This is a genomic window from Flavobacterium hydrocarbonoxydans (genome assembly GCF_009789235.1).
In the GTDB taxonomy this organism is placed as follows: Bacteria; Bacteroidota; Bacteroidia; order Flavobacteriales; family Flavobacteriaceae; genus Flavobacterium; species Flavobacterium hydrocarbonoxydans.
Genome location: NZ_WSTB01000016.1, coordinates 1 through 57,671, shown reverse-complemented (window position 1 = coordinate 57,671; position 57,671 = coordinate 1). Strand labels below are relative to the sequence as shown.

Below are 57,671 nucleotides of genomic sequence, written 5' to 3'. Positions count from 1 at the left end.
AGCCTTAAAGAGCCTTGATTTAAAAACACAAAATCCAAGAATTGCTGCTGTAATGATGCTGCTTTATCCTAAAAATGATAAAACACACTTGGTTTTGATTGTCAGGAATGCTTATAATGGTGTACATTCATCTCAAATTGCATTTCCAGGAGGTAAATACGAAACTTTTGACGGAAATTACGAAGAAACAGCGCTTAGAGAAACCCATGAGGAAGTAGGTATCGCTCCAGAAAAAATCGAGGTAATCAAGCATTTTACACCTATGTATATTCCGCCAAGTAATTTTTTAGTGTATCCTTTTTTAGGCTTTTCAAAAGAAGAATTATTGTTTTATCCGGACATCAGAGAAGTCGCTGAAATTATAGAATTGCCTCTTTCGGTTTTTTTGAATGACGAAATTATCATCGATGCCACATTGTCAACTTCTTATGCTGATAATATTGTTGTTCCAGCCTTTAACATTCAAAACCATGTGGTTTGGGGGGCGACAGCAATGATGTTAAGTGAGTTGAGAGAGGTGCTAAAAGTTGTTTTTGAAGAAAATTCGTAAAAACAATAATTTAACAATTTGATATTCATTAAAATAACAAAATTAATTCGAAATTACATTAAACAATTGCTAAAAGAATAATTTTTGTATGTTTGCGTCTTAACAAAAAAACACAATACACGGCTATGGGATTGTTTAAACGAAATCCTTTCGGACATATATTATTCATCAAAAAATGGTTAATCCGTATTTTGGGTGCCATGACGCATAAACGATATAGAGGTTTTAACGAATTACAGATTGAAGGATCTGAAATTATTAAAAATCTGCCTGATACAAATGTGTTATTTATATCCAATCACCAGACCTATTTTGCCGATGTGGTGGCAATGTTTCATGTTTTTAATGCGAGTTTAAGCGGACGCGAAGACAATATAAAAAACATTGGTTATTTGTGGCAGCCCAAAATGAACTTGTATTATGTGGCTGCCAAAGAAACGATGCAAGCCGGTTTATTGCCAAGAATTTTAGCTTATGTTGGAGCGATTACCGTAGAAAGAACCTGGCGTGCCAAAGGGGTAGATGTTACTGAAAAACGTGATGTAAACCCGAATGACACCGAAAATATTAGAATTGCACTCGAAGACGGTTGGGTAATTACGTTTCCGCAAGGGACCACCAAATCGTTTAAACCTGTTCGAAAAGGAACGGCACATATTATCAAACAGCATAAACCCATTGTAATTCCGATTGTGATTGATGGTTTCCGTCGTTCATTTGATAAAAAAGGATTACGAATGAAAAAGAAAGGTATTTTACAATCATTTATCATCAAAGAACCTCTTGATATTGATTATGAGAATGATACCATCGAAGAAATCGTAGAAAAAGTAGAATACGCCATCGAGCAGCATCCTTCGTTCTTAAAGGTTATTCCAGCTGAAGAAATCAAAGCCGAAGAAGAACTGAACGAAATGAGAAGATGGAGTTATAAAGGACCAGAAAACGAAGCTTAGAGTTTTTTTTAGTTTCAGGATTCAAGTTTCAGGTTTCAAGCTTTTTTAGAAACCTCTGAACCTCTGTCTCTTTGCAGCTTTGAACCTTTTTGTTAAAAATCAATCTTCTTCAGTTCTTTATAATTAGCGTATAATCTTCGTAAAAGCGTTCCGTAAAGTAATCTGTAAAAACACCAGAATATCCCTAAAAAAGCAAGTGTCACCAGAATCAAAATGCCGATGGTTATAATCAAAGCTTTTCCGTTTGTAGCCAGTTTATCTCTTAAAAAAGCCATATCCGGATTATAGACAAAAGCAATAAAAAAGCTAATAATAGAGCTTACAACAGCCATTGCCAGATTGTACCAAACGTAGTACTGAACTGTTTTTCTGGTTTTCAGGATACTGCTCATTAATAATTTAGTCGATTCTATTGTAGAAATGGTTCTATAGCTTTTATAGAAAAAATAAACAAAAATCAGAACCACAACATAATTAAAATAAGTTAGTATTTCCAGATATAAAATCATTTCCGGATGCTTGATTTTGATTAACATTTCGTCGGTACTGAAAAATAAGTTTGAAGATGTCCAAAATAAAATCTCCAAAATGCTGATAATCAAAATCCATTTCACTGTTGATGAGGATTTTTTATGTATCATTTTGTAAATCTCTGTTTCAGAAATTTGTTCAAAAGAGTTTTCGTTCTTTTTCCAGTCTTTTTTTAATAAATCCAGTTCTTTCATAATAATTTTAAGGATTTAATATTTTTTTAAGTTTCCCTTTAATTCTGTTCATTTTCACACGTGCATTCACTTCGCTGATTCCTAAGGTTTCTGCTATTTCTTGATAATCTTTGTCTTCTAAGTACATATAAACCAGTGCTTTTTCGATGTCGTTAAGCTGATAAACCGCTTTATACATCAATTTTATTTGTTCTTCTTCTTCATAATTGTAATCAACATCTTTTACAAAATGCTGATGACTTTCATATTCTACGGTCGATACGGTTCGTTTGGTTTTTCGGTATAAGGTAATGGCAGTATTTAGAGCGACACGGTACGTCCAGGTCGAAAATTTGCTGTCGCCTCTAAATTTTGGATACGCTTTCCAGAGCTGAATGGTAATTTCCTGAAACAAATCTTTGTGAGCATCTTCGCCGGCAGTATATAATCTACAAATCTTGTGGATTATATTCTGATTTGCCTGCAATTGTGCTACAAATGACTGTTCTAGATTTTCGCTCATAGTGTATTAGTAGTATTTACGTTTGTTTTGTTACAACGAATTGTTTTTTTTAGCCACAGATTTTTAGGATTTGAATGATTTCTCCTTTTGCATCTGAAATCATATTTTTTTTAATTGTTATATTTCAATTAAAAAACTCAAAAATAAAATCCTTTTAATTCTAAAAATCTGTGGCTAAAAAATTATAGCTGTCGATTTTTATAATAATTCACCATCAAATCTACAAATTTACTGTAACTATACATTCCGTCTTTTTGATTGTTTGTTTTGAGAAAACTATCATAAAAAGCATGAAATCCCTCATCGATAAAAGTGTCATATCTTTTCCAGAAATCCTGGCTTTCCTGATAGTTTTTCAAAATTCCAATATGGGTTTGTCTCTTTAATATTTTAAAAATCTTTTCGTTTTTGAATTGCCAAATACTCAAACAATAGCGCAAGGCAAAACTGTAACCTGAATATTGGTAATAAAGATCATCGTTTTTTACCGAAGCTAAAACACCAATAAAATTGCATTCACTTTCGCTGGCATACCCCATTTGATGCGCCATTTCGTGACAGCTTGTGAGAGGAAAATTATACATTGGCAGCAAATCATTTACCTGAGCTTCATTCGTAAACGGATTCAGATAACCGCCAAAACCCATATAAGTAAGCGGTAAGCTAAAAAGTGATTTTTTAGTACTTAGATATTGATATTCAAAATAAGGATGCTCTTTCGCCAGATTTTCGTAACCGTTCAAATTCATCTGAAAAGCCTGTTCCTGCGAATACGGAAAAACAACTTTTAGACTGTCATTTTGGGTAATTTTATATTGAATTTTGTTGGTTTTCGCGATTAGTTTTTTAGTGAAAACGAGCAAATCCATATCCGAATATTCTCTTTGAATTTTCATTTTTTCGAAAAGAGGTTCCCGATAATAATTGAACGCCCAAAGCAAATGAAAGAAAAAGTAAAATACCGAGAGACCGCTTAGAACTTTCAGTAGATTATCTTTCCATTGTCGTTTCCATGTTTTTCTAATTTTCCAAAACCATCTTATCAAAAGTATAATTAGAATAAAATAAATACAATCGCCTACCGAAAACGGAATTCTTCCCAAAATAATTCTTGAAAAATGAGAGATTTTCAAATATAATCCGTTGCTGTAAAAGCGTTCTGTAAATTCTGGAAAGAAAGGCAGAATCTTTAGAATGATAATCTGAAACAGAAGAAATAAGGGCAGGATGTATTTTGATTTCAAAGTGTAAAGTTTGGATAGGTAAATATAAATACAATATTGATGGATTAAAAAAGTTTGCCACGAATTCCACAAATTTTCACTAATTATTTCTTTTGAAATTGTAAAAACAGATAAGTATTCTTGAATTTTATTTTTAATTCCAATTACATTGGTGCTAATTCATGAAATTCGTGGCGAAAAAAAAACAAAGACATCGCTTTAAACTTTGTAACTTTGTATTTCAATTTAAAAGTTATGACGCAAATCACTTTAAATATTCCAGATGATGAATTGTCATTTTTTATGCAGTTAATTGAAAAGTTTAATTATGAAACTGTAATTAATGAATTTTCTGTAACCGAAGAAATGAAAAGTTTGTTAGATGATAGAAGAGCAACTTCAAAATCAGAAGATTTTCTTCCTTGGAATGAAGCAAAAAAACAATTACGTTTTAAGTCTGAGAAATGATTTTTGAAGTTGTAGTTGAGCCAAGGACAATTCTTGATATACAGGATGCAATTGATTATTATGATTCTAAACAAACAGGATTGGGCAAATATTTTAATCAAGTGATTGAGGAACATATAGAAGTATTAACGCATAATCCATTTTTTCAAATTAGATATAAAGATTATCATGGTTTCCCTACTAAGAAATTCCCCTTTATTATCTTTTATTTTATTGATGAAAAATTAAAAACAATTTATATTTTATCCGTTTTTAATACTTCATTGAATCCATCAAAATATCCTAAATAAATATATATAAAATGAGTCAGGAAATAAGAAACCTAGAACCCAAAGCGCTATGGAATAAATTTGCAGATTTGAATGCCGTTCCGCGTCCATCGAAGAAAGAAGAACGTGTGATTGAATTCATGAAAAACTTTGGAAACAGCTTAGGTTTAGAAACTTTTGAAGATGAAATCCGAAATGTAATTATCCGTAAACCTGCAACTCCAGGAATGGAAAACCGCAAGGCAATTGTGATGCAGGGACACCTTGATATGGTACACCAAAAAAATGCCGATACTGTTTTTGATTTTGACACGCAAGGAATCGATATGTATGTTGACGGTGACTGGGTTCGTGCGCGTGGTACGACTTTAGGAGCTGATAATGGGCTAGGAGTAGCGACCATTATGGCTATTTTAGAGAGCGCAGCTATTCCGCATCCGGCAATCGAAGCGTTGTTTACAATCGATGAAGAAACCGGGATGACAGGAGCTTTGAACCTAAAAGGAGGTGTTTTGCAAGGTCAGATTTTATTGAATTTGGATACGGAAGAAGACGATGAAATTGATATTGGCTGTGCTGGTGGAATTGATGTAACAGCTACAAGAACCTATCACGAAGAAGAAACTCCAGAAGGTTCTGTTGGACATATTATTACCGTAAAAGGCTTAAAAGGAGGTCATTCAGGAATGGATATTCATAAAGGTTTGGGTAATGCCAATAAAATTATGAATCGCTTGTTGTTTGATGGTTTTGAAAACTTTGGTTTGCAGGTAGCTGAAATAAACGGAGGAAGTTTGCGTAATGCGATTCCGAGAGAAAGTGTTGCCAAAGTGATTATTTCGGAAATGTTTGACGAAGCCTATATTTTTGATATGCAGGAAATCATCAACGATATAAAAGCCGAATACAAAACGACTGAACCGAATCTTTCTATCGAAATTGTAAAATGTGATACTCCTGCAAAAGTGATGGATTTAGGAGTTCAGGAAGGAATTATCAGAGCGATTTACGCAGCACAAAATGGTGTTTACAGAATGAGCGCCGATATGGAAAACCTGGTTGAAACTTCCAATAATATCGCTCGCGTTATCGTAAAAGAGGGCGAAATTCTGGTTGGATGTTTAACACGTTCATCAGTTGAGACTTCAAAATTTGATTTAGCAAATTCATTGCGTTCTGCTTTTGAATTGGTAGGTTGCGAAGTAGAACTTTCAGGATCTTATCCAGGCTGGACACCAAATGTAAACTCTGAAATATTAGACGTTCTGACAGGGATTTACGAGAAACAAAACGGAGAAAAAGCAAAAGTAGTAGCTTGTCACGCTGGTTTGGAATGTGGAATTTTAGGAACAAATTATCCAGATATGGATATGATTTCTTTTGGACCAACTATCCATGGAGCGCATTCTCCAGACGAAAGAGCCAGTATATCTTCTGCTCAAAAATATTGGAAATTTGTTTTAGAAATTTTATCAAATATTCCGGTTAAGTAATAAATTACAGTCGCAGTTTACAGTTTAACAAAACCGAAAACTGCGACTGATTTTTTTATAAAATTAGTCTCTTTTTGGACTATTTTTTTTCTCTCTTTTTTCTTCTTTCTTTTCCTTTGCTGTTTTTAAAGGTTCTTTTTTAACGGTTTTCTTGGCATCTTGACTTTTTGACATTATTTTAAATTTTAGTTAGTAACTTAATTTACAAGTAAATGTAGTTACAATTTTTGGCTAATCGAATACGAATCAAACTTATTTTTTTAAAATTACATTCTGACGGTACACTTCAATAGTATCTTTTTCAAGCCTGGTTTTTAGCCATTTTTTAAGTTTTTCTTCACTGTCATTGTCGATATTATTTTTACTTTGAAATAATACAACAGGGATAATATTGGACGTATTTGTTTTACTATCATAAGAATAATTTCCGATAGTAAGGGAGTGAATAAACGGAAATAAAATTTTAGCTTCCTTGTTTATTTGGCTTTTATTAAATTGATATTGAGATAGTTTGTTTCTTAATTCATTAATTAAAACATCTTTTTGATCTACCAGATTTTTACTGTCATTTATTCTGTTCATAATATCTTTCCCAAGATTAAAAGTGTCCTGTTTGATAATTAATCTGGTGTTTTGTATGTCATAATAGATTAGTTTTTTATTTAAATCAGCGATTTCATTTTCACTAAATTTCTTTCCTAAAAACGCTAATTCTATTCTTTTGGGCGATTTGTTGTATTCGATATTCTTGTAAATAATGGGATAATCATAGTTTAAAAATTCGTTTTGAATAAAATTTTGCGTTTTTGCCGTATAATTTTTTTGAATGAACAATTGATAAGCGAAAAAAGTACTGGGTACAATCAGGGTTAAAATTAAAATTGTAATTCCATATTTTACTCGTTTTTCATGTTTCAGGTCTAACTGTTTGGTTATAGGGTAATTTAAATATTTAACAATGATAAAAGTCGCAATACAGATAAACACACAATTGATAGTATATAAATACATGGCACCAAGAAAGAATTTAATGTTCCCTAAAGCCAAGCCGTAACCCGCTGTACACAACGGCGGCATCAAAGCAGTTGCAATAGCAACACCAGGAATAGGATTTCCTTTTTCGACCCGGGTAACAGCTATGACCCCTACTAAACCTCCAAAAAAAGCAATTAATATATCATAAATGTTAGGCGAAGTTCTGGCTAACAACTCTGATTGTGCGTCTTTAAAAGGGCTAATGTAAAAATATATCGTAGAAGTAGTCAGACTTACCGCAGTTGCAATGAGTAAATTTTTTATTGATTTTTTTAAAAGCTGAAAATTATACATGCCTAACCCGAAACCAGCGCCCACAATTGGTCCCATTAAAGGCGAAATTAACATCGCACCAATGATTACAGCTGTCGAGTTTACATTCAGTCCCACAGAAGCAATGATAATCGCACAAGCCAAAATCCAGATGTTAGAACCTCTAAACGATACAGCACTTGTAATATTTTCGATTACCTTCTTCTTGTTTTCCTCACCGTTCTGAAGATTGATAAAACTTAAAATTTTTTGTGTAGTATTGATCATGATATGCTGTATTTATTTCGAAAATATGATTTTTCGCCAAAAAGTAAGAATATCTAATTTAGGAAATTATTTGCTGTATTGCCAAGTAATGACGAAGTATTTTTAAAAATAAAAAAAGAAATAGATTCTAATTCTAATTCAAAATATAAACCCTCAAAAGAAATTTTGAAGGTTTATATAAAATGAAAGTTATTTTTAGAAAGAATATTTGTAATTTAATCCCACTACGTATTTTCTGGTCAATCCATCAGGACGTACATCCCGAACAACAAAAGGAGTAGCTAGCGAAAGTTCTACCGAATTTCGAGTATTTATGCTATAAGAACTTATCAGGTTGCCATTTATAGTCAAACCATCAGAACCTGTAATGTTCTCTCTAACGCCATAAATATTCTCGAAACTATCTTCTCCAAGATGATATATAAATAAAACATTTGGTTTAAAAACGAACTTTTTGTTAGGAGTTGTCAAGGTGTAAGTGGCTCTTAATAAAACATCAGATTTACGTTCGAATAAATTGGTTGATGGAAAATCATCGGTTCCTGAATATTCTTTAAAAAAGGAATTTTTATTAATATTAAAAACAGGAATCTGAACTGTTGCAGTAAAGTCCCATTTTTGGTATTTTAAATTAGTTCCCAGGAATAAGTCAAAAGTTCCTAAACTGGATTGATAATCTTCAGGTAGTGAATATCCATTTATTTTTCGGTTTGAGGTTGTAAAAGGTAGTTTCCATCCTAATAAAGCACTCCATTGTCTGGCTTTTTTTTCTTCAAAAGTGTAATTCCCAACCAAATACGCATCTCCAAAATCAGCCCTTGTACCAAAACTTCCGTTAGCGCTAGAAAAAGTAACTTTGCTACTCAATGAAAGTTTCTCGTTTATTTTGCGGGTATAGGAAACATAAGGCGAGAAATAAGTTACATCAGATTCTCCAGCTCCAAAAATAGTAGCTACTTCAACTTGATTTTTATAATCTTCATGATTTTTTTCAAAACCATTCCCAATAGAGCAAATTCCGGCATCACTACATCCTTGAGAATAACTTATGCAGGAGATTGTGAAAGCAGTAAATAGAAATATTTTTTTCATTTTTTAGATTTTAATTTGTTGTTAATTCTGTAAAAGCAAACAAATGACTGTATTGCTGACAATAAATCAAGACATATTTGTACTCGGATAAATTAGCCTGATTTGGAATGGTGTAAATAGCATTAGCTCTTAGATTGCCTAAATTTATAAAAGCAGTTGGAGTGCTAGTTTTAGAAAGATAAACCTTTAAATCTGGTCCATTTGAAACACTAAAATTGGAGAATTTTAATTTCTGAAGGTTATCTTCTGAGAAAATTAAGGCATCGCCAGTCACCGAAATCCCCGAAGTTGGTTGAAATTTCCCTCTGAGTTGAAAATTAGTATCGTCTGAAGGATTTTCGTCATCAGGAATTGTGGTTTCTGGAATCACATCTTTAGTGAGTTCGCCTTCGGATTCGCAGGACAGAATGAAAAATAAAATCGGGAGAATTAAAAATAGCTTTTTCATATATCAAATTTTAATTATTGCTATACTAAATTAGGATAACGGCAATCAGTTAAATGTCAGGTAGATTACATTTGAGGGGAGATTTCCAGAGGCGATTTTTTTTTTATTTGTAATCAATCATTTAAAAACAAAAAAAATCCCCAATTCGAAAATTGAGGATTTAATATGATATTCTAAAGAAGCTTAATTTCTTTTTAAAATTTTGTATTGTTCGTAACAGCCGCTAATTGCGTCCATAATTTGAAGGTCGTTTGCTGTCTGAATAAACGAATCAGAGTAATTGCAACGCTGCATGATTTCTGGAATTTCTTCTTTGGTAATACCTAGAAGTACAGCAACAGTTTCACGATCGTATTTTGTTTCTAAAAGATTTCTTACCGTGTCGTCTTTCCTCATTTCTTTGAGTTTCTTGAGTTCTTTTGCATTTTTTCCAAAGAAATTATACAACATGTCAGCAGGATTAAAAATAGATCCTAATACTTTTCCAAAAGCGTTTGGAGCGTATTCGCCTGCCTCGTAACCTTGTGTAAGTCCTGAAATACTATAACGATAGTTTTCTTTGGTCGGAATTAATTTTGAATCAACTTCAAGGTATCCGGTTAGGTTAAACGGCGCAATAATTACTTCTTCTAGTGCAATGGCTTTTTCAGTTAACTGAATACGCGTTACTTTATTTTTGATCCAGTCGTTTGTTACTCTAACACGTAACGATTGAAATCCTATAATAGAAAAATGCAACGTATCGTTGGGTTGTACGTCAATTTCAAAATAACCTTTGTTGTCAGTGGTTGCACCGCGAACTTTATTCGTGTTAATAACATTTACACTTGAAAGTGGCTCTTTGGTATTATCATTTATAACATAACCAGAAACTCTATGCGGTATAGCCGGGTCAGTTTCTTGCGAAAAACCGATAGTGGAGAATAGTATAAAAAAGAAAACTGCAAAATATTTCATATCCTGATTTAAAGCTCTAAAAGTAGTAAATCGTGATTAAATATTTTGCAGTATTCGAATATAATTATCAGAAAATTAACAAAGGAAAGGAATCTCACTTTTGGGATTTAAGTAAAAAAGAAGCAATAGGGTTTAAATTAAATTGATTTGAATTAAAAAAATATTCATTCAAAAGAATATTTTTAGTTTTAAAAAAAATCCCAAACTCCAATTATGTCTGGAATTTGGGATTTTATATGTAAAGATAATCAAATGATTAGTCTCTTCTTGGTCTTCTTGGTCTTGGTGAATCACCAAAGCTTTCAGAACGTCTTGGTGCTCTGTCAGAACCACCTTCTCTTGGGGCAGAACTTCTAAAACCACCTTCTCTTTTTGGAGCTGATGAATTTCTGTCGCTTCTAAAACCACCTTCTCTTGGAGCTGAATTTCTGTCGCTTCTAAATCCTCCTCCAGAACCTTCTCTTCTTGGAGCAAAACTTCCTTCTCTTCTTGGTCCTCCAGAACTGCGTCCGCCACCAGAGCGTCCGTTGTGGTCACGTCTTCCGCCACCATCATTTTTAGAAATTTCAACATTAATACGACGTCCTTCAAGTTGTACGTTGTTTAATACTTCCATTACTTTATCAGTATGCTCAGGATCAGTGTTAAAGAAAGAGAAACCTTCTTTTACATCTACCTTGAAAACGTCATCACGACCTAAGTCTAATGTTTCTTTCAGGTAATCTTTAAGTGACATCCAATCGAAATTATCTCTTGAACCGATGTTTACAAAATAACGAACTGCTCCGTTGTTATTGAATTCTCTTGGTTCAGCATCACTTCTTTCACGTCTTTCTCCAGACTGAGTAGAGATATCTCTATTCTTTTTGTAGTAAGCAATGAAACGATTAAATTCTACAGATACCATTTTCTTAATCAACTCTTCTTTAGATAAATCTTCCAAAACATTGTTGATAGCTGGTAAGTAGTTGTCAATTTCGTGATCAACTTCAGTATCTTTAATTTTAGTTGCTAAGTGCAATAATTGAATTTCGCAGATTTCGATTCCAGATGGAATTGTTTTTTCTTCGAATTTTTGTTTGATGATTCTTTCGATAGAAGAAATTTTACGCAACTCACTTTTTGTAACAATTACAATAGAAGTTCCTAATTTTCCAGCTCTACCAGTACGTCCAGAACGGTGATTGTATGTTTCAATTTCGTCAGGAAGTTGGTAATTTACTACGTGAGTAATATTATCAACGTCAATACCACGTGCAGCAACGTCAGTAGCAACAAGCATCTGAATTTGTCTTCCACGGAAAGATTTCATTACACCATCACGTTGCGCCTGAGATAAATCTCCGTGCAATGCAGCAGCGCTGTATCCATCTTCGATTAATTTTTCGGCAACAGCCTGAGTATCTCTTTTGGTACGACAGAAAACCACAGAAAAAATATCTGGATTAGCATCGGCCAAACGTTTAAGTGCTTCGTAACGGTCACGTGCATTTACTAGGTAAAATTCGTGAGAAACGGTTGCAGAACCTGAATTTTTAGCTCCTACAGTAATTTCTACCGGTTCGCTCATAAATTGTTTTGCAATTCTGGCAACCTCTTGTGGCATAGTTGCAGAGAACAACCATGTACTTTTTTGATCTGGAGTATCAGATAAAATCGATACGATGTCTTCATAGAATCCCATGTTCAACATTTCGTCAGCCTCATCCAAAATACAGTAATCTATATTTTTAATGTTTACCAGACCTCTGTTGATCATGTCTTGCATTCTTCCCGGAGTAGCCACAATAATTTGTGCTCCTCTCTTAATGTCTCTAGCTTGCTCTGTAATACTAGCCCCGCCGTAAACTGCTACCACATTAATACCTTTTTCGTATTTTGAGTAGTTTTTAAGTTCGTTGGTAATCTGTAAACAAAGTTCTCGTGTTGGCGATAAAACTAATGCTTGTGTATTTCTGTTGTCAGCATCAATTTTTTGGATTAGCGGAAAACCGAAAGCTGCCGTTTTCCCTGTCCCTGTCTGAGCCAACGCAACCATATCTGTGTCTTTTTCCAATAATAGGGGAATCGCTTTCTCCTGTACTTCTGACGGATTCTCAAATCCTAGATCTAAAATCGCCTTCAGTAACGATTCATTCAATCCTAATTGTTCAAATTTATTCATATGTATTTTTAAAATAGGGTGCAAAATTACTGTTAATTATTCAGATAAACTAATGCAATTTCAATAATTATACATTTGTTATGATTTGATTATCAAAAAGTTATGTTTTATTTAAATGAATTTGAGAATCTATTGATAAAAAAAATCGTCTTGAAATATAAATTTTGTCCCGTAAAATGTTGTATTTTAAACAATTATTGGATGGAATGCAGATAATCAATTAGTTGCTGAGTTGCTTTTGCCCGATGACTGATTTTATTTTTTACATCCGAAGATAATTCCGCAAAAGTTTCGCTGTAATTTTCCGGCTGAAATATCGGATCATACCCAAAACCATAATCCCCGGCTTTTTCAAAAACAATTGTTCCTTTGGCAATTCCGGTAAAAAGTTGTTGTTCTCCTTTTAGGTTTAATGCAATAACGGTCTTAAACTTTGCGCTTCGGTCCTGATGGTTTGTTAATGCCTCCAGAAGTTTATTCATATTATCATCAGCATTGCGCTGCTCGCCTGCATATCTTGCCGAATAGACGCCTGGTTCGTCGTTTAAAGCTGTAACTTCCAGTCCTGTATCATCAGCAAAACAATCGTAGCCGTATTTTTCGGTTACATAATTGGCTTTCAGAATGGCATTTCCTTCGATGGTGTCTGCCGTTTCAGGAATTTCTTCGTGACAGCCAATTTCTTCTAAACTCAGGATTTTAATAGTTTCCGGAAGAATACTTTGTATTTCTTTGATTTTGTTTTTATTGTTTGAAGCGAAAACAAGTTGCATAATAATATATTTTAAGTGATGCGGAATTTAAAACACAAATTTAGAATTCTTATATTTGATAACTTGCCTAAAGACAAAATAAATGCAGATATCAGTTCTCTTTAAAAAAATCACTCCTTTCGTTAAGCCCTACCGCAAAATGGTCATTGCTACTTTATTGCTTACGTTTTTAGGATCGTTTGCAGCTCAGGTAAATGCTTTAATCATAAAATATACCGTAGATTCTATTAGTAATCTAATGGTGGCGCACGAACCTTTGTCTAAAGGATTTCATTTATTAGGCATCATAAGTATTGTTTTGTTATCCAAAGAATTGATTTATTCGGTAGTGCAGTTTGGACAAAAATTTTACGGAGAAAAGTTGCGGATTTTTATAACACGTGATATTTCTCAAACCATAGTCGAAAAAATTCTGAGTTATAGAATGGAGTTTTATACCTCAGACGAAAACGAAAGTGGTAAACTTCAAACCAGAATTGATATGGGAATTAGCAGTTTGACACGATTGGTTCAGAATTTTTTTATTGATATTCTGCCATTGTTTACAAATGCTTTCGTGGCTTTAATTTTGATGTTTTATGCTAATATGTACGTAGGATTGGTGAGTTTGTGTATTATTCCTATTTATTTTTATATCAGTCAGTTACAGGCAACTAAGCTAAGCGGATTTCGGAGAAGAATGCGCAATTATCGCGAAACAAAAAACAACGGAATTATAAGTCTGATAGAATCGATAACTGTTATTAAATCTTTTGTTCGTGAACCTATGGAAGCCGATCGTCATCAGAAAATTCAATTCGAAATGACTGAAAATCAATTGGCAACCAGAAAAACAAGTTTCATTTTTGAAAGTGTCAAAAGTTTTATCGAACAAATAGGAGTGGTTATCATTATTATTCTGACTGCTTATTTTGTACTAAATAATACCATGACAATTGGTGCGATCATGTTTCATATTATGTTGTTTAATAATGTTTCGGCACCAATTCGTCAGTTGCACCGTATTTATGATGAAGTAAATGATGCCTTAATTTATTCGGAAGGTTTTTTTGATATTTTAGAATCTGAAAAAGAAAAAGAAACCAGCGGAGATTATGTTCCGGAAAAAATTGTAGGATTGATAGAAGTCAAAAATGTTGATTTTGCCTATCCTAACGGAACCAAAGCACTTTTTGAAATTAATTTTACAATCAAACCAAACGAAACCACCGCTTTGGTCGGATTGAGCGGTGCCGGAAAAAGCACGGTTATCAATTTACTGGATAAGTTTTATTTGCCTTCATCGGGAAAAATTTATTTGGATGGAGTCGATTTAAATGATTATGACACCGATTTTTTACGAAGAAATATTGGATTGGTTTTACAAAAAAATCATATTTTCAAAGGAACTATAGCCGAAAATATTTTATACGGAAAGCCAGCTGCTTCAAAAGCCGAAATTATGGAGGCCGCCAGGAAAGCTTATATTCATGAGCAGGTCATGCAGTTGCCAAAAGGATATGAATCCGAAGCACATTTACTTTCAGGAGGTCAGCAGCAGCGAATTGCAATTGCCAGGTTGTTTCTTAAAAATCCGCCTATCATTTTTCTGGATGAGCCCACCGCAAGTTTGGATGCGATAGCTACAGAACAAATAAAAAAATCGCTCGACGCCATAAAAAAAGACAGAACCGTAATCATAATTTCGCACAGTATTTCGCAGATTATTGATGCTTCGAATATTATCGTTTTAGAGCAGGGAAGATGTATTGAAAAAGGAACTCATGAGCAACTGTATGATAATAAATCGACTTATTATCAGATATTTACAACAATGGCTAATAGTCTGAATATTGATAAAATTACCCAGACATTTGATTAGTATTTCTTGTTTTTTTCAATCAAAAAGGCAATCAGAACGCCAAAACTATAAGCCACAAGATCACTCCATAAAAATCCCTGACCGAGCACATATCGTCCAAAAAGTGTTTTGCGGAGTTCGATAATCCAGTCAGCCTGATAAAGCTGCAAGCACTCGATAGTATAACAAGTTACTAAAGCTAGAACAGCAATTTGAAAGCTTTTATATTCTATTAAAAATATTCTAATAAAAATAAAAATCATTACAGCGTACAGTAAATCTCCAATAAATAAAGGTACAACGCTTATTTTTCTAGAAAGAATTCCAAGAATAATCACCAATAGCAGCAGAAAGAAATAAGTAACTCTTGGATTTTTCAAATGTATAACGGTTTACTTTTTAGAAACAAAAAAAGAATGAATCTTTGATTTTTTTTTCGAAGTTAAAAACTTTACAGGCAAAAGTTTTACTTTATTTTATAAATTTAAACTTTCTATCTTTCATCATCCAAAAACCAAATTACCATGAATACAAGATTATCTTCTTTTTATATTTTAATTTTTACTTTATTATTTTCTGCAAATGCAGCATATTCGCAGAAAAGTAATTCATTCAATATAAAAAAACAATTCGACTATTGTGCGGTACAGGCTTCTAAAACTCTGGCTGTAATTCCAGATAATCAAACTTTTCCCAGAAGTATTCCAACTGGAAGTTCCGAATGGAAATTTGTAGATTATAAAGATTGGACAAGTGGTTTTTGGCCGGGACAATTATGGTATTTATACGAAGCAACAGGAGAGAAAAAGTGGGAAAAAGAAGCGGATAAATTTAGTAGATTTTTGACGCCTTTGTCTGTAAATAAAGCCAGTGATCATGATTTGGGTTTTCAGATTCTGAACAGTTTTGGTAACGGATATCGTTTGACTAAAAATAAAGCCTACAAAGAAATTATCCTGAAAACCGCCGATACTCTTGCTACGCTTTTCAATCCAAAAGTAGGAACTATTCAGTCGTGGCCGCATAATAAATACGGCGGACACAATACGATTATCGATAATATGATGAATCTTGAATTGCTTTTTTGGGCTTCTAAAAACGGAGGGAATAAAAAGCTGTACGACATTGCTGTAAAACATGCTGAAACTACGATGAACAATCATTTCAGACCGGATTTTACGTCTTATCATGTTCTTATTTACGATTATGAAACAGGTAAAAAAATAAAAGGAATTACCGCGCAGGGATTTAGCGATGATAGTATGTGGGCACGTGGGCAGGCATGGGCAATTTACGGTTTTACAATGGTGTACAGAGAAACAAAAGATCCTAAGTTTTTAGCATTTGCAAATCAATTGGCGAGAGTGTATCTGGATAAATTAACCACAGAAGATTTGATTCCGTACTGGGATTTTAATGCTCCGGATATTCCTAATGCACCCAGAGATGCTTCTGCAGCGGCAATCGTTTCATCTGCATTGATCGAATTGAGTTCTTTTACAAAAGATAAAAAGTTGAAATCGGAGTATGTTTCCAAAGCTGAAAAAATGCTTATTTCACTTTCTGAGAACTATCAGAGTCATGATATAAATCCGGCATTTTTGCTTCATTCAACAGGTCATAAGCCAGCCGGAAGCGAAATAGATTGTTCTATAAATTATGCCGATTACTATTATTTAGAAGGGCTTTTGAGACTTCAGAAATTGAAATAATTTTTTATAATTTTAAAAAACACCAATTCAAATACAATAAAATTATGATTATAGATTCATTAGAAAATGCCGCAAAATATGAAGCTTTACATCCTTCGTTTAAGAAAGCATTTGATTTTTTGCGAGCTAATAAATTTGGAAATGTTGCCGAAGGAACTTTATTTGAAACCGACGGCATAAAGGCTTTTGGTTACTACGGAAAAGGAAAAACCAAAGTAGAGAGTTTAGAAACATTTGAATGTCACGATAAAAAATATTGATATTCAGTTTTGTATTAGTGAATTTGAAATTTTTGGATGGAAACCAAGAGCAGATTGTGCAGTGCCAAAAGGAGACTACAATGATGAAAAAGATGTTCGTTTTTTTAATGATTATCCGGATATGTTTTTTAGACTGAGTGCCAATCAATTTGTGATACTCTTTCCCGAAGATGTACACGCGCCCATGATAACGGACGGCATATTGAATAAAATTGTAATCAAAGTTGAAATTTAAAAACTAAAAAAGAGGATGAAGAAAATAACCCAAATTTCGCTTATAATTGGTATTGCACTATTGGTAATAAGCTGTAAAAACACCAAACAAAAACTTCAGGAATATGTAACAACGTATAATAGTCAGGCAGCTACTTTTAAAGCTGCTAATGTTACACTTACTACTGCCAGAGGTTATATGGATGATAATAAAATTGAATTAAGGTTCGAAACCAATCTGGAACAAAACGAATCGAATAAAGCAGCCGCAGATACAAATTTCTCTGAGTTACTGACTAATAGAATCGAAAAAGATATTGTTTTTCAGGAATTAGTAGAGGAAGGTGTGCAGTTTGATGTTTATTATCTGGCTGATGATAATACTGTTTTGGATAAAAAAATAATTAACAAGGAGGAAATAGCCGCTTTTTTGAAAAAATAATTCTATAATATATTAAAAAATAAAATAAGTATAATCTTCTTATAACAAAAAAAGCCTCTTTGATATCGCGCAAAGAGGCTTTTTTTGTGCTAAAGACAGTTTGTTTATTCTTACATTATCTTGTAAATAATTCTTACATATAACACTTGTAATCAAATAGTTACAGCTCTTTTATTTTGCCAAATCTATTGTTTTTGTGTTAAAAAATTAGTATGTTTGAGTTTAAAATCTAACAAAAGAACCTAAAAAACCAAAAAATTATGATTAGAAAAATTACCCAAATCGCATTTGCTATTGCAATTGTATCTTTACTGGTTAGCTGTAAAAATACAAAACAAAAAATCCAGGAGCATGTAAGTAATTACAATACTTCGAGTTCTATAAAAGGGCCTAGTATTACAAGTACCGATGCTAAGGCGTTTTTAGAAGACAATAGAATTGAAATCAGAATTGAAACAAATTTAGAGGAAACAGACGAAAACAAACAAGCTTATAGCCAGTCGTTTCCTGAATTGTTAAGAGGTATGATCGAGAAGAACCAAATTTCTCAAGAGTTAATCGAAGAAGGTGTAACTTTTGATGTTTATTTTATCTCGTATAACAATTCTATTATTGCTAAAAGATTAATTGGAAAACAAGAATTAGCTGAGTTACTAAATGACGAATCTTCGGCGAATAAGGTAACTGCAAAACTTTAATAAAGTTTTAGAAAATGATAATAAAAAGCCTCTTTGAAATAATACAAAGAGGCTTTTTATTTTTTAATGCTGTCTGGTGACATTGGTTAAATTATCAGGAAAATACGATTCGGATAAATTGGTAAACTCATCACCACGCATAAAAATATTGATATCCACATCGGCAAAACTTTTCTTTCCGGCTGCTGCCAAAAGCTCGTTTGCAGCATGTAGAGTGTTTTTATGAAAATGATACACACGATCAGATTTATCGGTTACCACCAAACCTTTCATCAACATCTTGTTTTGTGTTGCTACTCCGGTTGGGCATTCGTTATTATGACATCTTAAAGCCTGAATACAACCAAGCGAAAACATGAAGCCACGGGCACTATTACACATATCTGCGCCCAACGCAATAGCATGTAAAATAGAATAGCCAGAAATGATTTTTCCGCTTCCGATAATGCGAATTTTATCACGAATATTTAATCCTACTAAAGTTTTATTGACAAAAATTAAAGCAGGTTCAAAAGGCATTCCCACACCATCGGCAAATTCCAGTGGAGCAGCTCCGGTTCCGCCTTCGGCACCATCAACGGTAATGAAATCGGGATAACAATCCTCGGCAATCATTTCGTGACAAATCGCCTCAAATTCGGCTGTGTTTCCAATACATAATTTAAATCCGATTGGTTTTCCGTTAGATAATTCACGTAAGTGTTTAACAAAATGAACTAAACCTTTCGCATCTGAAAATGCACTATGACTTGGAGGTGAAAGTATCGTCGTATGGGGAACAACGCCTCGGATTCTGGCAATTTGCTCCGTGTTTTTAGCTGCTGGAAGCACACCGCCATGACCTGGTTTTGCGCCTTGCGAAAGCTTAATTTCGATCATTTTTACATTCGGAAGATTGGCTTTTTCTGAAAATTTTTCGGCGTCAAAATTTCCTTCTGCGTTACGGCAGCCAAAATAACCTGTACCGATTTGCCACGTAATATCGCCGCCGCCTTCCAGATGATAATCGGTCAATCCGCCTTCGCCTGTATTTTGATAAAATTGTCCTTTTTTTGCTCCAATATTAATTGCACGAACCGCATTTTCGCTCAGCGAACCAAAACTCATTGCCGAAACATTCAATAAAGAAGCTAAATAGGGCTGTTTGCAATCTTTTCCGCCCACTAAAACACGTGGCAATTCTTCGTTTACTTTTGCTGGAAAAATAGAGTGTTTGATGCCTTCGTAACTATCATGATTTAGGTTTAATTGTGTTCCAAAAGGTGAATTCGAATCGATATTTTTGGCTCTTTGGTACACCAATGAACGCTGGTTTCTGGAAAAAGGTTTTCCGTCAGTAGATCTTTCGATAAAATATTGCTGGATTTCCGGCGCAATCATTTCGAACAAATACCTGAAATATCCCAAAACAGGAAAGTTTCTTAAAATAGCATGTTTTTTTTGAATCGTATTATAAAACCCAACAATCAATAGTATAGGTATAATAATGACTAATAAATAGCCACGACCTGTTTTATAATAAATAGCAGCAACAATTAGAAACAATAAGAATCCGTAGATAAAGAATTTTTTTCTCATGTTTATAAAAAAATTAAAAATGATAATTTAGTTGAAACGTAATCGCACATAAACGTGTTTGATACCTTTTTTGTCAGACTCTCTTTCATCAATTTCCAGAATGTCCGTAAGTGATTTTAGCATGGGCGTAAGCTTCGAAAAACCATAATTTCTTGGGTCAAATTCAGGTTTTTTCTTCACAATCATATTTCCAACATCGCCCAGAAATGCCCATCCATCATCATCTTCTATATCTTCAATCGTGGCTTCGATAAGTTCGATAGTGGCTTTGTCTATTTTGGCTAATGCTTTTTCGGCTGGTTTTTCAACAGCTTTTTTGGCGTCAGAAGTAGTTGTAGCGGTTGGTTTTGGGGATTTTTTCTTCTGTATGGCGCCATCCAGAACTTCGATATAAATAAAACGGTCGCAGGCAACGATAAATGAATTGGGTGTTTTCTTTTCGCCAATTCCAATCACTTTCATTCCGGATTCACGTAAACGAATGGCCAGACGCGTAAAATCGCTATCACTGGAAACAATGCAAAATCCATCTAATTTACCAGAATAAAGCAAATCCATTGCATCAATGATCAACGCAGAATCGGATGAGTTTTTGCCCACGGTGTAGCTGTATTGCTGGATAGGCGTAATAGCGTGTTCCAGTAAAACGCCTTTCCATCCGTTAGAATTTGGCTTGGTCCAATCGGCGTAAATACGTTTGGTAGTAGGAGTTCCGAATTTTGTAATTTCTTCCATCATGCCTTTTACATTGCTGTACGGAACGTTATCGGCATCAATAAGAACAGCTAATTTGAGGTCTTTAGAATTGCTTAAAGCCATTAGGTTTTATGATTTAATTTCTTTAAAATTAATAAAAAATAAATAAATTCAGCCTGTTTTGTTGTATTTATAAAAGGTATAAATTGTTAATCTTTCGAAGGATGATTTTAGTTTTGCTAATAAATATTAAGGTTTCGCGAATGTTTTTGTGATAAAAGTGTATTAAAGAGCTACTTTGAATTCGAATCATTTTCAAATTATTATGATACCATCGAATAAATATTTATTTTTGCCCGCAGTTTATATTAAAATTATTACTTCAATATATTATGGTAAAAGATTTATTCGAGAGAATTCAAAACAATAAAGGTCCTCTAGGAAAATGGGCGTCACAAGCAGAAGGTTATTTTGTATTTCCTAAATTAGAAGGAGAGTTAGGTCCAAGAATGCAGTTTGGTGGAAAAACTATTTTGAACTGGAGTATAAACGATTATTTAGGTCTTGCGAATCACCCAGAGGTACGTCAGGCTGATACAGATGCCGCAATTCAGTTTGGAGCAGCTTACCCAATGGGAGCCCGTATGATGTCTGGTCACACTAAATATCACGAGCAATTAGAGAACGAACTGGCTGAGTTTGTAATGAAACCAGCGGCATATTTATTGAATTTTGGTTATCAGGGAATGGTGTCTATCATTGATGCTTTAGTAACTAAAAATGATATTATTGTATATGATGTTGATTCTCATGCTTGTATCATTGATGGGGTACGTTTGCACATGGGGAAACGTTTTACCTACAAACACAATGATCTTGAAAGTATGGAGAAAAACCTGCAGCGTGCTACCAAAATGGCTACAGAAACAGGTGGAGGAATCCTTTTTATTACCGAAGGTGTTTTTGGAATGCGCGGTCAGCAAGGAAAACTGAAAGAAATTGTTGCTCTTAAAGAAAAATATAACTTCCGTTTATTAGTTGATGATGCACATGGTTTTGGTACGCTTGGTAAAACAGGAGCCGGAGCAGGTGAGGAGCAGGGTTGTCAGGATGGTATCGACGTTTACTTTTCGACTTTTGCAAAATCTATGGCTAATATCGGAGCTTTCGTAGCAGCAGATCAGGATATTATCGATTATCTAAAATACAATTTACGTTCTCAGATGTTTGCAAAAGCATTGCCAATGATTCAGACAATTGGTTCTTTGAAACGTTTAGAATTATTGCGTAACAATCCAGGTTTGAAAGATAAACTTTGGGAAAATGTAAACGCTTTGCAAAACGGTTTACGTACCAGAAATTTCAATATTGGCGATACTAATACTTGTGTTACACCAGTTTATCTTGAAGGAAGTGTACCGGAAGCAATGGTGATGGTAAACGATTTAAGAGAAAACTACGGTATCTTTTTATCAATTGTAATTTATCCTGTAATTCCAAAAGGTATTATTTTACTAAGAATGATTCCTACTGCAGCGCACACTTTAGCTGACATTGATGAAACTTTAATCGCTTTTGAAGCTATCCGTGAGAAATTAGTAAACGGTACTTATAAAGAAATAGCAAGCAAAACAACCGTTGATTTAGACGCTTAATTTCTTCAAAAATAAATTCCTAATATGGGAATTATATAAAAAATCCATTCAATTATACGAATGGATTTTTTTATTTCAGAGTACTTTTATACTTGTAAATTTATTAAAAGAAAAAGTCATGAAAAAAGTTTTACTATTAGCCGCAATTATATGTTCTTTTGCCTCTTGCAAAAAGAATACAACTGCTCCTGAAATTATACCAAGTGCTCCTAAAGAAGCAGAAATAGTAGAGCCAGCAGGAAATCAGTGTTACGCTTCTACAAGAGATAGCAGTATTGTATCGCTGAGTTTTAATGTGAATTCGCATCAGGAAGTAAACGGTAAATTAGATTATAATTTGTACGGAAAAGATAAAAACGAAGGAACAATAATTGGTAATATGAAAGGTGATACGCTTATCGCAGATTATACTTTTATGTCTGAAGGAGTTTCATCGGTTAGAGAAGTTGCTTTTCTGCAAAAAGATGGTGCTTTTATAATGGGTTATGGAGATGTTGTCGAAAGCAATAAAAAGGTTGTTTTTAAAGATAAAACAAAACTTAAATTTGATGCTGATAACACTTTGGTAAAAGTAGATTGTAAAGAATAATAACTACATATATTTTTTTAACTGAAAAATCCATTCGTTGGGGGGCGAATGGATTTTTTTTATCTTTTTTTGAAACTACAAAAAACAAAATTTTGTGAGGTTTCAAAAGGAGTAATATGATTTTCGGTAATACATTTTATTTTGTTAAAACTTTTTATAAATTGCTGTTCTAAAGTATTTTCAGAATATTGTTTAATGGTGAGACCGCTACATTTTGTGGGACCATTTTCAGAAAAAGTTCCAATTATCAAATGACTGTTCACTGCCTTACCCGTAATTTCCAGGTATTTTTCTATTTGAAAAGCATCCGTTAGAAAATGAAAAGTAGCTCTGTCATGCCAAACATCATAGGTTTCCTCTGGAGCAAATTCTGTAATATCGCTCACAATCCATTTGATTTTTTTTGCTTTTTCTCCTAAACGAATTTTTGCTTTTTCTAATGCTTTTTCAGAAATGTCTAGAACAGTGATATTTTCAAAGCCTTCATTCAGTAAAAAATCTACTAAATTACTGTCACCTCCGCCAATATCAATAATTGTAGCATTTTTATTCAATTCTAATGAATGTATAAAATCCAATGAAGTTTTGGGTACTTCCTGCGTCCAGCTTACTTCATTAGGAGATTTAGTTTCGTAAACCTTTTCCCAGTGATTTTTTCTTTCGATATCCATTGTTATTTTTTATAGATATTTAAGGTACGTTTTTCTCTGACAATGTATTTTTGGATCAAAATTTTTCCATAATAAATGAATTGCTGTATTTTCAGCTAGCTCAGGTGTTCTGATGCAATTTTGAATTCCTTTCTCAGAAAATGTCTTGTAATATTCATCAAAAATGATCGCAGTAACCCCTTTATTTTGGTAATCAGGATGAACTCCGATAAGGTAAAAAACAACATCTTTACTTTGTTTTCTTGCTTTCAATAAATGAAGAAACCCAAACGGAAATAATTTACCTTTTGCTTTTTGCAAAGCTTCAGAAAAGCTAGGCATTACAATACTAAAAGCAACTAAATTATCCTCTTTGTCCACCACAAATTTGATGTATTCCGGATTGATGAAACTAATGTATTTTTTCTTGAAATATTCTTTTTGAACATCAGAAATAGCGACAAAAGAAGCAAGTTTGGCATACGACTCATTAAACAAATCAAACATTTTATCCACGTGCGGCATTATGTCTTTTGTTTTGGTAAAGGTAAGCGCTCTTAGACCATATCTCTTTTTGATAAGTTCCTGAGCTTTCAGGAAAAATTCAGGTTTTACATTCGAGAACGGAAAAACACTTTCGATGTATTCTTTCTCTACCTGAAATCCTAATTCTTCAAAATGTCTTACATAATAAGCGTGATTGTACCAGGTAATCATAGTTCCCATTTGATCAAAACCTTCGGTAAGAACACCAACTTTATCCAGATTCGAAAATCCCATTGGTCCTTCAGCGTGTTCCAGATTATGCTGACGGCCTAGTTCATATACTTTTTCAAGCAGTGCTTTGGTAACTTCGATATCATCAATAACGTCAAACCATCCAAAACGAACTTTTCTTTTTTGCTGATTATTAACTTCTGCCCAATTGATGATGGCAGTGATTCTGCCTACAATTTCATTGTTTCGATAGGCCAGATAAAAGTAAGCTTCGGCATTGTCAAAAGCAGGGTTTTTGGTTTTATCAAATGATTCTAATTCATCTGCAATAATAGGTGGTACCCAATATGGATTGTCCTTGTATAGCGAAAAAGGAAATTTAACGTAATCCGTTAATTCCTTTTTAGTTTTGGCTTCTTTAATTGTAATCATTACGATTGTTTTGTTTAAATGCTCTGGTTTTGGAACTGAAATACTAAGCTACGAATATAGTTATCTTTAGTAAAACTAAAAAGAGCTGAAAAGAAAAAAGCCCAAATTAAAGGGCTTTCTTAGTAATATCGTTATTCGTATTTGGCTTTTCGTTTGCTTTCTTCTTTTTGATAATCTTTTTCTTTTTGATCTTTTATGCTTTTCAGCTGTACTTCTTTGTATTTCGCGTCATAACGCCACGAAAATCCAAGTCCGCCATAAAAAATAGAAGGAGTATCTTTAAAATTAGTTGTTACAGAAGCGTCTATCTGCATGTTTTTTCCAATTAAGTACGCTGCTCCTCCACGTACAAGAGCATCGCTGTAAAAATCACTTTTGTAACCCTGGTTTTCAATAAATCCGGACCAATTAGAATTAAATCCACGGGTCAAGGTTAATACATAGCCATAACTTGGATAATCAGTCGAAATATAATCAGCAATAAAATTCCCTACCAAAACCCATCTGCCGTCACCAAAATGATTTTGAGTAATCAGCATGATTTTTGGCGAAATACTGCCATCTGGAGAAAACGAATACGGATTGTCTTTAAAAGTAAAATTTGCTCCGGCAAACACCGCTACAGCAGGTACCAATTGGCGCCAGTTGAAGGCGTGGTTGGCTTTGTAACTGTAAATATTTGCTGTTTTTTCATACCCTTTGAAAGGATCGTAAATCAGGTATTTGGCTCCCAGAATAGTTTGTCTGAAATCATTTTTTTTGTAATCGGTGTAAGGTGTGGTAAAGTTTTCAAGCTGGTACTGAATATCAGCAATAAACTCCAGTTTTTCCAGAAAAGCACCGTATCTAAAGGTTAAATCAGTTCCAAAACCAGAACCTTTATAATCTAATAATTCGTGTTTTTCATTGATGCCGTAAATACCCATTTCGGCCTGAATGACTGTTTTTCCTACTGAAAATGCCGACATCGTTTCGCCGGGACGATTCGAGTTGATGACATCTGTATATTGCGCAAAAAATAGTTGTGGCAGTAATAATGTGCCTGCAAAGACCAATTTTTTAATTTTTAACATAATTTAATTTTTGATTAAAATGTAATAACGCATTTCAAATGTACATATTTTATTATTTATTTAAGATTGATATTTTAATTTTGAAGAATGGATTTATTAATTTTGGAAAAAAAATTACGATTATGCAAGAAGCATCTTTTTCAGGTTTAATGAAAGCTATACTTTATATGGTAGCTTTTTATTATATTTTTAAGTTTTTAGCTAGAATCTTTTTACCGGTATTAGTAAAAAAGGCTGTCGAAAAAGCAGGAGAGAATTTTCAGAGACAACAGCAGCAACAATATTATAATCAGAATAATACAGGACAAAATACCTATCGCAATAACGATGAGATAATCATGGATACTGCAAAGGAGAAAAATCCCCGTGAAACCAAAAAAGTTGGGGAGTACGTTGATTACGAAGAAATAGATTAAATTTGTGCCTAGATAATAGGCATTTTTCATTTAACCCAAACCAGCCAAAATTGAAAATAATAAATAAGTTCTATCCGCATGCCCTCGTAATACTTGGGTTTATCCTTGTTTCATTAGTTTATTTTTATCCTGTTTTACAAGGAAAACAAATTTTCCAATCCGATATCGCTCAATATACCGGAATGGCAAAAGAGCAAAACGATTTTAGAGCAACAGAGCATTCAGAGCCTTATTGGACCAATTCTGCGTTTGGCGGAATGCCAACCTATCAGTTAGGAGCAAATTATCCCAATGATTTTGTGGGTAAAATAGATGATGTATTGCGTTTTTTACCTCGTCCTGCTGATTATTTATTTCTTTACTTTTTAGGTTTTTATGGCTTGTTGCTGGTTTTAAAAACCGATCCTTTAAAAGCTTTTATCGGAGCCATTGCCTTTGGTTTTTCGACTTATTTAATCATTATTTTAGGGGTTGGACACAATGCAAAAGCTCACGCCATTGCGTATATGCCGCTCGTTATCGCCGGATTTATACTGGTTTTTCAGAAAAAATATATTTGGGGAGGATTGCTCACCATGTTTGCGGTAGCATTAGAAATTAATGCCAACCACTTCCAGATGACCTATTATTTATTGATTTTCTTATTGATTCTTTCAGGTTATTATGCTTTTAATTTCATTAAAGAAAAAGAATATAAACCTCTTTTAATTGCGATAGGAACTTTGGCTGTAGCCGGAATTTTTGCCATTGGAGCCAATGCTACCAATTTATTAGCCACAAGCGAATATGCCAAATTTAGTATTCGTGACAAAAGCGAGTTAACTTTTAATCCTGATGGGACTAAAAACGAAACTACTGCTTCTATGACAACCGAATATATTACCGAATACAGTTACGGAATAGCGGAGAGTTTTAACTTAATAGCACCAAGGCTTTTTGGAGGTTCAAGCCACGAGAATTTAGGAACCGACAGCCGAATGTATTCTTTCATGCTTGAACAAGGAGTTCCAGCACTGCAGGCTCAGGATTATGTGTCGGGAATGCTGCCTACTTATTGGGGAGACCAGCCCATTGTTTCAGCTCCGGCTTACATAGGAGTGGTGGTTTTCTTTCTGGCGGTTTTAGCTTTATTTATTGATGAAAGAAAAATAAAATACGTTTTCCTTTCGGGAGCATTATTTACACTGATGCTTTCCTGGGGGAAGAATTTTCCAGTTCTGACTGATTTTTTTATCGAATATGTTCCGATGTATGATAAGTTCAGAGCGGTTTCATCCATTCAGGTAATTCTGGAGTTGTGTTTCCCGGTACTCGCGGTTATGGGTTTGCAGTCATTTTTCAACCAAAAAGAGAATCCACAATTGCAGCAAAAAGCATTGATGCAAACGGGTGTTTTTGGAATTGGAGTTATAATAATATTGGTTTTTGCAAAAGGATTTTTTCATTTTTCATCAGCTAGCGACAGTTATTTATTAGAAAACTACGGTCCTGGTTTTGTTGATGCCTTAAAAGAAGACCGAAGAAGTTTGTATTCTGCTGATTTATTGCGTTCGGGATTCTTTATAGTAGTAACTTTTGGAATTTTATGGCTATTTATCAAAAATAAATTAGCTCAGAATACCGCTTTAATACTTGTAGGTATTTTAATGATTTTTGATTTGTTTTTTGTGGATAAAAAATACGTTTCGGCCAAAGATTTTGTGAGTCCGGTACAAATTGCTGCACCATTTCAGGAAACGCCTACAGATACTAAAATTCTAGAAGATAAATCAATTTACAGAGTTTTTGATGCACAGGGGCAATTGCAGGGAAGATCTTCTTATTTCCATAAAACTATTGGAGGATACAGTGCTGTAAGACCTAGAAGGATGCAGCAATTATATGATTATCAAATAGCTAAAAATAATATTGAAGTATTCAACATGCTGAATGTTAAGTATGTAATTCAGGTAGATAAAGAAGGGAAAGAGTTTCCGGTTGTTAATCCTGATGCCAATGGAAATGCTTGGTTTGTAAAGTCTGTAAAACTGGTAAACAAACCAGATGATGTCATGAAAGCTTTGAATAATCTTGATACCAAAACGACTGCAGTTTTTAATGTTCATGATTACGAATCAAAATTCAATAGTGCCCGTTTGAAAAAGCAATGGGACACTACAGGAACTATAAAAGTGGTTGAATACAAACCCAATTATATCAAATACGAATCGGAAAACACCAAAGATGGTTTGGCTGTTTTTTCCGAAATGTATTATAAAAACGGTTGGAATGCTTATGTTGATGGTAAATTGACAGACCATTTCCCTGTTGACTATGTTTTAAGAGCGATGGAAGTTCCAGGTGGTAAACACGCCATCGAATTCAAATTTGAGCCAAAAGTGATTAAAACTGGAGGGATGATTGCTTTGGTAAGTTCAATCGGAATGTTATTGCTTTTGATTGGAGGGATTTATTTTGAAAGAAAGAAAAAGACGAATATTGAGTAGTCAGTTTTAAATATAATATAAATGAAATTAATACCAATAATTTTAAAAATAGGACTTTTTCTCTTTTTAGATTTATTGGTATTTATATTTTGTGGAGTTTTCATGATGGGATACGATGACTTTTATAACGAAAGTCAAGGTGAATATTTCAGTTTTTCAAGTATGGAAATTCAATACAAAGTAGTCTGGATTTTTTATAATTTTTGGATAGTCTTAAATTGCTTTCTATTATTATATTTTTTGTTTAGAGTTTTTAATAAATCAATTTTAAAACTAAAATGATGTCATATAAAATAGCAAAAAAATAATCAAGAGCTTGCTGAAGAAAAAAGAATAGCTGAGATGAAATCGCTTACTTATTTAGAAAGATTAGAGCGATTGATGATAATCATTGAAGTTTCTTCTACTTTGCGTGAAGTAAATAGAATTTCAATCGAAAAAACTCGAATACTATTTAATAACTTCTAAATTTGCGCTTTTAAATAATAAACGATTTTTCTTTTGGAACAAAAAAAACTCTTAATCATTACCTATTATTTCCCACCGGCGGGAGGGCCTGGTGTACAGCGTTGGCTAAAATTTGTAAAATATTTACCTGAATTTAATGTTCAGCCAATCGTTTACATTCCGGATAACCCAACATACCCAATTGTAGATGAAGGTTTGGTGAGTGAGATTTCAGACAAAGCGATTATTCTTAAAAATAAAATTTGGGAGCCGTATCAGCTGGCATCCATTTTTTCAAAAAATAAAACTAAAAAAATAAGTTCTGGAATTTTTCCGCACAAGAAGAAACAGACTTTTTTAGACAAAACCTTTCTTTGGGTCCGAGGCAACCTTTTTATTCCGGATGCCCGCGTTTTTTGGGTAAAACCATCTGTTTCTTATCTTGAAAAATACATCAGAGAAAATAATATTGATACGATTGTAACTTCGGGACCGCCCCACAGTTTGCATTTAATTGGTTTAGAATTAAAGGAAAAACTAAACGTAAAATGGTTTGCCGATTTCCGTGATCCTTGGACTACAATTGGATATCACAAAGCACTGCGTTTGTCAGGTTATGCCGCTAAAAAACATAAAAAGTTAGAACATAAAGTTTTAAATACTGCCGATACGATTATCGTAACAAGCAAAACCACAAAAACTGAATTTCAGGCCATTACCAATAAACCGATTTCGGTGATTACGAATGGTTATGATGTTGAGAATGTCGAAAAACAAACTCTGGATACTAAGTTTACTTTGGCACATATTGGTTCGTTTTTGTCTGATAGAAATCCTCCTTTTTTATGGGAATGTCTGGTTGAATTGCTTCAGGAGATTCCAGATTTCAAAAAACATTTAGAAATAAAATTAATTGGTGCTGTAAGTCAGGAAGTGTTGGATGCTATTGAAAATATCAAACTAAATGATTATTTGAATTTGGTTGGTTATGTTTCGCACACTGAAGCAATTGCGCATCAAAAAAAATCTCAGGTTTTACTTTTAATCGAAATAAACTCAGAAGACACTAAAAGCATCATTCCTGGAAAATTATTCGAATATATGGTCTCCAATCGCCCGATAATTGCCATTGGACCTCAGGGTTCTGACTTTGCAGATATCATCACTGAAACCAATACAGGAGTATTTTTTGATTATTCGGAGAAAACGAAATTAAAAAGTGTAATTTTGGACTTTTATAATCAGTTTCTGGAAGGGAAATTACAGGCGAATGGTGTTGGTTTACAGCAATATTCGAGAAAAAATCTAACCAGACAATTAGTAGAATTGATTAGTTAAAAAGAACAATTTCAAAAAGCCATAACAATTTCAAAAAAGAGAGCAGAAAATCAAAAATCTAAACTCTACAATCTAAATTCTACAATCAAAAAATGGGTATTGTTTTAAATCAGTCTTTTAAGAACACCATCATTACTTACATAGGTTTCGGAATCGGGGCTATCAATACACTTTATTTGTATCCTATTTTTTTAGGAGCAACCTATTATGCTTTAACTAATTATATTCTTTCGGCTGCGAACGTTATCATGCCTTTGTTTGCTATCGGAATGCAAAATACATTAGTCAAGTTTTATTCACAATATAAAACCGAAGAAGAACGGGAAGAGTTTTTATCGTTCACCACTTTGTTTCCCATATTAATGTGTATTCCTTTGGGAATCATTGGTTTGTTTTTCTTTGATGATATAACCGATTTTGTTTCAAAAGAAAATCCTGTTGTAAAAGAGTTTATGCTTCTAATTCCGTTTATTGGGATTTGTATGGCGTATTTCGAAATATTTTATGCCTGGGCAAGAGTTCACATGCACTCTGTTTTTGGAAATTTTATCAAAGAAGTAGGTTTGCGTTTGTTTTCTTCGGTAGCATTGGTAGGTTTGTATTTTAATTGGATTACGTTAGTACAATTTGTTTATCTAACGGCCGGTATCTACTTTGTAGCCTTTATCATTACTATGTTTTATGCTTTTTATGTAAAAAAACCAAAGTTCCAGATTAACATTCCGGCAAATGTAAAAAGCGTAATGGAATATACTTTTTACATTATCCTGTCAGGAAGTGTAGCAAATTTACTTTTGGATGGTGATAAATTGATGCTGAATCAATACATGAAAATCGAGAATATCGCTTATTATTCGGTAGCTACTTATATTGCATTGGTAATTTCGGTTCCGAGCCGTGCGATGCATCAAATTGTGTATCCCATTACAGCCAAATTAATGCACGAGAATAAACACGATGAATTGAATGATTTGTACAAGAAAACATCCATAAATCTTCAAATTGTGGGCGGTTTTGTAATGTTGTGTATTTTTGTGAATATTAATCAGTTGTATGAGATTGTTCCTGAGGAATATAGGGGCGGAATCCCGGTAGTTTTTATGATTGGGCTGTCTAAGTACTTCGATTTGATTTTAGGGAATAACAATGCTATTATTTTCAATACAAAATACTATCGAATGGTTTTGTTTCTGGGATTGGCATTAGTAGGTTTAACGTTTATTTTAAACGTAATTTTTATCCCGCTCTACGGCATTACAGGTTCGGCATTTGCTACTTTGATATCGATAACGTGTTATAGTCTGGCAAAATTACTTTTTGTGGTAAAACGACTTGATTTATATCCTTTTACGAAGCAAAATTTATATTCATTAGGGGTAACTACAGCTTTGTTTTTGGCGTTTTATTTTTGGGAAATACCTGTTTATCCGTTAATCGGGATTGCAATAAAATCGGCTATTGTGACGGTTTTGTATGTATATCTTAATTATAAGTTTGAAATTTCTCCGGATATTAACAAGGTCATTAAAATGCTTTTTGGTAAAATCGGAATCAAATTATCTTAGTATTTTGTTGAGAAATAGTATTTTAAACTAATCAAGTAATCTTTTTTGTTTTTATATTTGTTAGAAGCATACTTAATTTCTGACATATTATGAAAAAGAATTACACTTGGGTTTTACTTTTTTTATTTCTTTCTGTTTTTCAAAATGGATACACTCAAAAAGCTGCAGAAAAAGAAAAAAATATTAATTCTATTGATACTACAACAATAAAATTAAAAGGAATACCAGTTATTCCTTTTAGAGACACACTATTTTATGTTTATAAAAAAGTAGGTTCTTTTACTGCAGAGACCAGGGCAAAAGCGATAAGTGAGAAAATAAAAAGCCTTTACGAAGATTCCTTTTTCGAGCCAGATTCTCTTAAAATTGTGAAATCTGAAATTACACACGATATTATGTACAAAGATGATTTTGTGATAATGTCTATTTTGGATATTGATGCTAAAGCAGAAAATCAAACGGCAAATTTTATAGCAGAGCGCAACTTAGGCTTAATAAAAAAGGCTGTTATTTCAGAAAATGAAAACCATTCTCAATTGCCAAAACGTCTTGGATTTACTGCTCTTCTTATTTTTATTATTGGAATTATTCTGTATCTGGCAGGGAAAGTATTCAATAAAATTAAAAACTACTTTATAATTCATAAAAGTAAATATTTTAAAGGTTTTAAATATAACAATATCAGTATTTTATCACCACAAAAGCAATTGTTTCTTACGACCAGAGTTATAGGTTTTATTAAAATCATTACGCTGATTCTAATCGTTTATTTAGCGTTGCCTATCCTGTTTAGCATTTTTCCAGCAACGGAAGCCTATACAACAACTTTATTACATTGGATTTTGAATCCCATTAGACATGCTTTTTTAAGTTTTGTTGGATTCTTACCAAGTTTATTTACGATTATTGTCATCATTGTTCTATTTAAGTACGCCCTGAAAATTATAAAATTCTTTTTTGATGAAATTAAAAAAGGAAACATCAAAATTGATGGATTTTACAGTGATTGGGCGATGCCAACTTTCAATATTATCAGATTTCTGCTGTTTGCATTTATGCTTGTGATTATTTTTCCGTACTTGCCAGGTTCAGATTCTCCGATTTTCAAAGGAGTTTCAGTGTTTGTTGGGATTTTATTTTCATTAGGTTCATCAAATGCAATCGCCAATATGGTGGCAGGATTAGTCATTACCTATATGCGGCCTTTTAAGATTGGAGATTTTATAAAAATTGGTGATGTAAGTGGGGAAGTTATCGAAAAAACGGCTTTGGTTACCCGAATAAGAACTCCTAAGTTTGAAGATATTACGATTCCCAATGCAACCGTTTTGTCAAGTGTTTCTACGAATTATTCTGCGAATACAAGTCATGCTGCTAATAATGGTCTCCTAATTCACACTACCGTTACTATTGGATATGATGTACCCTGGAAAGACATTTACAAAGCTTTGATTGATGCAGTTCTAAAAACGGAGATGATCGAGCCCAATCCTGCACCTTTTGTATTGCAAACCAGTCTGGATGATTTTTATGTATCGTACCAAATTAATGTATATACCAAAGAACCGAATAAACAACCCAGAATTTATTCGTCTTTGCATCAAAATATTCAGGATTCTTTTAATGCAGCCGGAATCGAAATTATGTCTCCACATTATAAAGCATTCCGAGATGGTAACAAAACTACAATTCCAGAAGAATATTTAAACAAGGAATAAGGTTTTGGGAATAAAATAGTAAGATTATCGACCAAAAGTGTTTAAAATCTGTTAAACTACACAAAATTAAAAGCTTGTTTATTTTGTAAATATTTGAAATAAAAGTAAATTTATATTCTTGATTTAATAACACTTTTTCAATTGTTTTGAATATTAAATAACAAAATCATTAAAAGTGGGTATTGTACCGATAGTTTGGATTGTTTATTTTTGTATAAAAATTAACAAGAAGGAATTACACAAGAAATGGATTAATTTTAAACCAAAAGCTTATGAAAAGTAACCAACCCGCAAGAGAAGAAAGTTTAAGGGTTTTTTCAAACCTGATTTCGAAAAAAATTCACAACGGATTTATTTTAGAAGAAAGAAATGATGAATTTCAATTTGCAGTATTATACAAAGGCGGTAAAGCTGTAAATCACAGCTTTAATTTTATAATTTTTTGTTTTACATTAGGTTTATGGTCAGTAGCATGGATATACCTTACTATCGAAGCTTCAAAACAAAAAAAGATTTTAGTAGCCATAGACGAAGACGGTATTCCTTTTACCGAAAGATGCTTAGTAGCTTAAGAAAAATTAAAGTTTTTCTTTTAAATAAACTCCTGTCACGGAGTTTTTTGCTTTTATGAGCTCTTCCGGAGTTCCTACCGCTAATAAATTTCCTCCGTTTTCTCCGCCTTCAGGGCCCAGGTCAATAATCCAGTCGGCACATTTTATCAAATCCAGATTGTGCTCAATTACTATAATTGAATGTCCTTTTTCGATTAAGGCGTCGAAGGATTTCAGTAGTTTTTTTATATCATGAAAATGCAATCCCGTTGTAGGTTCATCAAAAACAAATAAGGCTTTATCTTTTGTGGCTCCTTTAACTAAAAATGAAGCCAGTTTAATACGCTGAGCTTCACCACCAGATAGAGTAGAAGAAGATTGACCTAATTGTACATATCCCAAACCAACATCCTGCAACGGCTGTAATTTCTGAGTGATTTTGGTTTGTTTGTTTTTTTCGAAAAAAGCAATAGCATCATCAATAGTCATGGTTAGAATATCATTGATGTTTTGGTTATCAAAAGTAATTTCTAAAACTTCTTTTTTGAAACGCTTTCCTCCGCAGGTTTCGCAAGGCAGGGAAACATCGGCCATAAAGACCATTTCGACGTTTATGGAGCCTTCCCCTTTACAGGTTTCGCAGCGGCCTCCATCGACATTAAAAGAAAAATGTTTGGCCTGATAGCCTCTTATTTTGGATAGTTTTTCTTTGGCATACAAATCACGAATATCATCATAAGCCTTAATGTACGTTACGGGATTTGAACGTGAACTTCTTCCAATAGGGTTTTGATCAACGTATTCGATGTGTTTTATCTGAGAAAAAGAACCTTTTATTTCGCTAAACTGACCTGCTTTTTCGGCAGCATTGTCTAGCTTTTTTTGCATCGCTGGAAACAAAATTTTCTTAATCAAAGTACTTTTTCCACTTCCGGAAACGCCCGTAATAACGGTTAAAACATCCAAAGGAAAAGTAACATCAATATTTTTTAAATTGTTTTCTCTGGCACCGATAATATCAATGTGGTTTTTGAATTTACGTCTGGTTTTTGGAACTGCAATTTCCAGATCTCCATTCAGGTATTTTGCTGTTAAAGAATCTGATTTTAAAATTTCATTATAGGTTCCCTGAGCTACTAAATTTCCACCAAAGGTTCCAGCTTCCGGACCAATATCAATAATCATATCGGCAGCTTTCATAATGTCTTCGTCGTGTTCAACAACAATTACGGTATTGCCTAAATCGCGAAGCGAAAGTAAAACTTTTATCAATCGTTCAGAATCTTTTGGGTGTAAACCAATACTTGGCTCATCCAGAATATACATTGAACCTACTAAACTGCTTCCTAATGAGGTCGCCAGATTGATACGTTGTGATTCACCTCCGGAAAGTGTGGCAGAATTTCTGTTTAAAGTAAGATAATCCAAACCCACTTCGGTTAAAAATGATAAACGATTATTGATTTCGATCATTAAACGTTTGGCAATTTGCTGCTCGTAAACATCTAACTCAATGTTTTTGAAAAAAGTAACCAGATGTCTAATTGGTAAATCAACCAATTCTGAAACCGTTTTTCCGTTTATTTTTACATAAGAAGCTTCTTCGCGTAAACGTTTTCCGCGACAGGCGTGACATTTTGTTTTTCCGCGGTAACGGGATAACATCACACGATTTTGTATTTTATAATTTTTTTCTTCTAATTCTTTGAAGAAATCATTTAGTCCCTGAAAATATTGATTTCCTTTCCAAATTACATCTTTTTGTTCTTCAGTAAGTTCAAAAAAGGGTTTGTGAACAGGAAAATCAAATTTATAAGAATGTTTTACAAATTCGTCTTTGTACCAGCTCATGCTTTCGCCTCTCCAGGGAAAAATAGCACTTTCAAAAACAGATAAAGAGGTATTTGGAACCACTAAATCAGCATCTATACCAATGATATTTCCGTAGCCTTCGCAAACCGGGCAGGCACCGTATGGATTATTAAAACTGAATAAATGTACATTTGGTTCCAGAAAAGCAATACCATCTAGTTCAAAATTATTCGAATAGGTAAATCTTTTATCCGAATTTAATTCCTGCAAATAGCAAATTCCTTTTCCTTCAAAAAAAGCGGTTTGTACGGCATCAGCCAGACGATTATAGAATTCTTCTTCTTCCTTGACCACAATTCTGTCAATGATTAATAAGATATCTTTATTATCTAATTTATGAATGTCTGTAGGGGTAAAATCATCTAAACGAACCATTTCGTTGTCAACCAAAATACGTGCGAAACCTTGTTGCAGCAGGACTTTAAGTTTGTCTTCGAGCTGTCTTCCTTCTTCAAGATGAATAGGAGCTAACAAAAGCCATTTGCTATCCAAATCGAAGCCTTTTACTTCTGAAACAACATCAGTAACGGTATTTTTTTTGACTTCCTGACCTGAAATTGGCGAATAAGTACGTCCTATTCTGGCAAATAAAAGTTTGATATAATCGTAAATTTCGGTAGAAGTTCCAACTGTTGATCGGGCGTTGGTTGTATTCACTTTTTGTTCAATGGCAATAGCAGGTGCAATACCTTTGATGTATTCTACTTTTGGTTTGTCTAAACGTCCCAAAAACTGACGTGCGTAGGATGATAAACTTTCTACATAACGGCGCTGCCCTTCGGCATACAAAGTATCGAAAGCCAGACTCGATTTTCCTGATCCTGAAAGACCTGTGATTACTACAAGTTTATTTCGGGGAATTGCCACATCTACATTTTTTAAATTATGTACTTGTGCACCTTTGATGATAATGTTTTTCTTTGGGTCGAGTGTAGAAAGATCAATTTGCATAAAAAAAGTCAATTTCTACAAAAGTAATCATTTTTGAATTGAGTTTAGTTAACGATAGTTGTCCATTTGTTCTAAATTCACGTTAAATTTTCACCATCTTTTAAGTCATTAAATTCAGTTGAAATTCCATTTTTCTGAATTGTAGCTTTTTTATTAAAAGATAATGACATCAATAAAAAATAACTTATTTTAGAGCGTTTTTTATAATAAATCACACAATTGTTCGCAAAGCGGACTAAATAAAAATTGACCAGAGATGACACAGATTGAACAGATAAAACCGGCTGTTTTCATAGCTCTTTGTAAATCACAAGCTGCGTTAATCTGTTAAAATCAGTTTCATCTGTGCGCCATTCTCAATGATTGGTGTAAGAAACGAATAGTAATAAATAAATTAATACATAATTCAAATTGAAATCAAAACTATACCTGCTGCTTTTTTTGATGAGTTTCAAACTTTTTTCTCAGGAACTTCCGCCCATTATAAAATACCCCTCTACAATTTATGGTGCTGGAAATCAAAGCTGGATGATTTCGCAGGACGATCAGAATTATCTTTATTTTGCTAATAATGAAGGGCTTTTGGAATTCAATGGAACCAATTGGGAGTTGTATCCTACGCCCAATGAAACCATTATGCGTTCTGTAAAAGTGATTGATAACACTATTTATACGGGCTGTTATATGAATTTTGGCTATTGGACCCGACAAGCCAATGGAAAACTGAAATACACTTCGCTTAGCGATAAAATTAAATCTAAAATTCTGGATGACGAACAGTTCTGGAATATTCTGAAATACGATCAGTGGATCTTGTTTCAGTCTTTGAGCCGGATTTATATTTATGATACTAAAACCAAAACTTTTAAAATTATTTCGCCAAAAAATGGTGTCATAAAATCTTTTGCTACTAAAAATGCGATTTATTTTCAAACCATAAAAGAAGGTCTTTTTGAAATAGAAAGCGGTAAAGGAAAACTCATTTCGAATAATCCTGTCCTGAAAAATTTTACTATTGTAAATGTTTTTGCAACTGAGGAAGGATTGCTTATTCAGACACAATTGGATGGGTTTTACAAATTGATAGGCAGTAATTTAACACGTTTTTCTACAGCTGCAGACAGGGAGTTGAAATCCGGTTTTGTTTACAGCAGTCAAAGGCTTCAGGACGGCAGTTATGCACTTGGAACGGTTTCTAATGGTGTTTTTATTTTAACCAAAGAAGGGGAGTTGCGTTATCATATTTCGCAAAGCAAAGGATTGAGTAATAATACAGCCTTGTCGTTATTTGAAGATAGAGATCAAAATGTTTGGGTAGGGCTTGACAACGGAATTAATTGTATCAATTTAAAAACTCCGGTACATAGTTTTACAGACGATACAGGGGTTTTAGGAACGGTGTATGCTTCGATTACGCATAACGGTTTGTTGTATGTAGGAACTAATCAGGGATTGTTTTGTAAAAAATACCAAACCAATGCTGATTTTCAGTTTGTAAGTGGTACCAAAGGACAGGTTTGGTCGTTATTTGAGTATGATAATACGCTTTTTTGCGGTCATGATTCCGGGACTTTTATAATCGAAAATACAACGGCAAATACTATATTTTCAGCATCTGGTACCTGGAAATTTGAGCCTGTTCCGAATGCGAAAAATAAATTGCTTCAGGGGAATTATTACGGAATTTCGGTTCTGGAGAAAGTCAATAACCGATGGGTTTTTAAGAATAAGATTAAAGGTTTTGATTCATCTTCGCGCTATTTCGAAATTATGCCCAATCTGGATCTTTATGTAAGTCATGAATATAAAGGTGTTTTTAGATTAAAGCCGGACAATGCTTTTTTGAGTACAAAAGAGGTTTATACGTATTCGACGCCAAAAAAAGGAAAAAATGCAAGTTTGGTCAAATTTAACGGAGCCATTTATTATGCTTATAAAGAAGGAATTTTTAAACTCAATCTGATTACAAAAAAATTTGAAAAAGATAAATTATTAAGTTCGATTTTTGAAAAAGACGAATATACATCCGGTAAGCTGGTCGTAGATAACGCAAACAAAATTTGGCTTTTTTCTAAAAATTATATTCATTATTTCTCAGCCAGTAAATTGAGTAATCAGCTGAAGCAAAATGTGATTCCGATTCCATCAACCCTGACTAATTCGATGTCCGGTTTTGAGAATATTACACAAATTTCAAAATCGACTTATTTGATAGGAACCACTGATGGCTATTATACGCTTAATATTGATGATTTGAGTTTTAATAACTATACCGTTTCGATTTCGGAAATATTCATTAATAAGCAAAATGAAATACTTAAAAATGTAGTTTTAAAAGAAGAAGGAAGATTTAGTTCCAGTGATAACAACATTACTTTAAACTATACGGTTCCGGAATACAATAAGTACATCAACTCAGAATATCAGTATTTGCTGGAAGGTTTTCAGAATGACTGGAGCGAATGGAGTACAAAATCATCTGTAAATTTTAAAAACTTATCGCCAGGTACATATACTTTTAAAGTCAGATCAAAATACGCCAATACACTTTTGCCTACCATGGCTACTTATACTTTTGTAGTGTTGAAGCCTTGGTATTTGACGAATTTGGCTTGTTTTGTTTATTTATTATTATTAATTGTTTTGGGGTATTTTATCAATAAATCGTATCGAAATTATTATAACAAACAAAAAGAAAAATTAATTGAAGAAAACAATCTTTTGCTGGAAATTAAAGAACTAGAAAACGAACAACAGCTGATGAAACTTCGAAATGAACAATTATCATTAGATGTTGACAATAAAAACAGAGAACTGGCCGTTTCTACGATGAGTCTGAATAGTAAAAATGAACTTTTGGCTTTTATAAAAGATGACTTGAATAAAACAGCACAGGACGATAATAAAAACATCAAATCAGTAATTAGTACTATTAATAAAAACATTACTGAAGAAGATTCCTGGAAAATCTTTAAAGAAGCATTTGATAGTGCTGATAAAGACTTTTTAAAGCGAATCAAACAACTTCATCCTTTGCTTACTCCTAATGATTTACGCTTATGTGCGTACCTGCGATTAAATCTTTCCTCAAAAGAAATCGCTCCATTGTTTAATATATCGGTTCGAAGTGTCGAAATAAAAAGATACCGTTTGCGCAAGAAAATGGATTTGCAGCACGAAATCGGTTTAGTTGAATATATTCTGGCTGTATAGTACAGCGTAAAAAATCTTAAAACACCTATACATTACCACAACATTGACCTTTTGTTGTGGTTTTTTGTTGGATATGTTAAAAAAATTAACATTCTCTTTTTATTGGTAAATCAGGATATTTTTATGATTTATTAAATTATAATGTCTTTTTTTTATGATGTATGTTTTTTGTTGAGGTTAATTTTATCGCATTCTTAATTCGTTATGATATTTTTATCATTCAATAAAAACTAACTAATTATGAAATCGAAATTATTACTATTAGTATTGATGCTGTTTACATCCTTTGCGTTTTCGCAGACAATTGATGTAAACGGAACAGTACTCGATGGCGCTGGTTTATCACTACCTGGCGTAAATGTAAAGGTCAAAAATTCGTCACAAAGTACAACCACCGATTTTGACGGATCCTTTAAACTAAAAGGTCTCTCTACGGGAGCTACAATTGTGGTGAGTTACATTGGTTACAGAACACAGGAAGTTGTGGTTTCCGGTAACAAAGTCACAGTTAAAATGAGTGATGATGCCAAGTCACTTGATGAGGTGGTCGTTATTGGTTACGGTAGTCAGAAAAAGAGAGAGGTTACAGGTTCAGTATCTGTAATAGACAGTAAAACACTGGATGTTTTGAAACCTATTAAAGTAGAACAGGCTTTACAGGGAACTATTTCAGGGGTTAATGTTACTTCTCAATCCGGAGCTCCGGGAGCACCATTGGATATTCGTATTCGTGGTATTGCTACAAATGGAGAAAACAGACCATTGACCATAATTGATGGGTATCAGGGAGATTTAGGTTTGTTAAATCCAAATGATATCGAAACGATTACAGTTCTTAAAGACTCGCAAGCAGCTATTTACGGGAGTATAGGAGCAAATGGTGTTATTTTGATTACCACCAAAATGGGTAAAAAGAATACGGCAGCAAGAGTTTCATACAATACCTATACAGGATTTCAGGAAACATCAAGAAAATTACCAACTCTGGATGCAACTGAATATGCTTTGTTGTTGAATGAAAGCTATTCTAATGGTGGAAGAGCACTTCCTTACCCTAACGTTACAGGATTAGGAAAAGGAACGAACTGGCAGGATGAAGTTTTTAGAAAAGGAGTTCCCATTATTAATCATGATTTGAGTATTTCCGGAGGTTCAGAAAAAATTACTTATTCAGTAAGTGGTTCGCATCTGGATCAGGAAGGAATCGTTGGGGGAGATAAATCTGGTTTTTTAAGAAATACAGCCAGAATAGGTTTAGGAGCTGATATAACAGACAAACTTAAGTTGAAAACAAATGTTATTTATACTTATTTTAATAGAAAAACATTAAATGAAAACGGTTTAGGATCAGTATTGTTTAATGCCCTGAACGTACCAGCAACGTTAAGTGCTTATGATGCTAATGGTGAATTAACTTTAGTACCAAATACAACTGGTTTAGGAAATGAAATCATTAACCCATTAGCTCAAATTGAGAACACTTATAACGATTATAACTATAAAAAATTAAACGGAAATTTTGCTTTAGATTATAAACTTACTCCAGAATTTGTAATTACAAGTTCAATAGGATTTAATTCTTCTAATAGCGAATCCAGAAGTTTTGCCAAGAAAATTAGCTACGGAGGAAAAGTATTTGATGTGGTACAGAGTAGTGTAAATCAAGGAACCGTAAACGATAATAATTATTCATTTGACCTTTATGGAACATATACCAAAACAATAGCTGACAACCATAATTTTGTGGGTACTATTGGTACAACCATCTATAAGGAATGGGGTAATGGACTTTCTGCAACTGGTTTTGATGTACCAAACAATTCTTGGGATTTTGCTGATATTTCGTTAACAAAAACTGTTGCGAAAGTTTTAAATAATGGCTCCTATACTTATGATCAAAGAAGGCTTTCTTATTTTGGAAGATTGCAATATAATTACAAACAAAAATACCTGTTGTCAGCGATATTAAGACGTGATGCTTCTACCAAATTTGGACCAGGAAATCAAGTGGGGTATTTTCCTTCTTTCACTGGAGGTTGGGTAGTGTCTGACGAAGGTTTTTTTGGAGATCAAAAATTAATTAACTTTTTTAAGATTAGAGCCAGTTATGGTACATTAGGAAATGATCAGATTCCTAATTACGGATATGTTGGACTTTTAGGAGGAGAGGGAACTTATGTTTTTGATGGTGCATTGGTAAACGGAACTGCAATGGGACAAGTACCTAATCCGGATATTAAATGGGAAGAATCAAGAAAGTTTGATGTTGGTTTTGATTTGAAATTATGGGATAACAAATTGTTTTTTGTAGCTGATTATTTTAGCGATACCAGAGCAGATTTATTGATACCAGGTATTCCAGTTTCTGCCATCACGGGTAATGGAGCTCCAGGAGCAAGTTCACCTACAGTAAATGCTGGTACAGCCAGAAATTCAGGTTTTGAATTTGCTATTGATTATAAAGAAACTTTTTCAGATAAATTCAGTTTAAGCTTAGGTTATAATGTAACTTTTATTAAAAATGAAGTTTTAAAAGTAAATAACGGAACAGGATTTGTTCCAGGTGGCGCATTTGGAGTAGGGCAGCCTTTTCCTTCAAGAATGGAAGAAGGTTTTCCGATGGGGTACTTCTATGGCTACCAAACCGATGGAATTTTTCAGAATCAGGCAGAAGTTGATGCTCATCCATCTCAGACTGCTCTTGGAGCAGCTGCAGCTCCTGGAGATATTCGTTTTGCGGATATCAATGGTGATGGTGTTATTACTACTGATGATAAAACGAATATTGGTGACCCAATTCCAAATGCTACAATGGGTTTCAATTTACAGTTAAATTATAAAAACCTTGATTTTGCTGCCTATACATTTGCTTCTATAGGAAATGATATGGTACGCAACTATGAAAGAAACCTTTCTGATGCTAATCGTTTAGATTACGTTTTAGACAGATGGACTGGTGAAGGTACTTCAAATTCTACTCCAAGAGTAACTACAGGTGCAACTTCAAATAGTAACTTTTCGGATTATTTTGTAGAAGATGCTTCTTATTTCAGAATTCAGAACATTCAATTAGGATATACACTTGATCCTAAAGTGTCCCAAAAAGCTGGAATGACAAAGTTAAGACTTTACACAGGAGTAAATAACCTATACACGTTTACCAAGTATAAAGGTTATGACCCGGGTGCTTCAAATGGAGCTCCTATTGGAGGAGGAATCGATTATGGATTTTATCCAATTCCAAGAACCTATATATTAGGGCTTAACATTAATTTTTAATTTCAATTAAAATGAAAAAATATTTATTTTCAACCATAGTAACGATAGTATTACTTTCAACCGTAACGATTTCCTGTTCGGATGAATTTGTAAATCCTAAGATAGAATATTCAATTGATTCTGAGAACTATTTTAATTCTAAAGAAGAATACGATCAGGCATTGATAGCTGCTTATGACATCCTTCAATCTACTTATGTAAATGTTTTATTAGGAGAAATTGCTTCTGATAATACTTTGGCAGGAGGAGAAAGTCCAACCGATGTGGTAGGTTTTCAACAAATAGACGACATGATTCATACACCGGTAAATAGTAATTTGAAAGACATTTGGTCCTGGATGTTCGCTGGTGTTCAAAGAACAAATTACATACTGGAATTTCAGGACAAAACTGACTTTGAAGGCAAAGCACAACTTATAGCCGAAACACGTTTTTTAAGAGCATACTATCATTTTGAATTAGTAAAATGGTTTGGTGGTATTCCGATGAAAGGCGATGCGAGGTTTAAAATTGGAGATGAAACTACAATTCCGCGTTCATCAGTTGAGGAAGTGTATGCTTCTATCGAGGCTGATTTAAATTTCGCAGTTGCTAATTTATCTCCAATTGCTTCTCAAAAAGGAAGAGTGACTAAGGGTGCAGCACAAGCTTTATTAGGAAAAGCCTATTTGTATCAGGATAAATTTTCGCAAGCTGCTACCACGCTTCAGGGTTTAATCTCGACTTCTCCTTATTCTTTGGTTACAGATTATGATTCAATATTTGAAATGGCTGGAGAGAACGGTGCTGAATCTGTTTTCGAAGTACAATATACAGATGTTGAAGGTGCTGGTTTTGGATGTTTGCAATGTAGTGAAGGTAACATAGCCGTTGGTTTTAGCGGAATTAGAAATTATTCAGGACCTCTTTTCTCATCAGGATTTAGTTTTAATATTCCAACTCAGGAAAGTGCTGATGCTTTTGAAGTAGGTGACAAGCGTAAAAATGTTGCGATTTTAGATATTAATGCCTGGGCCGAAGCGAATACAGATTTTGATAGTGGTAACGGAATTACATTTGGAAAAGGAAATGAAGATACGGGTTTCTTTAACAGAAAATATTTACCAAGAAAAAGAAGCGCAGAAGCGGCAGGAGATTTAAACTTAACCAACCCAAACAATTACAGAGCTATTCGTTATGCTGATGTTCTTTTGATGGCTGCTGAAGCTTACAACCGTGGAGGAATTGATGATGCTAAAGCAAGAGGATACTTAAATGAAGTAAGAAAACGTGCTTTTGGAGATTCAAATCACAATATATCAGCTTCAGGAGCTGCTCTTACCGATTTTATTTTGGCAGAAAGAAGATTAGAACTTTTTGGTGAAGGACATCGTTTCTTTGACTTGGTGAGAACTGGAAAAGCAGTAGGAACAATACCAGGTTTTAAAGCAAATAAAAACGAATTATTTCCAATTCCAATCGAAGAAATTCAATTTGCAAACGGAAACTGGGCACAAAATCCTGGATATTAAAAAAAACATTCATTATGAAAAAATTACATTTAATTATAAGTCTTTTCGTTTTAGCAATGCTTATCGCTTGCTCTAATGACGATAGTAACGGTATAGATTTAGAGGGCATTAGTGCACCAGCTAACGTTTCGGCTTTAGTAACCGTAACACAGGACAACACCGGTAAAGTAACTTTTTTGCCTAAAGGCGAAGGCGCTACGCAATACAAAATTAATTTTGGACATGGTGGCGCAGTATCTACTGCTATAGCACCTGGAGAAACTATATCGCATGTTTATCCTGAAGGAGTTTACAAAGCAAAGATTATTGCAATGGGACTGAACGGAAAAACGACAGAAGCTGAGCAGGATGTTGTGGTTTCGTTTAAAGCTCCGGAAAATTTGGTAGTAACCATTACAAATGATGTGGCTGTATCTAAAAAAGTAACTGTTAAGGCAACGGCAGATTTTGCTTTGTTTTATGATGTTTATTTTGGAGAAGCAGGGAAACCAGATCCGGTTTCGGCGAATATTGGTGATGAAGTTTCTTACACCTATCAGGAGGCAGGAGTTTACACGATTCGTGTAGTAGCAAAAAGTGCTGCGATCCAAACGACAGAATTCAGTCAGGAATTTACAGCTATATTGATTTTAAATCCAACTTCGGCTGCTCCAACACCACCTAACCGATCAGCCGGAAATGTGATTTCTATCTACGGTTCAAAATACACCAATGTAGCAGGAACTAACTTTTTCCCAGATTGGGGACAGGCAGGACAAGGAAGTAGTTGGGGTGAATTTGATTTGAATGGAGATAAAATGCTGAATTATATCAACCTGAGTTATCAGGGAATTGCATTGGCTGATGGAACTTCAATTGATGTTTCCGGAATGGATTATTTGCACATGGATGTATGGACAGCAGATTTACAAAAAATCGAAACATCTTTGATTAGTTTAACTAATGGAGAAAAACCAGTTACAAAAGATTTGACGGCCAATGAATGGACCAGTATTGATATTCCAATTTCGGCCTTTACAAGTCAGGGATTAACAGTGGCAGATATCTTTCAGTTGAAATTAGTTGGAACTCCTTGGGCAGGAGGAAGTGTATTTGTAGATAATATTTATTTCTACAAAACGCCTGCACAAGTTATAGAATTACCTCTTGATTTTGAATCGAGTACCTTAACATACGCTTGGTCAGGTTTTGGAAGTGATAGCTTTGGCGCAATTCCGGCTGCTGTTGTAGCAAATCCTGATAAAACTGGAGCGAATGTATCGAATAATGTTGTAAAGATTGAAAAATTAGCTGGTGCGCAGGTATGGGCTGGAGCAAGTCTGAACCTTGAAACACCAATTGATTATGCTAAAGGGACAATTGTAAAAGTAAACGTTTGGTCTCCTAAAGTAGGTGCTGATATTTTATATAAAATGGAACTTTCGACCTCACCAAAAGATGGAAACGGAAATCCAACTGTTTTTATCGAAGTGCATGCAGCAAGTACTGTAGCAAATGCGTGGGAGGTATTGACTTTCGATTTGACAACGGCACCAGGTTTTAGTACCTCAAATAAGTACGACCGCGTAATTTTGTTCCCTGATTTTGGACAAATGGGTACCGGTGCAACTTATTATTTTGATGACATTAAACAATCCAACTAAAAAAAGAAATCATGAGTAAAAAAATAATTATAAGTATAGTTTCTCTGTTTGCGATTCTTTTGGCGGTAAGCTGTCAGAAAGATGATTACGCTTTTGGAGATATAACGGCACCCTCGAATCTTGAGGTAACTTTTGAGATTGTTGGAAAAACGGCCGAAGCTCCTTTTGGAGACGGATCAGGGATTGTTAAGTTTAAGGCAACTGCTGATAATGCAATTTCCTATAAATATGTATTTAGCGATGGCACCTCTAAAAATGCGCCTAGCGGAGAATTTCCAGACAAAAGATTTACTAAAACCGGTATCAATAAATACACTGCAACCGTAATTGCTTATGGCAAAGGTGGAGTAGCGACTAATACTACTGTCGAAGTAGAAGTTTTAAGCAACTTTAGCGATCCGGAAGCAGTTGAATTTTTAACTGGCGGTACTTCTAAAAAATGGTATTGGTCAGCATCTGAGCCAGGACACTTAGGAGTAGGACAAAATGACGGTGATGCAACTAAAAACTACTATGCAAACTACTATCAGGCTGGTCCTTTCGAAAAAGCGGGTTCACCGGCAAGCAGCTGTTTATACGAAAACGTACTAACGTTCTCTCTTGATGGCGAGCAACTGAAATTTGAATTAGACAATGGAGGAGCAACTTTCTTTAATGCTGCTTTTGCAAGTGTAGCTGGCGGAAGCTCTCCGGATGATGCGTGTTTAGCGTATGATGTAAGTGGAGCTAAAAATGTATCATTAAGTCCTTCAGAATCTGTTGTAATGGCAAATCCAGATCACTTAACACAAACCAGAGGGACTATGTTAAATTTTGCTGATGGTGGTTTTATGGGGTATTATATTGGTCAGAGTTCTTACGAAATTTTATCGATTACCGCTAACCGAATGGTTGTAAGAGCCGTAATGGGAGGAAATCCTGCATTGGCTTGGTATCATATCTTTACAACAACACCGCCTAACCAGAATCCGGATCCTATTACAGATTATACAAATTTAGTTTGGTCTGATGAGTTCAATACTGATGGAGCTCCGGATGCGACTAAATGGGGGTATGATTTAGGAAGCAGTGGTTTTGGTAATAATGAAAAACAAAATTATACCACTTCTGCATCAAACGTAATTGTACAAGGCGGAAACCTTATAATTACGGCTAAAAAAGAAGCTTCTGGTGGAGCAGAATATTCATCAGCACGTATAAAATCAGATAATAAGTTTAAATTTACCTACGGAAAAGTTGAGGTTCGCGCTAAGCTACCAACAGGAGGAGGAACATGGCCTGCTATCTGGATGTTAGGGCAAAATTATGCAACTCAGGAATGGCCTGCCTGTGGCGAAATTGATATCATGGAGCATGTGGGTAACAGCCAGAATTTAATTCATGGTACGCTTCATTATCCGGGACGTTTTGGAGGAAGTGCAGATTCTGGAAGCAAAACGATACCAAATGTATCGACAGAGTTTCATGTCTATAAAACAATCTGGACACCAGGTTCTATAAAAATTTATGCTGATGATGTATTAATTCATTCGGTTACAAATACTGCCTCTTTGCCGTTTAACAAAGACTTCTTCTTAATCCTTAATGTTGCTATGGGAGGTAATTTTGGAGGAAATATTGATCCTGCTTTTACACAATCATCAATGGAAATTGATTATGTCAGAGTATATCAATAGTTTAGAGAATAATTAAAAAAAAAATAAGAAGGTCAGTCTAGGCTGGCCTTCTTAATTTTAATAACAGCATAATTTTAGCAAATGAAAAAAATAATATTACTATTGATGATCAGTAGCTTTTGCCACGCACAAGAGGTAAAAAGAAAATTGGTCTGGGAAGAAAATTTTGATGAAAAAAAAATAAACGAATCAGTTTGGAATTACGAATTGGGTGATGGCTGCCCAAATCTTTGTGGTTGGGGAAACAATGAAAGACAGCTTTATACCAAAGACAATCACGAAATAAAAGACGGAAATTTTATTATCGAAGCCAAAAAAGACGGGAATAAATATACTTCGACCAAAATCACTACAAAAGGAAAAAAAGAATTTCTGTACGGACGTATCGAAGCCAGGGCAAAACTTCCTGTTGGGCACGGTTTATGGCCGGCATTCTGGATGTTAGGGGCAAATATCGATGAGGTAAAATGGCCAAAAACCGGCGAAATTGATATCTTAGAATATATAGGAAGAGATCCGCACATGGTTTATACTACCCTGCACACACAAGATAGCCATGGTAATACCATCAATACCAAAAAAACAAAATTCGAAAATATCGAAGAGGGCTACCATGTTTATGCTATCGAATGGGATAAGGATAAAATAGACTTTTTTGTAGATACTGAGTTGGTTTATACGTTTAATCCTCCGGTAAAAAACGAAGACACCTGGCCATTTGATAAACCTTTTTATATCATTGTTAATTTAGCAATAGGAGGCAATTTTGGAGGACCTGATGTAGATGATAGTGTACTGCCGCAAAAATTTTATGTTGATTATGTACGCGTGTATCAGTAAAAACCATAATAAATCAAATAAGGATTAATTCGCTTGAATAAAGTGAGTTATAGCTGTTTAAAAAGCAGATTGAGCGTGAGATTATCTGTTTTTTTGAGTGTAATTTGCAAAAACAATATGTTTCGTATCGTTTTTTTTATGATTTTATTGTTATTTATTATGTGTTTTATTTGCTTTTTAAAATAATTATTTGTTAAATTTGAACAAAATATTAACATAACCCAAAAACTGATTAGCCTATACAATAAAACTACTTTTTAGAAAAATTCTTAAAATTTAAACAAAACTAAAAAGGTAGTACTATGGCTGATCTGCACATTCCAGACGCTCTATTAGTTAAAAATTATATCGATGGCAACGAAAATTCCCTTGCGATATTGATAAAAAGGCATGAGTCTAAAATATATGGTTTTATATATTCTAAGATTGCCGATAGAGACATTTCAAATGATATTTTCCAGGATACTTTTATCAAAGTAATCAAAACTTTAAAATCCAATTCCTATAACGAAGAAGGTAAATTTTTGCCTTGGGTAATGCGTATTTCTCACAATCTCATTGTAGATCACTTCCGCAAGACTAAAAAAATGCCGATGTACAGAGAAACCGAAGAGTTTTCGATTTTCTCTATCATGTCGGATGATTCTTTGACTATCGAAAATAAAATGATAGCGGATCAGGTCGAAGTTGATCTTAAAAAACTGATAGAAGAGCTTCCGGATGATCAAAAAGAAGTTTTGGTTATGCGTATGTATCAGGACATGAGTTTTAAAGAAATCTCAGAACTTACGGGAGTTAGCATCAATACAGCGCTGGGCAGAATGCGTTATGCTTTGATGAATTTGAGAAAAATTATAGACAAACATCAAATTATTTTAACCAATTAATACTATTTTGAGTATTAGCTCGTTATACTACAATAAAACAATTTGTAGTATGGCAAAAATTTACTCTAAAAAGACATTAGTTACTAAAAACTTAAAACCTAAAAAAGAAGTCGTTTCATTTTTATTAAATTATTCAAAAGCACTTACAGTGGTAAAAGTAAACGATAAAAGTTTTGAGATTATAGCTAATTAAACAGCCCACTACTTTTGTCGGATGTTTATTTCGAAAGAAAAAACCAACTGGTCGTTTGGTTTAAAACTCACTATTTATACGCAAATATAAATAGTGAGTTTTTTTATGCCTTAAATTCAGATTTATTTTTATAAAGAACTAATATATAGTGTGGTACTGTTTTTATTTTTAAAATAAATTATAAGAATTTTGGATTTGTTTCTGTTTAGATTTGTTAAAATTTCACCTTTTGAATAAATTTTGTTTAGATATTCGATTTTTAATTATATTTTAGTTAAATAGTAATTTTTTATATAAATAAATTACATAATCAATAAGTTTTTTGTAATAAAAAACTTTAAAACATTTAAGAATATTCATTTAATATAAAACCAAAAATACAAGTTTAACCAAATAACCAAATCGATTATGAAAAAAAATTACCTCGTTTTATTTTATTTTGTTTGTTGTGCGTCTTAGTGTTTTACGATAAAAGCAGTAAGACCAAATAAATGGTTTTACTAAAATTTGCAGGAATCAAAAGATCAGTTTTGTATTCAACTGTAAGCATTATTTGTAACACATTAGGGTAGAGTAAAAAAAACAGATACCATGTTTTGTAAAACTCAGAGTTCCCCGTAAAATCTATTTAACAACTAAACCTGACCAAAATGAAAAAGAACCTAATGATATTATCATTATTGTTAATGATAAATATTGGAGCATTTGCTCAAAAAGACGAAATAAAAGAAGCAGAATCTTTGTATGATAAAGGAAAATCTCAGGAAGCTGCTGCAATTTTAAAGAAAGTAGAGTATCTGGTAATCAATGCTCCAGACGAAGTCAAATCCGACTTCTTTTATCTAAAAGGAAACGTTTACAAAGATCTGGCAACCAAAAATATTGATGCAGCAGCTAATTTTACGTTAGCATCAGGTGCTTATCAGGACGTACTTTTGTACGAAAATGAATCTCGAAATTATAAATATGCTTTCAAAGCCAACTCAGCATTAAAAGAAATGAAATCTAAGCTGGTAGATGGAGCTTACGCCGATTTTCAAGCCGGAAAATTCAAAGAAAGTGCCGATAAAAGTTACGAAGTTTATTTATTCGATAAAAAAGATACTTTAAACCTAATGAATGCCGCTTCTTCTTCCTTAACGGGTAAAGATTATATGGCTTCAATTAAATATTACGAGGAATTACGAAGATTAAATTATTCCGGAAAGGCAGTTATTTTTTATGCCACCAACAAAAAAACAAACAAGGAGGAGGCTTTTGTTTCTATGAGTGCCAGAGAGTCTAACATAAAAGAAGGTCTTTACGATAAGCCCAGAAATGTTTCTCCACCTTCAAAAAAAGCAGAAATTTTAAATGCTTTGGCGTATTCTTATCTGGAAAGAAACGATTTTACAAATGCTGATAAATATTATACAGAGGGCTTGCAAATAAATCCGAAATGTATAGATTGTTATGTAAACTTAGCATATATCAAAATACAATTAAAAAAAGTATTAATTGATCAAATGGATTTATTAGGAAATACTCCAAAAGATTTAAAAGAGTATGAAAAACTTGATGCTCAGAAGGATGAAATTGTAAAAAGTGCCATTCCGTATCTTAAACAAGCATTGGTAATCGAACCCAAAAATGAAGATGCACTCAAATCGCTTTTGGGAATCTATCGCTCACTGGACATGACAAATGAATACAATGCCCTAAAAAGCGGCATGTAAAAATTAAAAAAAAACATAAGAAGCTACCACATTTATTTGCTGGTAGCTTCTTCAATTACAGACTTTCGGCCAATAGTTCTCGTAATAATATCTTTCTCTAAACTCCAGCCTCTCGCAGGCGAATATTCTCTTCCGTACCAAATGATCTGCAGGTGCAAATCGTTCCATATTTCTCTCGGAAACAATCTTTTAGCATCTTTTTCAGTCTGAACCACGTTTTTACCATTGGTTAAATTCCAGCGATACATTAGTCTATGAATGTGTGTGTCAACCGGAAAAGCCGGAACACCAAATGCTTGCGACATCACCACACTCGCTGTTTTATGCCCAACAGCAGGTAATGCTTCAAGAGCCTCAAAACTCTGTGGCACTTTTCCGTCGTGTTTATCAATCAAAATATGTGACAAACCGTGAATTCCTTTCGATTTCATTGGCGACAAACCACAAGGGCGAATAATTTCCTTAATTTCTTCCACCGACATTTTAATCATATCATACGGATTATCAGCCTTCGCAAAAAGTAAGGGTGTAATCTGATTCACACGCACATCGGTACATTGTGCCGAAAGTAAAACCGCAATCAACAACGTATAAGGATCCTTATGATCAAGCGGAACAGGTATGGTAGGGTAGAGTTCTTTTAGCGTATCGATAACAAATTGTACGCGGGCTTCTTTATTCATTTAAGTATTTTTAATCACGTAAAAATAGTATAATTTTACTCATGTGCCTAATCCAGCTTTCCGTTGCAACTCCTCGTTCTGGCAGTTGCATTTTTAAGCCCTGGCAAGAGCTTCCTCCGGTCGCTTTGCCAATGCAAAAAATGCAAACTCCCACAACTGCGGGGTTTTCACTACAATCTGGGGCATTTAGCGTTGTGAGTTGTGAGATGTGAGATGTGAGATGTGAGTTGTGGGTTGTGGGTTATGGGTTATTAGATGTTAGATGTTAGATGTTAGATGTTAGATGTTAGATGTTAGATGTGAGTTTCAGCGTACAGCTTTGCGAACCTCACATTGAAAATGAGCAAAAACTTAGCGTATCTTTGTGTAAACCTTTGCGGCCTTTGCGGTAAAATAGAGGTTTAGCTTTCAGCGTACAGCTTTGCGAATCTCACATTGAAAATGACTTAAAACTTACCGTATCTTTGCGTAAACCTTTGTGCCCTTTGCGGTAAAATAGAGGTTTAGCTTTCAGCGTAAAGCTTTGCGAATCTCACATTGAAAATGACTTAAAACTTAGCTTATCTTTGCGTAAAAACTTTGCGTCCCGATAGCTATCGGGATTGCGGTTAAATAGATGTAGTATGGAAATCTAAAATCAACAATCTAAAATATAAAAATGACAACATTAAAAGCAGGCGATAAAGCCCCAAATTTCTCAGGAGTAGATCAGGACGGAAAAACACATCAATTAGCAGATTATAAAGGAAAAAAATTAGTCGTTTTCTTTTATCCAAAAGCAAGTACGCCAGGTTGTACCGCTGAAGCCTGCGATTTAAGAGATAATTTCGAGCGTTTTAAAGCTAATAATTACGAACTTTTAGGTGTAAGTGCCGATAGTCAGAAAGCGCAAGGAAAATTTAAAGACAAATACGAATTTCCTTTTCCGTTATTGGCTGATGAAGACAAATCGGTAATTAATGCGTTTGGCGTTTGGGGACCTAAAAAATTCATGGGAAGAGAATACGACGGAATTCACAGAACGACCTTTGTAATCGACGAAAACGGAATCATCGATGAGGTTATCGAAAATGTAAAAACCAAAGAACACGCAGCTCAGATTTTGAAGTAGTTGTGTGTTATGGGTTATGGGTTGTGTGTTATGAGTTTTGAATTTCCATTTTTATTGTAGAGACGCACTGCAGTGCGTCTAATTGTTAGTATAAAAACCATCTTGTTATCCTCACGAAGGAAGGATCCCCACAAGAAACTAACACAAAGCTTTACCTGGATTATCGAGCTCCTAGTTGAGATTCTTCCTTTGTCAAGGATGACAAACTATGGTTTTATAAAAAAACTTTCTTATGAAAACCTAATGCCCTAGCCCAGATAGAAGTGGAAATCCTTTTGTGCCGGGGTTCGGCACAAAAGATTGCAACGGATAGCTGGAAATAGCTCCTAAAAAAAGTCCAAAAAAGATAATTTCTCTTTTGGACTTTTTTTTATACTGAAAACCGAAATTAGTTTTGTTCTAATTCCTTTTGCGGATGATAACCAAAAAGGTGGTGTTCTTTTATAATTTCGGCGATACCTGTAGGTAACATGCGTTCCCAGCCTGGTTTGCCCTGACCAATCATTTTTAGGACTTCGCGAGAGAAAACCTCTAAATTGTTTGGGTCAAAATCAGCGATGTCCACTACTTTTCCGTTGAATTTAAAGAATTTGTACAATTCTTTCATTCTAGGATGCACTTTTAAGTTGGTCGAATTCATCAGGACACCATTCTCATCAAGCATTGGGTACAAGAAAACTTTCATATCTCGGTAGAATAATTTACCAAAAGCTTCCAGAATTCCACCGCTTAAATGACGGTAGTATTTCTCGTCAAAAATATCGACTAAGTTGTTGACACCCATTGCTAATCCCATTCGGGCTTTGGTGTAGTTAGCAAAATATTCGACTACTTTATAATATTCCTGGAAGTTCGAAATCATTACGGTTTGACCAAGAGAACAAAGCAATTCGGCTCTGTCCATAAAGTCGCGTTCATCAATTTCACCATCTGAACGTAAGTTCGAAAGTGTGATTTCGAAAACCACTAATGTGTTTTCTTTTTCGACCTTATTTTCTTCGAGAAACATTTTAAGCGATTTCTCGTACATGTCCATATTTACTTTCGTAACCGGACGGAAACTTCCTCTAAGGGCAAGAAGGTTTTTTTTGTATAAAATGGCAGCTGGCAGAATATTTTTCCCTTCAGGGTTAAACATTACGGCATCTGTCATTCCGTTTTTGACCAGTTGCAAACTCATCAAACGATTATCAACATCCGCAAAACGTGGTCCAGAGAAGTTAATAGTATCAATTTCGAGTTGGTCTTTGTCTAAGTGATCGTATAAATAACGCAGTAAACGTTTAGGATCATTGTATTTGTAGAAAGCGCCGTAAATCAGGTTAACTCCCAGAATTCCTAGTGTTTCTTGTTGTAAACGGGCATCAGTTTCTTTGAAACGAATGTGTAGAATAATTTCGTTGTAGGCTTCGTCAGGTTCTATTTGGTATCGAATTCCAACCCAGCCGTGGCCTTTAAATTGTTTGGCAAAATCGATAGTAGCAACCGTGTTGGCATAACTAAAGAAAAGCTTGTTTGGGTGTTTTTCGCGGCTTAAACGTTCCTCAATTAGTTCTCCTTCAAAGGTCAACATTTTTTTGAGTCGGTTTTCGGTCACGTAGCGGCCGTCGCCTTCGATTCCGTAAACGGCATCACTAAAATCTTTGTCGTAGGCAGACATCGCTTTTGCAATTGTTCCCGATGAACCTCCGGATCTGAAAAAGTGCCTCACTGTTTCTTGTCCAGCGCCAATTTCGGCAAAAGTTCCGTAGATATTTTCGTTTAAATTAATGCGTAACGCTTTGTCTTTTATAGAAGGAATCTGTTCGATGACCTTGTCACCTTTGAGTTTTATTTCTGTACCCATTTTATTTTAAATAGATTTGTTACAAAGTTAGCAAATTAGGCTTCTAATGAAAGAGAAATAATCCTATTTTTGTAAAAAAATCAAGTTCAATTGAAAGTCTATTTTTTAGGTACTGGTACTTCTCAAGGCATCCCGATTATTGGGGTCGATCATCCTGTTTGTAAAAGCACTGATGCTAAGGATAAAAGGCTTCGTGTGGCGATCTGGATTACATGGAACGAGCACTCTTACGTGATCGATTGCGGACCCGATTTCAGGCAGCAAATGCTTTCCTGTGGCTGCAGGCATCTCGATGCGATTTTGTTTACACACGAACATGCCGATCACACAGCAGGTTTGGATGACATTCGTCCGTTTAATTTTCGTCAGGGAGAGATTCCGGTTTATGCGCATCAACGGGTAATCGACAATCTGAAACGCCGTTTTGATTATGTTTTCGAAACCGTCAATAAATATCCGGGCGCACCAAGCGTAAAAACTATTGAGGTTATCAATAATAAACCTTTTGCAATAGGTGATAAAATGGCAATTCCGGTAAATGTCATGCACGGAGACTTACAGGTTTTTGGGTATCGCATAGACGATTTTGCTTATTTGACGGATGTAAAAACCATCGCAGCAGCTGAAACGGAGAAACTTAAAAACTTAAAAGTTTTGGTTGTGAATGCGTTGCGTGTAGAACCGCATGACACGCATTTTAATTTGCAGGAAGCACTTGATTTTATAAATTTGGTCAAACCTGAAAAGGCATATCTAACGCATATTAGCCATGTTTTAGGCTTTCATGAAGAAGTACAGAAACAATTGCCTGAAAATGTATTCCTGGCCTACGACAACTTAGAAATTACAATTTAAATTATACCACAAAATGAAAAAATCCTTACTGCTTTACCTTTTTTTATTAGCTATTTTAATGAATGTTTTTACGTATATGTTTTATAGTAGAGAGGTAAAATTTGGAGAAGAACGTTACGAAAAAACAACTAAAAAACTAAGAGATAGTATCAGTTTGGTTACAACACAATTAACTGAAGCGGATTATTTTTCTTTGGCACACAATGAAAATGCGCAAAATTATTTTGATAATAGTGCTACGGGTGGAAAGTTTATAGCTTACGAAAAATTGATTCCGGTTGTAACCGAAAAGTTAATGGATTTAAACTCAAGCCCGACCGGAAATCCTTATACAGGTCAGGATATGATTGATGGCAAGAAATTTATCATCAATAAGGTAAAAGTTTTAAATCACCGCTGGATTATTGCGGATTACAGCAATGGCGAAATTTGGGGTGAAGTTTTATTGAAATATTTTGTAAACGATGACGAAAGTATTGCTTTTGAAGTGAATCAGTCGTTGTTGTATCAGAAGTAGATATTTAATAGCAGTTTTAAAATTTCAATTTCTAAAAAAATAATTTTTCTGGAAAATAATAAGTTGATATTGATTGTTTTTTTACAGAATCTAATGATAGATTATTAGAGTACTTCATTAAATTAGGATTATAAAAATACTCTTTATAATAATCTAAATGGTAGACTATTAAATAATTAATTAATATATTTTCTATTTCTTCGTGAATGAAAATATAATTGCTATTTATTTTTATACAATCATTATCAAAATATTCTTTTTTTACGGTACTTACATGATAAAATGTGTTTAATTTAAAATCTTCAAGTTTTTCCAAAATTTCCATTTTTGATTTTGGAATATCTTCTATTTTATATTTTTTATAGTTTCCTTGGTAAGGATAAGAAGTGTTTTTTGATAAAAATTCAATGGTTTTTAAGATTTTAATCATTTTTTTTTGTTTTAAATTAGTTTATTTAAGTAAAATTAAACCTTATATTTCATTTAAAAAAAATCATTAAATCTATTTTAATGAAACGAAAAAAGCATAAAATATCTCTGTATATTTTATGCTTTTTGATTTCTCTTTTCTTGAATAAATGATTAGTTTAACTTAAATAATCAATTCC

50 protein-coding genes (1 of these 50 running past the window's edge) are annotated in these 57,671 nt (G+C 33.9%); 31 read left to right on the top strand and 19 right to left on the bottom strand.

Annotated features, from left to right (window positions below):
• Together GON26_RS20090 and GON26_RS20085 are read left to right on the top strand one after the other, a co-directional pair.
• On the top strand, positions 1-550 hold the 3' portion of the coding sequence (locus tag GON26_RS20090; protein WP_160376559.1) for an NUDIX hydrolase. The gene continues 101 nt to the left of window position 1, outside the view; only the last 550 of its 651 coding nucleotides appear in the window; its start codon lies beyond the left edge, outside the window; it ends in the stop codon at positions 548-550.
• Between the two features lie 125 nt (positions 551-675).
• Complete coding sequence (locus GON26_RS20085) at positions 676-1,506, top strand: lysophospholipid acyltransferase family protein (RefSeq protein ID WP_160376558.1); 831 nt, start codon at positions 676-678, stop codon at positions 1,504-1,506.
• A 92-nt stretch (positions 1,507-1,598) separates the two neighbouring features.
• On the opposite strand, the gene GON26_RS20080 is transcribed toward GON26_RS20085, so the two are convergent.
• The 3 genes from GON26_RS20080 to GON26_RS20070 all read right to left on the bottom strand — a co-directional run bounded on the left by GON26_RS20080 (position 1,599) and on the right by GON26_RS20070 (position 3,977).
• Positions 1,599-2,231, bottom strand: a complete 633-nt coding sequence (locus GON26_RS20080; RefSeq protein ID WP_160376557.1) for a hypothetical protein — start codon at positions 2,229-2,231, stop codon at positions 1,599-1,601.
• 7 nt (positions 2,232-2,238) lie between these two features.
• On the bottom strand, positions 2,239-2,733 hold the full coding sequence (locus GON26_RS20075; RefSeq protein ID WP_160376556.1) for an RNA polymerase sigma factor: 495 nt from the start codon (positions 2,731-2,733) through the stop codon (positions 2,239-2,241).
• Between the two features lie 182 nt (positions 2,734-2,915).
• Entirely contained in the window at positions 2,916-3,977 is a 1,062-nt protein-coding gene (locus GON26_RS20070) for a DUF3810 domain-containing protein (RefSeq protein ID WP_160376555.1), read from the bottom strand.
• Positions 3,978-4,211: 234 nt separating this feature from the next.
• On the opposite strand from GON26_RS20070, the gene GON26_RS20065 reads away from it, so the two are divergent.
• Genes GON26_RS20065 through GON26_RS20055 form a run of 3 tightly spaced genes read left to right on the top strand, consistent with a single transcriptional unit; the run spans position 4,212 to position 6,186 of the window.
• Positions 4,212-4,424, top strand: coding sequence for a hypothetical protein (locus tag GON26_RS20065; protein ID WP_160376554.1), 213 nt, complete (start codon positions 4,212-4,214; stop codon positions 4,422-4,424).
• Entirely contained in the window at positions 4,421-4,714 is a 294-nt protein-coding gene (locus GON26_RS20060) for a type II toxin-antitoxin system RelE/ParE family toxin (protein ID WP_160376553.1), read from the top strand. The genes GON26_RS20065 and GON26_RS20060 overlap by 4 nt, the downstream gene beginning before the upstream one ends.
• Positions 4,715-4,725: 11 nt before the next feature.
• Positions 4,726-6,186, top strand: a complete 1,461-nt coding sequence (locus GON26_RS20055) for an aminoacyl-histidine dipeptidase (RefSeq protein WP_160376552.1) — start codon at positions 4,726-4,728, stop codon at positions 6,184-6,186.
• A gap of 252 nt (positions 6,187-6,438) precedes the next feature.
• Here the strand turns inward: GON26_RS20055 and GON26_RS20050 are convergent, their stop codons facing one another.
• The 6 genes from GON26_RS20050 to GON26_RS20025 form a co-directional block, all read right to left on the bottom strand.
• Positions 6,439-7,761 (bottom strand): DUF389 domain-containing protein, encoded by a 1,323-nt coding sequence (locus GON26_RS20050; RefSeq protein WP_160376551.1) that lies wholly within the window; start codon positions 7,759-7,761, stop codon positions 6,439-6,441.
• 195 nt (positions 7,762-7,956) lie between these two features.
• The gene (locus GON26_RS20045) at positions 7,957-8,853 is read right to left on the bottom strand and encodes a hypothetical protein (protein WP_160376550.1); all 897 of its coding nucleotides are present in this window, start codon (positions 8,851-8,853) and stop codon (positions 7,957-7,959) included.
• Between the two features lie 10 nt (positions 8,854-8,863).
• The gene (locus GON26_RS20040; RefSeq protein WP_160376549.1) at positions 8,864-9,301 is read right to left on the bottom strand and encodes a DM13 domain-containing protein; all 438 of its coding nucleotides are present in this window, start codon (positions 9,299-9,301) and stop codon (positions 8,864-8,866) included.
• Positions 9,302-9,484: 183 nt separating this feature from the next.
• Positions 9,485-10,258, bottom strand: coding sequence for a carboxypeptidase-like regulatory domain-containing protein (locus tag GON26_RS20035; RefSeq protein ID WP_160376548.1), 774 nt, complete (start codon positions 10,256-10,258; stop codon positions 9,485-9,487).
• A 256-nt stretch (positions 10,259-10,514) separates the two neighbouring features.
• Entirely contained in the window at positions 10,515-12,422 is a 1,908-nt protein-coding gene (locus tag GON26_RS20030) for a DEAD/DEAH box helicase (RefSeq protein WP_160376547.1), read from the bottom strand.
• 194 nt (positions 12,423-12,616) lie between these two features.
• Positions 12,617-13,195: a non-canonical purine NTP diphosphatase gene (locus GON26_RS20025; RefSeq protein ID WP_160376546.1), complete on the bottom strand. Its 579-nt coding sequence runs from the start codon at positions 13,193-13,195 to the stop codon at positions 12,617-12,619.
• 82 nt (positions 13,196-13,277) lie between these two features.
• Here GON26_RS20025 and GON26_RS20020 point away from each other — a divergent pair, with 82 nt between their 5' ends.
• Complete coding sequence (locus GON26_RS20020) at positions 13,278-15,056, top strand: ABC transporter ATP-binding protein (protein ID WP_160376545.1); 1,779 nt, start codon at positions 13,278-13,280, stop codon at positions 15,054-15,056.
• Here the strand turns inward: GON26_RS20020 and GON26_RS20015 are convergent.
• A complete protein-coding gene (locus GON26_RS20015; RefSeq protein ID WP_160376544.1) occupies positions 15,053-15,415 on the bottom strand; it encodes a ribosomal maturation YjgA family protein in 363 nt (120 codons plus the stop codon). The two genes, GON26_RS20020 and GON26_RS20015, sit on opposite strands and share 4 nt — an antisense overlap.
• Before the next feature lie 144 nt (positions 15,416-15,559).
• Here GON26_RS20015 and GON26_RS20010 point away from each other — a divergent pair, with 144 nt between their 5' ends.
• From GON26_RS20010 to GON26_RS19995, 5 genes are all read left to right on the top strand, one after another.
• The gene (locus GON26_RS20010) at positions 15,560-16,747 is read left to right on the top strand and encodes a glycoside hydrolase family 88 protein (RefSeq protein ID WP_160376543.1); all 1,188 of its coding nucleotides are present in this window, start codon (positions 15,560-15,562) and stop codon (positions 16,745-16,747) included.
• A gap of 44 nt (positions 16,748-16,791) precedes the next feature.
• Positions 16,792-17,007: a YhcH/YjgK/YiaL family protein gene (locus tag GON26_RS21715; protein ID WP_230407974.1), complete on the top strand. Its 216-nt coding sequence runs from the start codon at positions 16,792-16,794 to the stop codon at positions 17,005-17,007.
• Positions 16,982-17,242: a YhcH/YjgK/YiaL family protein gene (locus tag GON26_RS21710; protein WP_230407973.1), complete on the top strand. Its 261-nt coding sequence runs from the start codon at positions 16,982-16,984 to the stop codon at positions 17,240-17,242. Before GON26_RS21715 ends, GON26_RS21710 begins: the two co-directional genes overlap by 26 nt.
• 15 nt (positions 17,243-17,257) lie before the next feature.
• A complete protein-coding gene (locus GON26_RS20000; protein ID WP_160376542.1) occupies positions 17,258-17,662 on the top strand; it encodes a hypothetical protein in 405 nt (134 codons plus the stop codon).
• Positions 17,663-17,922: 260 nt separating this feature from the next.
• The gene (locus tag GON26_RS19995) at positions 17,923-18,360 is read left to right on the top strand and encodes a hypothetical protein (RefSeq protein ID WP_202110910.1); all 438 of its coding nucleotides are present in this window, start codon (positions 17,923-17,925) and stop codon (positions 18,358-18,360) included.
• Positions 18,361-18,423: 63 nt separating this feature from the next.
• On the opposite strand, the gene GON26_RS19990 is transcribed toward GON26_RS19995, so the two are convergent.
• Positions 18,424-19,938 (bottom strand): FMN-binding glutamate synthase family protein, encoded by a 1,515-nt coding sequence (locus tag GON26_RS19990; protein WP_160376541.1) that lies wholly within the window; start codon positions 19,936-19,938, stop codon positions 18,424-18,426.
• A gap of 27 nt (positions 19,939-19,965) precedes the next feature.
• Entirely contained in the window at positions 19,966-20,757 is a 792-nt protein-coding gene (locus GON26_RS19985) for an NYN domain-containing protein (RefSeq protein WP_160376540.1), read from the bottom strand.
• A gap of 269 nt (positions 20,758-21,026) precedes the next feature.
• Between GON26_RS19985 and GON26_RS19980 the strand changes: the two genes are divergently transcribed.
• Both GON26_RS19980 and GON26_RS19975 read left to right on the top strand, forming a co-directional pair.
• The gene (locus GON26_RS19980; protein WP_160376539.1) at positions 21,027-22,289 is read left to right on the top strand and encodes an aminotransferase class I/II-fold pyridoxal phosphate-dependent enzyme; all 1,263 of its coding nucleotides are present in this window, start codon (positions 21,027-21,029) and stop codon (positions 22,287-22,289) included.
• 118 nt (positions 22,290-22,407) lie between these two features.
• A complete protein-coding gene (locus tag GON26_RS19975; RefSeq protein ID WP_160376538.1) occupies positions 22,408-22,878 on the top strand; it encodes a hypothetical protein in 471 nt (156 codons plus the stop codon).
• A gap of 59 nt (positions 22,879-22,937) precedes the next feature.
• On the opposite strand, the gene GON26_RS19970 is transcribed toward GON26_RS19975, so the two are convergent.
• The 3 genes from GON26_RS19970 to GON26_RS19960 form a co-directional block, all read right to left on the bottom strand.
• A complete protein-coding gene (locus tag GON26_RS19970) occupies positions 22,938-23,549 on the bottom strand; it encodes a class I SAM-dependent methyltransferase (RefSeq protein ID WP_160376537.1) in 612 nt (203 codons plus the stop codon).
• 9 nt (positions 23,550-23,558) lie between these two features.
• On the bottom strand, positions 23,559-24,677 hold the full coding sequence (locus tag GON26_RS19965) for a GTP cyclohydrolase (protein ID WP_160376536.1): 1,119 nt from the start codon (positions 24,675-24,677) through the stop codon (positions 23,559-23,561).
• Positions 24,678-24,808: 131 nt separating this feature from the next.
• Positions 24,809-25,750, bottom strand: coding sequence for a transporter (locus tag GON26_RS19960; protein WP_160376535.1), 942 nt, complete (start codon positions 25,748-25,750; stop codon positions 24,809-24,811).
• 38 nt (positions 25,751-25,788) lie between these two features.
• Here GON26_RS19960 and GON26_RS19955 point away from each other — a divergent pair, with 38 nt between their 5' ends.
• The 6 genes from GON26_RS19955 to GON26_RS19930 all read left to right on the top strand — a co-directional run bounded on the left by GON26_RS19955 (position 25,789) and on the right by GON26_RS19930 (position 34,292).
• Entirely contained in the window at positions 25,789-26,166 is a 378-nt protein-coding gene (locus GON26_RS19955) for a DUF4834 family protein (RefSeq protein WP_317164721.1), read from the top strand.
• Positions 26,167-26,216: 50 nt separating this feature from the next.
• Positions 26,217-28,652 (top strand): YfhO family protein, encoded by a 2,436-nt coding sequence (locus GON26_RS19950; protein ID WP_160376534.1) that lies wholly within the window; start codon positions 26,217-26,219, stop codon positions 28,650-28,652.
• Between the two features lie 501 nt (positions 28,653-29,153).
• Positions 29,154-30,437 carry a glycosyltransferase family 4 protein gene (locus GON26_RS19945; RefSeq protein WP_160376533.1) on the top strand — a complete coding sequence of 428 codons (1,284 nt, stop codon included), beginning with the start codon at positions 29,154-29,156 and terminating at the stop codon, positions 30,435-30,437.
• A 92-nt stretch (positions 30,438-30,529) separates the two neighbouring features.
• Positions 30,530-32,002 (top strand): lipopolysaccharide biosynthesis protein, encoded by a 1,473-nt coding sequence (locus GON26_RS19940; RefSeq protein ID WP_160376532.1) that lies wholly within the window; start codon positions 30,530-30,532, stop codon positions 32,000-32,002.
• Positions 32,003-32,091: 89 nt separating this feature from the next.
• Positions 32,092-33,720 carry a mechanosensitive ion channel family protein gene (locus GON26_RS19935; RefSeq protein WP_160376531.1) on the top strand — a complete coding sequence of 543 codons (1,629 nt, stop codon included), beginning with the start codon at positions 32,092-32,094 and terminating at the stop codon, positions 33,718-33,720.
• Positions 33,721-33,992: 272 nt separating this feature from the next.
• Entirely contained in the window at positions 33,993-34,292 is a 300-nt protein-coding gene (locus GON26_RS19930) for a hypothetical protein (RefSeq protein ID WP_160376530.1), read from the top strand.
• Between the two features lie 6 nt (positions 34,293-34,298).
• Here the strand turns inward: GON26_RS19930 and uvrA are convergent, their stop codons facing one another.
• Positions 34,299-37,094 (bottom strand): excinuclease ABC subunit UvrA, encoded by a 2,796-nt coding sequence (gene uvrA, locus GON26_RS19925; protein ID WP_160376529.1) that lies wholly within the window; start codon positions 37,092-37,094, stop codon positions 34,299-34,301.
• 411 nt (positions 37,095-37,505) lie between these two features.
• Between uvrA and GON26_RS19920 the strand changes: the two genes are divergently transcribed.
• From GON26_RS19920 to GON26_RS19885, 9 genes are all read left to right on the top strand, one after another.
• Positions 37,506-40,307, top strand: a complete 2,802-nt coding sequence (locus tag GON26_RS19920) for a triple tyrosine motif-containing protein (protein ID WP_317164720.1) — start codon at positions 37,506-37,508, stop codon at positions 40,305-40,307.
• A 240-nt stretch (positions 40,308-40,547) separates the two neighbouring features.
• Complete coding sequence (locus GON26_RS19915) at positions 40,548-43,586, top strand: SusC/RagA family TonB-linked outer membrane protein (RefSeq protein WP_160376528.1); 3,039 nt, start codon at positions 40,548-40,550, stop codon at positions 43,584-43,586.
• Between the two features lie 11 nt (positions 43,587-43,597).
• Complete coding sequence (locus tag GON26_RS19910; protein WP_160376527.1) at positions 43,598-45,097, top strand: RagB/SusD family nutrient uptake outer membrane protein; 1,500 nt, start codon at positions 43,598-43,600, stop codon at positions 45,095-45,097.
• A gap of 14 nt (positions 45,098-45,111) precedes the next feature.
• Positions 45,112-46,740: a hypothetical protein gene (locus tag GON26_RS19905; RefSeq protein WP_160376526.1), complete on the top strand. Its 1,629-nt coding sequence runs from the start codon at positions 45,112-45,114 to the stop codon at positions 46,738-46,740.
• Positions 46,741-46,751: 11 nt separating this feature from the next.
• Positions 46,752-48,416 carry a glycoside hydrolase family 16 protein gene (locus GON26_RS19900; protein WP_160376525.1) on the top strand — a complete coding sequence of 555 codons (1,665 nt, stop codon included), beginning with the start codon at positions 46,752-46,754 and terminating at the stop codon, positions 48,414-48,416.
• Positions 48,417-48,497: 81 nt separating this feature from the next.
• Positions 48,498-49,256, top strand: a complete 759-nt coding sequence (locus GON26_RS19895; RefSeq protein WP_160376524.1) for a glycoside hydrolase family 16 protein — start codon at positions 48,498-48,500, stop codon at positions 49,254-49,256.
• 302 nt (positions 49,257-49,558) lie between these two features.
• Positions 49,559-50,143: an RNA polymerase sigma factor gene (locus tag GON26_RS19890; RefSeq protein WP_160376523.1), complete on the top strand. Its 585-nt coding sequence runs from the start codon at positions 49,559-49,561 to the stop codon at positions 50,141-50,143.
• A gap of 49 nt (positions 50,144-50,192) precedes the next feature.
• The gene (locus GON26_RS21610) at positions 50,193-50,336 is read left to right on the top strand and encodes a hypothetical protein (protein WP_202110909.1); all 144 of its coding nucleotides are present in this window, start codon (positions 50,193-50,195) and stop codon (positions 50,334-50,336) included.
• A 650-nt stretch (positions 50,337-50,986) separates the two neighbouring features.
• Positions 50,987-52,051: a hypothetical protein gene (locus GON26_RS19885; RefSeq protein WP_160376522.1), complete on the top strand. Its 1,065-nt coding sequence runs from the start codon at positions 50,987-50,989 to the stop codon at positions 52,049-52,051.
• A 32-nt stretch (positions 52,052-52,083) separates the two neighbouring features.
• On the opposite strand, the gene GON26_RS19880 is transcribed toward GON26_RS19885, so the two are convergent.
• Positions 52,084-52,734 carry an endonuclease III domain-containing protein gene (locus GON26_RS19880; RefSeq protein WP_160376521.1) on the bottom strand — a complete coding sequence of 217 codons (651 nt, stop codon included), beginning with the start codon at positions 52,732-52,734 and terminating at the stop codon, positions 52,084-52,086.
• Between the two features lie 658 nt (positions 52,735-53,392).
• Between GON26_RS19880 and bcp the strand changes: the two genes are divergently transcribed.
• The gene (gene bcp / locus GON26_RS19875; RefSeq protein WP_160376520.1) at positions 53,393-53,845 is read left to right on the top strand and encodes a thioredoxin-dependent thiol peroxidase; all 453 of its coding nucleotides are present in this window, start codon (positions 53,393-53,395) and stop codon (positions 53,843-53,845) included.
• A 388-nt stretch (positions 53,846-54,233) separates the two neighbouring features.
• Here the strand turns inward: bcp and GON26_RS19870 are convergent, their stop codons facing one another.
• Positions 54,234-55,691, bottom strand: coding sequence for a TonB-dependent receptor (locus GON26_RS19870; protein ID WP_160376519.1), 1,458 nt, complete (start codon positions 55,689-55,691; stop codon positions 54,234-54,236).
• Between the two features lie 90 nt (positions 55,692-55,781).
• Between GON26_RS19870 and GON26_RS19865 the strand changes: the two genes are divergently transcribed.
• Positions 55,782-56,546: an MBL fold metallo-hydrolase gene (locus GON26_RS19865; protein ID WP_160376518.1), complete on the top strand. Its 765-nt coding sequence runs from the start codon at positions 55,782-55,784 to the stop codon at positions 56,544-56,546.
• Positions 56,547-56,559: 13 nt separating this feature from the next.
• Complete coding sequence (locus GON26_RS19860; RefSeq protein ID WP_160376517.1) at positions 56,560-57,063, top strand: hypothetical protein; 504 nt, start codon at positions 56,560-56,562, stop codon at positions 57,061-57,063.
• A gap of 31 nt (positions 57,064-57,094) precedes the next feature.
• Here GON26_RS19860 and GON26_RS19855 read toward each other — a convergent pair whose 3' ends face one another.
• Positions 57,095-57,493 carry a hypothetical protein gene (locus GON26_RS19855; protein ID WP_160376516.1) on the bottom strand — a complete coding sequence of 133 codons (399 nt, stop codon included), beginning with the start codon at positions 57,491-57,493 and terminating at the stop codon, positions 57,095-57,097.
• Between the last annotated feature and the right edge of the window lie 178 nt (positions 57,494-57,671).

Excerpts from the sequence above, each read along its gene's own strand:
- GON26_RS19935 (WP_160376531.1), top strand. The coding sequence starts at position 32,092 with ATGAAAAAGAATTACACTTGGGTTTTACTTTTTTTATTTCTTTCTGTT.
- GON26_RS20075 (WP_160376556.1), bottom strand. The coding sequence starts at position 2,733 with ATGAGCGAAAATCTAGAACAGTCATTTGTAGCACAATTGCAGGCAAAT.
- GON26_RS19855 (WP_160376516.1), bottom strand. The coding sequence starts at position 57,493 with ATGATTAAAATCTTAAAAACCATTGAATTTTTATCAAAAAACACTTCT.
- GON26_RS20020 (WP_160376545.1), top strand. The coding sequence starts at position 13,278 with ATGCAGATATCAGTTCTCTTTAAAAAAATCACTCCTTTCGTTAAGCCC.
- GON26_RS20025 (WP_160376546.1), bottom strand. The coding sequence starts at position 13,195 with ATGCAACTTGTTTTCGCTTCAAACAATAAAAACAAAATCAAAGAAATA.
- GON26_RS19880 (WP_160376521.1), bottom strand. The coding sequence starts at position 52,734 with ATGAATAAAGAAGCCCGCGTACAATTTGTTATCGATACGCTAAAAGAA.
- GON26_RS19910 (WP_160376527.1), top strand. The coding sequence starts at position 43,598 with ATGAAAAAATATTTATTTTCAACCATAGTAACGATAGTATTACTTTCA.
- GON26_RS19995 (WP_202110910.1), top strand. The coding sequence starts at position 17,923 with ATGATTAGAAAAATTACCCAAATCGCATTTGCTATTGCAATTGTATCT.
- GON26_RS19890 (WP_160376523.1), top strand. The coding sequence starts at position 49,559 with ATGGCTGATCTGCACATTCCAGACGCTCTATTAGTTAAAAATTATATC.
- GON26_RS19965 (WP_160376536.1), bottom strand. The coding sequence starts at position 24,677 with ATGATTACAATTAAAGAAGCCAAAACTAAAAAGGAATTAACGGATTAC.
- GON26_RS19940 (WP_160376532.1), top strand. The coding sequence starts at position 30,530 with ATGGGTATTGTTTTAAATCAGTCTTTTAAGAACACCATCATTACTTAC.
- GON26_RS19870 (WP_160376519.1), bottom strand. The coding sequence starts at position 55,691 with ATGGGTACAGAAATAAAACTCAAAGGTGACAAGGTCATCGAACAGATT.
- GON26_RS19905 (WP_160376526.1), top strand. The coding sequence starts at position 45,112 with ATGAAAAAATTACATTTAATTATAAGTCTTTTCGTTTTAGCAATGCTT.
- GON26_RS21610 (WP_202110909.1), top strand. The coding sequence starts at position 50,193 with ATGGCAAAAATTTACTCTAAAAAGACATTAGTTACTAAAAACTTAAAA.
- GON26_RS20050 (WP_160376551.1), bottom strand. The coding sequence starts at position 7,761 with ATGATCAATACTACACAAAAAATTTTAAGTTTTATCAATCTTCAGAAC.
- GON26_RS19960 (WP_160376535.1), bottom strand. The coding sequence starts at position 25,750 with ATGTTAAAAATTAAAAAATTGGTCTTTGCAGGCACATTATTACTGCCA.
- GON26_RS19885 (WP_160376522.1), top strand. The coding sequence starts at position 50,987 with ATGAAAAAGAACCTAATGATATTATCATTATTGTTAATGATAAATATT.
- GON26_RS20035 (WP_160376548.1), bottom strand. The coding sequence starts at position 10,258 with ATGAAATATTTTGCAGTTTTCTTTTTTATACTATTCTCCACTATCGGT.
- GON26_RS20040 (WP_160376549.1), bottom strand. The coding sequence starts at position 9,301 with ATGAAAAAGCTATTTTTAATTCTCCCGATTTTATTTTTCATTCTGTCC.
- GON26_RS19860 (WP_160376517.1), top strand. The coding sequence starts at position 56,560 with ATGAAAAAATCCTTACTGCTTTACCTTTTTTTATTAGCTATTTTAATG.
- GON26_RS20000 (WP_160376542.1), top strand. The coding sequence starts at position 17,258 with ATGAAGAAAATAACCCAAATTTCGCTTATAATTGGTATTGCACTATTG.
- GON26_RS19900 (WP_160376525.1), top strand. The coding sequence starts at position 46,752 with ATGAGTAAAAAAATAATTATAAGTATAGTTTCTCTGTTTGCGATTCTT.
- GON26_RS19980 (WP_160376539.1), top strand. The coding sequence starts at position 21,027 with ATGGTAAAAGATTTATTCGAGAGAATTCAAAACAATAAAGGTCCTCTA.
- GON26_RS21715 (WP_230407974.1), top strand. The coding sequence starts at position 16,792 with ATGATTATAGATTCATTAGAAAATGCCGCAAAATATGAAGCTTTACAT.
- GON26_RS20010 (WP_160376543.1), top strand. The coding sequence starts at position 15,560 with ATGAATACAAGATTATCTTCTTTTTATATTTTAATTTTTACTTTATTA.
- GON26_RS19990 (WP_160376541.1), bottom strand. The coding sequence starts at position 19,938 with ATGAGAAAAAAATTCTTTATCTACGGATTCTTATTGTTTCTAATTGTT.
- GON26_RS20065 (WP_160376554.1), top strand. The coding sequence starts at position 4,212 with ATGACGCAAATCACTTTAAATATTCCAGATGATGAATTGTCATTTTTT.
- GON26_RS19930 (WP_160376530.1), top strand. The coding sequence starts at position 33,993 with ATGAAAAGTAACCAACCCGCAAGAGAAGAAAGTTTAAGGGTTTTTTCA.
- bcp (WP_160376520.1), top strand. The coding sequence starts at position 53,393 with ATGACAACATTAAAAGCAGGCGATAAAGCCCCAAATTTCTCAGGAGTA.
- GON26_RS20030 (WP_160376547.1), bottom strand. The coding sequence starts at position 12,422 with ATGAATAAATTTGAACAATTAGGATTGAATGAATCGTTACTGAAGGCG.
- GON26_RS20055 (WP_160376552.1), top strand. The coding sequence starts at position 4,726 with ATGAGTCAGGAAATAAGAAACCTAGAACCCAAAGCGCTATGGAATAAA.
- GON26_RS19985 (WP_160376540.1), bottom strand. The coding sequence starts at position 20,757 with ATGGCTTTAAGCAATTCTAAAGACCTCAAATTAGCTGTTCTTATTGAT.
- GON26_RS20045 (WP_160376550.1), bottom strand. The coding sequence starts at position 8,853 with ATGAAAAAAATATTTCTATTTACTGCTTTCACAATCTCCTGCATAAGT.
- GON26_RS19895 (WP_160376524.1), top strand. The coding sequence starts at position 48,498 with ATGAAAAAAATAATATTACTATTGATGATCAGTAGCTTTTGCCACGCA.
- GON26_RS19975 (WP_160376538.1), top strand. The coding sequence starts at position 22,408 with ATGAAAAAAGTTTTACTATTAGCCGCAATTATATGTTCTTTTGCCTCT.
- uvrA (WP_160376529.1), bottom strand. The coding sequence starts at position 37,094 with ATGCAAATTGATCTTTCTACACTCGACCCAAAGAAAAACATTATCATC.
- GON26_RS20080 (WP_160376557.1), bottom strand. The coding sequence starts at position 2,231 with ATGAAAGAACTGGATTTATTAAAAAAAGACTGGAAAAAGAACGAAAAC.
- GON26_RS19915 (WP_160376528.1), top strand. The coding sequence starts at position 40,548 with ATGAAATCGAAATTATTACTATTAGTATTGATGCTGTTTACATCCTTT.
- GON26_RS20060 (WP_160376553.1), top strand. The coding sequence starts at position 4,421 with ATGATTTTTGAAGTTGTAGTTGAGCCAAGGACAATTCTTGATATACAG.
- GON26_RS19955 (WP_317164721.1), top strand. The coding sequence starts at position 25,789 with ATGTACATATTTTATTATTTATTTAAGATTGATATTTTAATTTTGAAG.
- GON26_RS20085 (WP_160376558.1), top strand. The coding sequence starts at position 676 with ATGGGATTGTTTAAACGAAATCCTTTCGGACATATATTATTCATCAAA.
- GON26_RS19970 (WP_160376537.1), bottom strand. The coding sequence starts at position 23,549 with ATGGATATCGAAAGAAAAAATCACTGGGAAAAGGTTTACGAAACTAAA.